This is a genomic window from Duganella sp. AC237 (assembly GCF_979254035.1).
The window spans coordinates 5,493,114-5,550,784 of the sequence record NZ_CEEDEW010000003.1; the positions used below are offsets into that span (position 1 = coordinate 5,493,114).

At 63.4% G+C, this 57,671-nt stretch carries 50 protein-coding genes (2 of these 50 cut by a window edge); 29 read left to right on the plus strand and 21 right to left on the minus strand.

Translation table 11 applies throughout. From position 1 onward, the window contains the following. Positions 1–374, plus strand: partial view of a flagella synthesis protein FlgN gene (locus AC0IYS_RS24360; protein ID WP_471707586.1) — the 3' portion only. 97 nt of this gene lie to the left of the window's left edge; 374 of the gene's 471 nt are visible here — the last part of the coding sequence; the start codon falls outside the window, past its left edge; its stop codon occupies positions 372–374. 121 nt (positions 375–495) lie between these two features. On the opposite strand, the gene motD is transcribed toward AC0IYS_RS24360, so the two are convergent. The 10 genes from motD to AC0IYS_RS24410 form a co-directional block, all read right to left on the minus strand. Beyond that, a complete protein-coding gene (motD, locus tag AC0IYS_RS24365) occupies positions 496–1,311 on the minus strand; it encodes a flagellar motor protein MotD (RefSeq protein ID WP_471707587.1) in 816 nt (271 codons plus the stop codon). Between the two features lies 1 nt (position 1,312). Then, positions 1,313–2,059, minus strand: coding sequence for a flagellar motor protein (locus AC0IYS_RS24370; RefSeq protein WP_471707588.1), 747 nt, complete (start codon positions 2,057–2,059; stop codon positions 1,313–1,315). Continuing rightward, positions 2,041–2,772 (minus strand): RNA polymerase sigma factor FliA, encoded by a 732-nt coding sequence (locus AC0IYS_RS24375; protein WP_315218699.1) that lies wholly within the window; start codon positions 2,770–2,772, stop codon positions 2,041–2,043. The genes AC0IYS_RS24370 and AC0IYS_RS24375 overlap by 19 nt, the downstream gene beginning before the upstream one ends. 91 nt (positions 2,773–2,863) lie before the next feature. Next, entirely contained in the window at positions 2,864–3,670 is an 807-nt protein-coding gene (locus AC0IYS_RS24380) for a MinD/ParA family ATP-binding protein (protein WP_471707589.1), read from the minus strand. Beyond that, complete coding sequence (flhF, locus tag AC0IYS_RS24385) at positions 3,663–5,090, minus strand: flagellar biosynthesis protein FlhF (protein ID WP_471707590.1); 1,428 nt, start codon at positions 5,088–5,090, stop codon at positions 3,663–3,665. Before flhF ends, AC0IYS_RS24380 begins: the two co-directional genes overlap by 8 nt. Positions 5,091–5,289: 199 nt before the next feature. After that, complete coding sequence (locus AC0IYS_RS24390; protein ID WP_471707591.1) at positions 5,290–6,318, minus strand: Rpn family recombination-promoting nuclease/putative transposase; 1,029 nt, start codon at positions 6,316–6,318, stop codon at positions 5,290–5,292. Between the two features lie 68 nt (positions 6,319–6,386). Beyond that, entirely contained in the window at positions 6,387–8,495 is a 2,109-nt protein-coding gene (gene flhA, locus AC0IYS_RS24395; RefSeq protein WP_471708931.1) for a flagellar biosynthesis protein FlhA, read from the minus strand. 5 nt (positions 8,496–8,500) lie between these two features. Next, positions 8,501–9,691: a flagellar biosynthesis protein FlhB gene (gene flhB, locus AC0IYS_RS24400; protein WP_471707592.1), complete on the minus strand. Its 1,191-nt coding sequence runs from the start codon at positions 9,689–9,691 to the stop codon at positions 8,501–8,503. Between the two features lie 126 nt (positions 9,692–9,817). Next, positions 9,818–10,804, minus strand: coding sequence for a fumarylacetoacetate hydrolase family protein (locus AC0IYS_RS24405; protein ID WP_471708932.1), 987 nt, complete (start codon positions 10,802–10,804; stop codon positions 9,818–9,820). Continuing rightward, positions 10,801–11,538 (minus strand): pseudouridine synthase, encoded by a 738-nt coding sequence (locus tag AC0IYS_RS24410; RefSeq protein ID WP_471707593.1) that lies wholly within the window; start codon positions 11,536–11,538, stop codon positions 10,801–10,803. The genes AC0IYS_RS24405 and AC0IYS_RS24410 overlap by 4 nt, the downstream gene beginning before the upstream one ends. A 198-nt stretch (positions 11,539–11,736) precedes the next feature. Between AC0IYS_RS24410 and AC0IYS_RS24415 the strand changes: the two genes are divergently transcribed. Then, positions 11,737–12,075, plus strand: coding sequence for a hypothetical protein (locus AC0IYS_RS24415; protein WP_471707594.1), 339 nt, complete (start codon positions 11,737–11,739; stop codon positions 12,073–12,075). Between the two features lie 236 nt (positions 12,076–12,311). Here AC0IYS_RS24415 and AC0IYS_RS24420 read toward each other — a convergent pair whose 3' ends face one another. From AC0IYS_RS24420 to AC0IYS_RS24435, 4 genes are read right to left on the minus strand one after another with little or no spacing between them, the layout of a single operon-like run. Next, positions 12,312–13,319 (minus strand): S49 family peptidase, encoded by a 1,008-nt coding sequence (locus AC0IYS_RS24420; RefSeq protein ID WP_471707595.1) that lies wholly within the window; start codon positions 13,317–13,319, stop codon positions 12,312–12,314. A 3-nt stretch (positions 13,320–13,322) separates the two neighbouring features. Continuing rightward, positions 13,323–13,718, minus strand: coding sequence for a Rieske (2Fe-2S) protein (locus AC0IYS_RS24425; RefSeq protein ID WP_471707596.1), 396 nt, complete (start codon positions 13,716–13,718; stop codon positions 13,323–13,325). Next, positions 13,718–14,377 (minus strand): HAD-IIIA family hydrolase, encoded by a 660-nt coding sequence (locus AC0IYS_RS24430; RefSeq protein WP_471707597.1) that lies wholly within the window; start codon positions 14,375–14,377, stop codon positions 13,718–13,720. Before AC0IYS_RS24430 ends, AC0IYS_RS24425 begins: the two co-directional genes overlap by 1 nt. A 45-nt stretch (positions 14,378–14,422) precedes the next feature. After that, on the minus strand, positions 14,423–15,406 hold the full coding sequence (locus tag AC0IYS_RS24435; protein ID WP_315218711.1) for an RluA family pseudouridine synthase: 984 nt from the start codon (positions 15,404–15,406) through the stop codon (positions 14,423–14,425). A 714-nt stretch (positions 15,407–16,120) separates the two neighbouring features. Between AC0IYS_RS24435 and AC0IYS_RS24440 the strand changes: the two genes are divergently transcribed. From AC0IYS_RS24440 to moeA, 3 genes are all read left to right on the plus strand, one after another. Beyond that, positions 16,121–19,306: an Rne/Rng family ribonuclease gene (locus AC0IYS_RS24440; protein WP_471707598.1), complete on the plus strand. Its 3,186-nt coding sequence runs from the start codon at positions 16,121–16,123 to the stop codon at positions 19,304–19,306. Between the two features lie 267 nt (positions 19,307–19,573). Beyond that, positions 19,574–20,695, plus strand: coding sequence for a GTP 3',8-cyclase MoaA (moaA, locus tag AC0IYS_RS24445; protein ID WP_471707599.1), 1,122 nt, complete (start codon positions 19,574–19,576; stop codon positions 20,693–20,695). Between the two features lie 5 nt (positions 20,696–20,700). Beyond that, positions 20,701–22,617, plus strand: a complete 1,917-nt coding sequence (gene moeA, locus AC0IYS_RS24450; RefSeq protein WP_471707600.1) for a molybdopterin molybdotransferase MoeA — start codon at positions 20,701–20,703, stop codon at positions 22,615–22,617. A 7-nt stretch (positions 22,618–22,624) separates the two neighbouring features. On the opposite strand, the gene AC0IYS_RS24455 is transcribed toward moeA, so the two are convergent. Genes AC0IYS_RS24455 through cqsA form a run of 4 tightly spaced genes read right to left on the minus strand, consistent with a single transcriptional unit; the run spans position 22,625 to position 27,671 of the window. Continuing rightward, complete coding sequence (locus AC0IYS_RS24455; RefSeq protein ID WP_471707601.1) at positions 22,625–24,592, minus strand: acyl CoA:acetate/3-ketoacid CoA transferase; 1,968 nt, start codon at positions 24,590–24,592, stop codon at positions 22,625–22,627. Positions 24,593–24,619: 27 nt separating this feature from the next. Then, entirely contained in the window at positions 24,620–25,936 is a 1,317-nt protein-coding gene (locus tag AC0IYS_RS24460; protein WP_471707602.1) for a DNA recombination protein RmuC, read from the minus strand. Positions 25,937–25,940: 4 nt separating this feature from the next. After that, on the minus strand, positions 25,941–26,339 hold the full coding sequence (locus tag AC0IYS_RS24465) for a group II truncated hemoglobin (protein WP_471707603.1): 399 nt from the start codon (positions 26,337–26,339) through the stop codon (positions 25,941–25,943). 54 nt (positions 26,340–26,393) lie between these two features. Further along, complete coding sequence (cqsA, locus tag AC0IYS_RS24470; protein ID WP_471707604.1) at positions 26,394–27,671, minus strand: alpha-hydroxyketone-type quorum-sensing autoinducer synthase; 1,278 nt, start codon at positions 27,669–27,671, stop codon at positions 26,394–26,396. Positions 27,672–27,816: 145 nt separating this feature from the next. Here cqsA and AC0IYS_RS24475 point away from each other — a divergent pair, with 145 nt between their 5' ends. Next, positions 27,817–29,118, plus strand: a complete 1,302-nt coding sequence (locus AC0IYS_RS24475) for a sensor histidine kinase (RefSeq protein ID WP_471707605.1) — start codon at positions 27,817–27,819, stop codon at positions 29,116–29,118. 5 nt (positions 29,119–29,123) lie between these two features. Continuing rightward, entirely contained in the window at positions 29,124–30,134 is a 1,011-nt protein-coding gene (locus AC0IYS_RS24480; protein WP_471707606.1) for a response regulator, read from the plus strand. A gap of 33 nt (positions 30,135–30,167) precedes the next feature. Here the strand turns inward: AC0IYS_RS24480 and AC0IYS_RS24485 are convergent, their stop codons facing one another. After that, a complete protein-coding gene (locus AC0IYS_RS24485; protein WP_471707607.1) occupies positions 30,168–32,705 on the minus strand; it encodes an ABC transporter permease in 2,538 nt (845 codons plus the stop codon). A 135-nt stretch (positions 32,706–32,840) separates the two neighbouring features. Beyond that, complete coding sequence (locus tag AC0IYS_RS24490) at positions 32,841–33,854, minus strand: adenosine deaminase (protein ID WP_471707608.1); 1,014 nt, start codon at positions 33,852–33,854, stop codon at positions 32,841–32,843. A 543-nt stretch (positions 33,855–34,397) separates the two neighbouring features. Here AC0IYS_RS24490 and AC0IYS_RS24495 point away from each other — a divergent pair. The 15 genes from AC0IYS_RS24495 to AC0IYS_RS24565 all read left to right on the plus strand — a co-directional run bounded on the left by AC0IYS_RS24495 (position 34,398) and on the right by AC0IYS_RS24565 (position 51,591). After that, entirely contained in the window at positions 34,398–36,320 is a 1,923-nt protein-coding gene (locus AC0IYS_RS24495) for a PrkA family serine protein kinase (RefSeq protein ID WP_463454627.1), read from the plus strand. Positions 36,321–36,393: 73 nt separating this feature from the next. Then, positions 36,394–37,662, plus strand: coding sequence for a YeaH/YhbH family protein (locus AC0IYS_RS24500; RefSeq protein WP_471707609.1), 1,269 nt, complete (start codon positions 36,394–36,396; stop codon positions 37,660–37,662). 36 nt (positions 37,663–37,698) lie between these two features. Beyond that, positions 37,699–39,249, plus strand: a complete 1,551-nt coding sequence (locus AC0IYS_RS24505) for a SpoVR family protein (protein ID WP_471707610.1) — start codon at positions 37,699–37,701, stop codon at positions 39,247–39,249. A 516-nt stretch (positions 39,250–39,765) separates the two neighbouring features. Beyond that, positions 39,766–40,428 (plus strand): energy transducer TonB, encoded by a 663-nt coding sequence (locus AC0IYS_RS24510; protein WP_471707611.1) that lies wholly within the window; start codon positions 39,766–39,768, stop codon positions 40,426–40,428. A gap of 86 nt (positions 40,429–40,514) precedes the next feature. Continuing rightward, positions 40,515–41,444, plus strand: coding sequence for a MotA/TolQ/ExbB proton channel family protein (locus tag AC0IYS_RS24515; protein ID WP_218147382.1), 930 nt, complete (start codon positions 40,515–40,517; stop codon positions 41,442–41,444). Between the two features lie 6 nt (positions 41,445–41,450). After that, positions 41,451–41,879, plus strand: coding sequence for an ExbD/TolR family protein (locus AC0IYS_RS24520; RefSeq protein WP_471707612.1), 429 nt, complete (start codon positions 41,451–41,453; stop codon positions 41,877–41,879). 57 nt (positions 41,880–41,936) lie between these two features. Beyond that, positions 41,937–42,368 carry an ExbD/TolR family protein gene (locus tag AC0IYS_RS24525; RefSeq protein WP_471707613.1) on the plus strand — a complete coding sequence of 144 codons (432 nt, stop codon included), beginning with the start codon at positions 41,937–41,939 and terminating at the stop codon, positions 42,366–42,368. Between the two features lie 72 nt (positions 42,369–42,440). After that, on the plus strand, positions 42,441–43,664 hold the full coding sequence (locus AC0IYS_RS24530) for a tetratricopeptide repeat protein (protein WP_471707614.1): 1,224 nt from the start codon (positions 42,441–42,443) through the stop codon (positions 43,662–43,664). Positions 43,665–43,844: 180 nt separating this feature from the next. Continuing rightward, the gene (locus AC0IYS_RS24535; RefSeq protein WP_471707615.1) at positions 43,845–44,861 is read left to right on the plus strand and encodes a bifunctional riboflavin kinase/FAD synthetase; all 1,017 of its coding nucleotides are present in this window, start codon (positions 43,845–43,847) and stop codon (positions 44,859–44,861) included. A gap of 63 nt (positions 44,862–44,924) precedes the next feature. Next, positions 44,925–47,795, plus strand: coding sequence for an isoleucine--tRNA ligase (gene ileS, locus AC0IYS_RS24540; RefSeq protein WP_471707616.1), 2,871 nt, complete (start codon positions 44,925–44,927; stop codon positions 47,793–47,795). A gap of 65 nt (positions 47,796–47,860) precedes the next feature. Beyond that, the gene (gene lspA / locus AC0IYS_RS24545) at positions 47,861–48,364 is read left to right on the plus strand and encodes a signal peptidase II (RefSeq protein ID WP_471707617.1); all 504 of its coding nucleotides are present in this window, start codon (positions 47,861–47,863) and stop codon (positions 48,362–48,364) included. A gap of 16 nt (positions 48,365–48,380) precedes the next feature. Then, the gene (gene coaBC, locus AC0IYS_RS24550; RefSeq protein WP_471707618.1) at positions 48,381–49,604 is read left to right on the plus strand and encodes a bifunctional phosphopantothenoylcysteine decarboxylase/phosphopantothenate--cysteine ligase CoaBC; all 1,224 of its coding nucleotides are present in this window, start codon (positions 48,381–48,383) and stop codon (positions 49,602–49,604) included. A 13-nt stretch (positions 49,605–49,617) separates the two neighbouring features. After that, a complete protein-coding gene (gene dut / locus AC0IYS_RS24555; RefSeq protein WP_471707619.1) occupies positions 49,618–50,067 on the plus strand; it encodes a dUTP diphosphatase in 450 nt (149 codons plus the stop codon). Positions 50,068–50,086: 19 nt separating this feature from the next. After that, positions 50,087–51,184 (plus strand): M48 family metallopeptidase, encoded by a 1,098-nt coding sequence (locus tag AC0IYS_RS24560; RefSeq protein WP_471707620.1) that lies wholly within the window; start codon positions 50,087–50,089, stop codon positions 51,182–51,184. 5 nt (positions 51,185–51,189) lie between these two features. Beyond that, positions 51,190–51,591: a surface-adhesin E family protein gene (locus tag AC0IYS_RS24565; RefSeq protein ID WP_471707621.1), complete on the plus strand. Its 402-nt coding sequence runs from the start codon at positions 51,190–51,192 to the stop codon at positions 51,589–51,591. A gap of 13 nt (positions 51,592–51,604) precedes the next feature. Here the strand turns inward: AC0IYS_RS24565 and AC0IYS_RS24570 are convergent, their stop codons facing one another. Then, the gene (locus AC0IYS_RS24570; protein ID WP_471707622.1) at positions 51,605–51,742 is read right to left on the minus strand and encodes a hypothetical protein; all 138 of its coding nucleotides are present in this window, start codon (positions 51,740–51,742) and stop codon (positions 51,605–51,607) included. Positions 51,743–51,785: 43 nt separating this feature from the next. Between AC0IYS_RS24570 and AC0IYS_RS24575 the strand changes: the two genes are divergently transcribed. From AC0IYS_RS24575 to AC0IYS_RS24605, 7 genes are all read left to right on the plus strand, one after another. After that, the gene (locus AC0IYS_RS24575) at positions 51,786–52,808 is read left to right on the plus strand and encodes an XdhC family protein (RefSeq protein WP_471707623.1); all 1,023 of its coding nucleotides are present in this window, start codon (positions 51,786–51,788) and stop codon (positions 52,806–52,808) included. Positions 52,809–52,972: 164 nt separating this feature from the next. Then, positions 52,973–53,863, plus strand: a complete 891-nt coding sequence (locus AC0IYS_RS24580; RefSeq protein WP_471707624.1) for a DMT family transporter — start codon at positions 52,973–52,975, stop codon at positions 53,861–53,863. Further along, on the plus strand, positions 53,860–54,783 hold the full coding sequence (locus AC0IYS_RS24585; RefSeq protein WP_471707625.1) for a DNA-3-methyladenine glycosylase 2: 924 nt from the start codon (positions 53,860–53,862) through the stop codon (positions 54,781–54,783). The genes AC0IYS_RS24580 and AC0IYS_RS24585 overlap by 4 nt, the downstream gene beginning before the upstream one ends. Positions 54,784–54,840: 57 nt before the next feature. Continuing rightward, a complete protein-coding gene (gene accD, locus AC0IYS_RS24590) occupies positions 54,841–55,713 on the plus strand; it encodes an acetyl-CoA carboxylase, carboxyltransferase subunit beta (RefSeq protein ID WP_471707626.1) in 873 nt (290 codons plus the stop codon). Between the two features lie 28 nt (positions 55,714–55,741). After that, on the plus strand, positions 55,742–56,788 hold the full coding sequence (locus AC0IYS_RS24595) for a MerR family transcriptional regulator (RefSeq protein ID WP_471707627.1): 1,047 nt from the start codon (positions 55,742–55,744) through the stop codon (positions 56,786–56,788). A 69-nt stretch (positions 56,789–56,857) separates the two neighbouring features. Beyond that, positions 56,858–57,298 (plus strand): DUF29 domain-containing protein, encoded by a 441-nt coding sequence (locus AC0IYS_RS24600; RefSeq protein WP_471707628.1) that lies wholly within the window; start codon positions 56,858–56,860, stop codon positions 57,296–57,298. A gap of 13 nt (positions 57,299–57,311) precedes the next feature. Continuing rightward, positions 57,312–57,671, plus strand: partial view of a DUF29 domain-containing protein gene (locus AC0IYS_RS24605; protein ID WP_471707629.1) — the 5' portion only. It continues 81 nt past the right edge of the window; the window shows 360 of its 441 coding nt (coding positions 1–360); its start codon is at positions 57,312–57,314; its stop codon lies off the right edge, out of view.

Sequence of the window (57,671 nt, forward strand, 5' to 3'; positions counted from 1 at the left end):
CGGCGGAAATCGACGGCCTGCCGGCCGTCACGGCGAAAAAAACCGCGCTCATCGCGCAGATGACCTTGTTGTCGGCCCAGCGCCACCGGGCATTGGGCAAGGCCGGCTTTCCGGCCCAGGAATCGGGCATGGAGGCGTGGATCGCCGCCAGCGCCGACGACCACATCGCCCAGTCGTGGAAACTGCTGCTCGAGCATACGCGCGAGGCCAAGGAATTGAACCGCATCAACGGCATGCTGATCAATAAGCAGATGGGCCATACCCAGGGCGCGTTGCAGGCATTGCAGCCGCTGTCGTCCGGCGCGAATAACTTCTACAGCGCCAGCGGGATGTCGAGCACGATTCCGCGTAGCCGGGGCTTTTTGGCCGGCTGAGCATTTCCTTCGTCGTATTTTTCTTGCGGGCGCCTTGATTGGCGCTGCGTGCGTTGCGTCGGCGCGTGCATGGCGGATTACGCTTCGCTAATCCGCCCTACGTGGTCTAGCGTGTTTTTGATTATTGGGCCGGGCTTTGGGTCGCGGCCGGCGCTGTCGGCGCTGGCGCCGGCGTCGTTGGCAGTTCGGTGACCGTGTCGGGGATGCCCGACAGGATGGTGACCGCCACGCGGCGGTTGCGCGCGCGGCCGATCGGGTTGTCGTTGGGCGCCACCGGCACGTTGGAACTGAAGCCGACCGCCGTGAGCCGCGTCGGCGCCACGCCCGAGTCGATGAACAGGCGCACCACGCTGCTGGCGCGCACCGCCGACAGTTCCCAATTCGATGGATACAGCGAAGTGCTGATCGGCAGATTGTCGGTGTGGCCCTCGACCTGCACGTTGTGGCTGTCGTCCTTGAGCAGCGCGGCGACCGCGCGCAACGCTTCGACCGAATCGGGCGTCAACCGCGAATCGGCCGGATCGAACAGCACGCTGGCGTTGATCTCGACGCTGACGCCGCGGCTGTTCTGCGTCACCCGCACCTTGCCCTCCTTGACCAGCGGCGCCAGGGTGGACAACAGGTCCTGCGCCAGCTTGGTCATCTGCTCTTTTTCCTTGCGCAGCATTTCGGTGCGGCGCTTCAGGCCCGGATTGGGGATGGGCAGGTTTTGCACCTGGGTGTTGATCGGTTCGGCCGAACCGGCGCCGCCGAAAGCGTCGCCCAAGGCGTCGGAAAACACCTTGTACTTGCCGATGTTGACCGAGGAGATGGCGTACATCACGACGAAAAACGCGAACAGCAGTGTGATGAAGTCGGAGTAGGAAATCAGCCAGCGCTCGTGGTTCTCCACTTCCTCGTCGAACTTCCTGCGCGCGCGCCGGTACTGGTACTGCATGTCAGTGCTCCCGCAGCAAGGTGGCGATGCGCTCGTCGATGACGCGCGAGTGGTCGCCGGTGGCGATGTCGTAAAACACGGCGGCGGCGATCTCCTGCTGGTGCACGGCCTGCGTGACGATCGCTTTGAGCTTGTTGGCGACCGGGTAGAAGAACAGGTTGGCCAGCCCGACGCCATAAATCGTCGACACAAAGGCGACCGCGATGCCGGCGCCTAGCTTGCTCGGATCGGTCAGGTTTTCCATCACGTGGATCAGGCCCAGGACCGCTCCCAGGATGCCGATCGTCGGCGAGTAGCCGGCGGCCGATTCCCAGATCCGCACCGCCTGGCGCTCCTCGGTTTCGTAGGCGGTGATCTCGGTGTCGAGCAGGTGGCGCAGCTTGTCGGGATTGATGCCGTCGACGATCAGGCGCAGGCCCTTGGTGTTGAACTTGTCCTTGGAGGCGAGCATGTAGCGCTCCAGCGACAGCAGGCCGTCGCGGCGCGCGGCCAGGTTCCAGGCGTTGATGTCGCGCGCCAGCGCGGCGCGCGTGTCCTTGGGCGGCGCGAACACCAGCCGCAGCATCTTCACGCCGCGCACGAAGGTGCGGAATTTGGTCTGCAGCAGCACCGCGCCGAAGGTGCCGATGACGACGATGGCGAAGGCGGCCGGCTGCAGCAGCGACGAGACCTTGCCGCCTTCGAGCGTCTGGCCGACGACGATGCCGGCCAGCGCCAGCAGCACCCCGATTACACTGGCCCAGTCCACGACTTCTCCCTGAGCGAGGCGCGCAGGCGCGCGACGGCCTGCGTATGCAATTGCGATACGCGCGATTCCGATACGCCCATCACGGCGCCGATTTCTTTCAAGTTGAGCTCCTCTTCATAGTACAGCCCCATCAGCATTTTTTCGCGCGGCGGCAGCGCGTCGATGGCGTCGATCACCGCTTGGCGGAAGTCGCCGTCGAGCAGCGATCGCAGCGGGTCGCTCTCCTCGTCCGAGCAATAGCGGTCGAGGAAGCTGTCGTTGCCGTCGTCGTCGTGGAAATCCTCGTAATACACCAGCTGGTGGCCGCCGCCGTCGGACAGCATCTCCTGGTAGTCGGCCAGCGACAGCTTGAGCATCTTGGCCACCTCCGACTCGGTCGGCGGATGGCCCAGGCGCTGCTGCAGGGTGCTCATCGCCGTTTCGATCTTGCGCATGTTCTGGCGCATGGAGCGCGGCAGCCAGTCGCTGTTGCGCAGCTCGTCGAGCATGGCGCCACGGATGCGCAGCACGGCATAGGTCTCGAACTGGGCGCCATGGGTTTCCTCATAGCGGCTGATGGCGTCGAGCAGGCCGATCATCCCGGCTTGCACCAGATCGTCGACTTCGACGCTGGGCGGCAGTTTCGCCTTCATGTGATGGGCAAGGCGCTTGACCAACGGCATATGCTCCGTCAGCAAAGAATTCTTGTCCGCTTTCCCTTTGACCGTGTACATAGCCTGATGTTTATATTCTTATTGATAGTTCATTGATAGTTAGCTATGCGCCAAGATCTTCGCCATGCCGCTTCCTTCCGCCCCCCTCCGCTCACAGTGAACGTGCGACCGAAGGCGAACCGGCCAGCGCGAAGCGCCCCGCCAGTTGGCGGAACGCGACCGAGGCGCCGGCCAGCGGAAATGCATCGACCACCGCGCGACCGAGGCGCGCGGCGCGCTGCAGGTATTCATCGGCCGGCACCGATCCCATGGAGACCAGGTTCACGGCCAGGTAGCGGCTTGCCGCTTGCGCCATATTATCGTATACCACTTTTGCTTCCGATTCGGAAGCCCCGGTGACCAGAATTCCGAACGGGCGGCGGCCCAGTTCCTGGTTCAGGCGCTTGATCATGCTGTAGGCGGCCTTGATCGAGGTGGCGCTGTTCGACACCTGCACCACGATCTCGGAACTGGCCATGACCGGCACCGGGAAAGCCTCGCCGTCGAATTCACCGTCGACGATGACGATACCGGTCTGCTTGACCAGCACATCGAAAGCCTTGGCCAGGCGGCGCGTTTCATCCGGACCGCTGCGCAGGGCGCCGCGTGTCATCGACGCCACAGCGAAACCCTGCGGCACCTGGTGGACCACCTGGTTGATCGCGCACTCCTGGCGCGCCACATTGAGCAAACTGGCGCCGCCGTCGACGCCGAGGCGCGTGGCCACGCCGTGCGCGCTGGCGCAGGCGTCCATGATCAACACATCGTTGCCGGCGCGCGCCAGCGAGGCGCCCAGGTTGACCAGCATGGCGCCCTTGTCGTCCTGCGGCGTGGCCGACAGGAAGGTGACGATGCGGGGCTTGGGCCCCGCCAGCATGCGGCGCAGTCCCTCCGCCTGGTCGAAATCGAAATTAGCCAAGGTGCACCTCGCGCATCGACTGGTCGTTGGTGGCGTTCGACATCAGCATCGGCAGCTCGGCATCCAGGTATTGGGTGTTGACGGCGTCGCGTTTCAATTTGAAGGCGCGGTCGATCAGGTAGGCTGGATCGGCCAGGTGCAGGTCTTCCGGCACGCGCTGGCCGTTCGAGACGTAGAACAGGTTGAGCTTCTGGCGGATGACGACATCGAGCACGTTGCCGATCGCCGCCGCCTCATCGAGTTTGGTCATGATGCAGCCGGCCAGGCCGCTGCCCTGGTAGGCGCGCACCACTTCGTTGAGCGTCTCCTGGGTGGCGGTGGCGTTAAGGCACAGCAGGCGCTTGACGTCCGAGCCGGCGCCTTGCAGCATCGAGACCTGCTCGGTCACCATCTGGTCGCGCTGGCTCACGCCGACGGTGTCGATCAACACCGTGTGCTTGTTGCGCAGTTCCTTGAGGGCGATGCGCAGGTCGGCTTCGTCCTTCACGGAATGCACCATCACGCCAAGGATCTTGCCGTAGATGCGCAGCTGTTCATGGGCGCCGATACGATAGGCGTCGGTGGTGATCAGGGCCAGCTTGTCCGGGCCGTGGCGCATCACGCAGCGCGCGGCCAGTTTGGCGGTGCTGGTGGTCTTGCCCACGCCGGTGGGGCCGACCAGCGCGAACACGCCGCCCTGGTCGATCAGCGCGTCCTCGTTGGCCATGGCCGACAGGTTGCGGGTCAGGACGGTTTTGATCCAGCGCATGCTGTCGGCGGCGTCGCGGTCGGCCGGCAGTTTTTCGATCAGGTAGCGCGCCAGGCTGGCCGAGAAACCGGCGGCCAGCATTTCGCGCAGCACGGCCGCCTTTTGCGGTTCGCGCGCTTGCGTGCTGCCCCAGGCGATTTCGGCCAGCTGGGTTTCCATCATGCCGCGCATGGCGCGGATCTCGCCCATCATCACTTGCATCTCGGCGGCGGCGTTCTGCTTGGCGCTGGCGACGGCCGATGCCACCATCGCGGTGATCTGGTCGACGTCGAGCGACGGCGCGCGGGGCTGGGCCGGCGCCGACGGCGCGGCGGCGTGCGTTGCGGCGGCGGTCTTGCTGGCGTACGACGATGGCGAGGCGACCACGCGGCGCACCGGCTCGGCCGGCATCTCGGCGGCGCGGTTGTCGAAGCGCGGTTCCATGCGCTGTTCGACGCGGCCCGTCGGCAATCCAAGGCCCAGGCCCAGGTCCAGCGATGGCACGGGCTCGGCCATCGGCGAATGCGGCGCCGGCGACGACAGCGACGCGGCGTCGTCGTTGGCCAGCGCGAGGATTTCGACGCCGCCGTCGGACTGGCGGTTCGACAGGATCACGGCATCCGGGCCGAGCGATTCGCGCACTTTGCGCAGCGCCTCGCGCGACGTCGGCGCGCTGAATTTTTTGACGTTCATGGCTGGCTCCCCAGAGACTGGGCGGCGCGTGCTTGCGAGGTAGGTGTGGCCATCATCGACTCCTGTAGCTTGAGTAGCGCGCCTTCCGGACGAGACGCTTTTCTACTCGGACAGTGTCATTATTGACGATGCACTTAGGAAACGATCCGCTGAACAAGGGCGGAAATGGGCCGCATTTCACCTCGGGGGCGGGGATTGCCTATTTATCAGCAAACACCTCGGACAAGCTGCGGGCGCCAAGGACGTTTTTGCTCCACGCCGTGAGCTGGTCGACATCGGCCACTGTGAGAATAGCACTGCTCATCGCATCGAGCTTACCGAAGCGCTCGGTTAGCAAAATCGTCAACATTTCTAGCAACGCCTCGCGACGCCCTTCTTGCCGCCCTTCTTGCCGCCCTTTTTGTCGTCCTTCTTTCCACCCCGCTTGCCGCCCTTCCTCCAGCCCTTTCCGCCACCCCAGCTCCTCCCCTTTTTTCATGCCGCGTTCCATACCCATACGTTCTATCGAAGACAGATAAGTCATGGCATTCCTCCTTTCCCATTGCACGATGCCCTCATGCAGTCGGGCATCCAGTTCCTTCGGCAACGACATGATCCAGTCGATCACGCGATACAGGTTAATGATACGCTGGCGATCCCAGTTTCGCTGATACAGTTGTTTGGTCAAGCGCCACTTGGCGATGCGTCGCCGGTGCGCGTTACCCTTGGTTTTCTGCGTAAGCAAATGCGCTACAGTGACCAGCGCGAACGGGTTGTCCATCATCAGCAATTCCTCCACGCGGTCGGCATAGTCTTGCAGTTTGACGACGGGGAAATCGATGCGCATCTCGCAACCGAGCAGCTCGTAGGAAAAGGCGCAGGGCCGCCAGCATTTGCTGGCATCGGTGAGCAACGCCAGGCTGGCCACGGGCTGTCGATAACGGTCGTAGACGCGATAGTTGTAGACGAATATACGCTCGGCGAAATCCTTGTCATGCCGCCCCTGCACTTCCAGATGCACCAGCACCCATTGCTCGCGCCCGTCGTGCAGACTGACCCGCACCAGCTTGTCGAGTATTCGCTTGCCGAGCTCGGCACCGCGGCTCAGCGCGGCGAATTCCTGATCGAGGAATTCGTGCGGCCGCGACCAGTCGATCGCGGCGTGCGCCTGCGGAAAATAGAAGGCCATGAAGTCGGGAAAGTGGTGCGTGACCACTTCCTTCCAGGGCGTGTCGAAATCATCATCCATGCGGCCAGTCTAGGCCGCCCGCAACGACGCGACCGCGACGGGATCAATCCCGCGCGGGTATCCCCGGATTACTGCTGCCCCACCAGCGCCGTCACGCGGATGGTTTTGGTCTCCGGAATCTCCGCATGCGACAGCACCTTCAACTGCGGCAAGGCGCGGCGCAGGAAGCGCGACAGCAAGGCCCGCAGCGGACCCGGCACCAGCAACACCGGCGTCAGGCCCAGCGCCTCCTGCTGCTGCGCCGCCTGCTGGGCCTGCTGGGCGATGGTGTCGGCCAGGCCCGGCTCGATGCCGGCGCCGTCCGGTCCGCTGGCCGCGAGCGCCTGCATCAGCAAGCGTTCCAGACGGTTATCCAGGGTCATCACCGACAGCTCGGACGCGCCCGGGAACAGCTGCTGCACGATGGCCCGGCCCAGCGAGATGCGCACCAGCGCCGTCAGGTCGTTCGGGTCCTGCGTGTGCACGGCGTGCTCGGCCAGGGTCTCGATCACCGAGCGCATGTCACGGATGTGTACGCCTTCCATCAACAGGTTCTGCAGCACCTTCTGCAGGGTCGACAGCGACACCATCTTCGGCACCAGATCCTCCACCAGCTTCGGCGCTTCCTTGCCCAGGTGGTCGAGCAGCGACTGCACCTCGGCGCGGCCCAGCAGTTCGGAGGCGTGGGTCGTGATCAAATGGTTCAGATGGGTGGCCACCACGGTGCCGGCGTCGACCACCGTGTAGCCCATGCCCTGGGCCTGGTCGCGCTGGCCGGCGTCGATCCAGGTGGCCGGCAGGCCGAAGGCCGGATCGGTGGTCACCAGGCCCTGCAGGGTGCCGCTGGCCATGCCCGGATTGATCGCCAGGAACTGGCCGTTGAAGGCCTCGCCGGCGCCGACCTCCACGCCCTTGAGCGTGATGCGGTAGGCCGACGGCTTGAGTTCCAGGTTGTCGCGGATGTGCACCGGCGGCGCCAGGAAACCGACCTCCTGCGCGAACTTCTTGCGGATGCCCTTGATACGCTTGAGCAGCTCGCCGCCCTGGGTCTTGTCGACCAGCGGAATCAGGCGGTAGCCCACTTCCAGGCCCAGGGTGTCGACCGGCATGATGTCCTGCCAGCTGGCCTCCTCCTGCTCGGGCGCGGCGGCCGGCTCGGCGGCCTCGGCCGCGGCGGCCCCGGCGGCGGCGGCGCCGCCGGCCTTGGCGCGCTTGGTCATCACGTAGGCCGAACCGCCCAGCACGCCGGCCAGCATCAGGAACACCAGATTGGGCATGCCAGGAATCATCCCCATGCCACCGATGATGGCGGCGGTAATGTAGAGCACCTGCGGCTTGGCGAACAACTGCCCCACCATCTGCGTGCCGATGTCCTCGTCGCTGGCCACGCGCGAGACCACGATACCGGCCGCCACCGAAATGATCAGCGACGGAATCTGCGCCACCAGGCCGTCACCGATGGCCAGCAGCGTGTACACTTTGATCGCCTCGCCGAACGGCAGGTCGTGCTGGATCACGCCGACCAGCAAACCGCCGACGACGTTGATGACCGTGACCATGATGCCGGCGATGGCGTCGCCGCGCACGTATTTGCTGGCGCCGTCCATCGCGCCGTAGAATTCGGCTTCCTGCGCCACTTCGCTGCGGCGCTTGCGGGCGTCGGCCTCGCCGATCAGGCCGGCGTTGAGGTCGGCGTCGATCGCCATTTGCTTGCCCGGCATCGCATCCAGCGCGAAACGGGCGCCCACTTCGGCGATACGGCCGGCGCCCTTGGTCACCACGGTGAAGTTAATGATGGTCAAAATGATGAACACCACCAGGCCGACGGTGTAGTTACCGCCGATCAGGAAGTGGCCGAAGGCTTCGATCACCTTGCCGGCGGCGTCGGCGCCGGTGTGGCCCTCGGTCAGCACCACGCGGGTCGAGGCCACGTTCAGCGACAGGCGCAACATGGTCGACACCAGCAGGATGGTCGGAAAGGCCATGAAGTCGAGCGGCTTGACGGTGTACAGGCTGGTCAGCAGCACGATCACCGCCAGCGCGATGTTGAAGCTGAAGAAGATGTCAAGCACGAACGCCGGCAGCGGCAGCACCATCATCCCCAGCAGCATGATGATCAGGATGGGCGCGGCCAGGCTCGACTTGTTCTTGCTGTTGGCGATGCCCTGCAGCCATGGCGGCAGTTTGATGTTGCTCATTGCGTTCATGCGGAAGCTCCGTTATGCGAATCTGGTTTCTTGCCGTGCCTGGGGATAAAGGCCGGGTTCAGCGGATCGAGCTCCGGCGGCACGTCCAGGGTCTTCGGCACGTCCGGACGGTTGCTGCCGCCCTTGCTGAACAGGCGCAGCTGGAAGACATAGGCCAGCACCTCGGCCACGGCCGCGTACAGCTGCTCGGGAATCTCGTCGCCGATCTCGGTGTGCTGGTACAGCGCGCGCGCCAGCGCCGGCGCCTCCAGCAAGGTGACCTTGCTGTCCCTGGCGATCTCGCGGATCTTGGCGGCCACCTCGTCGGTGCCCTTGGCCACCACCTTCGGCGCGCCGCGCATGCCGTCGCTGTACTTGAGCGCAACCGCGTAGTGGGTCGGGTTGGTCACCACCACGTCGGCGGTGGGCACGTCGGCCATCATGCGGCGCTTGGCCATCTCGCGCTGCAGCTGGCGGATCTTGCCCTTGATTTGCGGATTGCCGTCGGATTCCTTCGACTCCTGGATCATTTCCTGGCGCGTCATCTTCAGCTTGTTAGCGTAGTGCCACATCTGGTACGGGCCGTCGATGGCGGCAATCAGGCCGAGCGCGCCGACGATGAACAGGAAACTGCTGCCGAGCATATTGATCAAGTGGACGGTGCCCAGCTTGAGCGGCTCGACCGCCAGGCCGATCACCGCGTCCTTTTGCTTCATCACCACCATGTACGCGACCACGCCCACCACCAGCGCCTTGGCGATGGCCTTGAACAGTTCGACCAAGGCGTTCTTGGAGAACATATTGCCGATGCCGGTGATGGGATTGAGCTTGCTGAACTTGGGCATGAAGGCTTTGCCGCTGAACAGCCAGCCGCCCACCAGCAGCGGCGACGCCAGCGCAACGACCATCACGGCGACGGCCAGCGGCAGGCAGGCGACCATCACCCGCACCACGTCGACCAGGATGCGGTTGATCAGCACATCGGCATTGAAGATTTGCTCCGGGTTCAAGGTCAGTCCGGACACCAGGGCGGAATTGAGTTGTCGTATCAGGCCGTCGCCGGTCAGCCACAGGCCGGCACCGGCGGACATCAGCACGGTAAACGTGGCCACTTCCCGCGATCGGGGAACGTCGCCTTCCTCGCGCGCCTGCTCGAGGCGCTTCGCTGACGCGGGTTCGGTCTTTTCTGCGTCGCTATCTTCTGACATGGTCGGCCTGGCGCGTGTTTCATTTCGATGTTGCCATTATCGAGTGCGGCAGGGCAAGACCATCGGTCGAATACGGCGGTATTTCAGTGCTTGCTCACTGATTCCGCACGGCAATTATCAGTTTGGCTAGCTTGCCTTTTGCACGACCTTCTGGTCGATGGCGCCGAACACCGACTTGCCGTCGCCGTCGAGCATCTCGATGCGGATGGTATCGCCGAAGGCCATGAACGGCGTGAGCGGCGCGCCGCCGGCGATCATTTCCAGCGCGCGCTGCTCGGCGATGCAGGAGTAGCCCCGTTTGGCGTCCTTGTTGGACACCGTGCCCGAGCCGACGATGGACCCGGCCCGCACGTTGCGCGTCGCCGCCAGGTGGGCGATCAGTTTCGGGAAGTTGAACACCATGTCGACGCCGGCATGTGGCTGGCCGACCAGCTTGCCATTCCACGTCGAGCGCAGCGGCAAATGCACCTTGCCGCCCTTCCAGGCGTCATCGAGCTCGTCCGGGGTGACCGCCACCGGCGAGAAGCTGGTGGCCGCCTTGCTTTGCAAAAAGCCAAACCCCTTGGCCAGTTCTTCCGGGATCAGGTTGCGCAACGACACGTCGTTGGCCAGCATCAGCAGCCGGATGCGCTGCTGCGCCTGGTCCGGCGTCGCGCCCATGGGCACATCGTCGGTGATCACGGCCACTTCCGCTTCGAAATCGATGCCCCACTGCTCGTGGAACAGTTCGATGTCATCGGTCGGCCCCAGCAGGTCGTCGCTGCCGCCCTGATACATCAGCGGCTCATCCCAGAAAGAATCGGGCATCGCGGCGCCGCGCGCCTTGCGCACCAGCTCGACATGGTTGACGTAGGCCGAGCCGTCGGCCCACTGGAATGCGCGCGGCAGCGGCGCCATGCAGTTGGCCGGCTCGAAATCGAAGGCGCGGCGCGCGCGGCCCTGGTTCAGATCCTGGTAGATCGCCTCCAGTTGCGGGGCGATGAAGGTCCAGTCGTCGAGCGCGCGCTGCAGGCTGCGCGCCACGCCGTCGGCCAGTTGCGCCGTCTTGAGGTCGCGCGAGACGACGGCCAGCTGGCCGTCGCGGGTGCCGTCCTTCAGGGTGGCCAGCTTCATGGCGTGGCGGATGCCGCCGGCGACGGCGCCAGCAACGCCAGCTGTTCGGCGCTCAGATAACACCACTCGCCCTCGGCGATCCCGAGCGATTCCAGGGTCAGGCCGCCGATGGCCGAACGGTGCAGCGCGCTGCAATGGTTGCCGGCGGCGGCCAGCATGCGCTTGACCTGGTGATATTTACCCTGTTCGAGCACGATCTCCAGCAGATGCTCGCCGCGGCGTACGCAGGTCTGGGCCGCCAGCGGGGCCGGCTCGTCGTGCAATTGCACGCCCGCCAGCAATTGCGAGACCAGCTCATCGGTGACCGGCGCTTGCGTGGTGGCCTGGTAAATCTTCGGCACATGCCGCTTCGGCGACGATTGTGCATGGATAAAGGGGCCATCGTCCGACATCAGCAGCATGCCGGTGGTGTCGTGGTCGAGCCGGCCGACCGGCTGCACGTCGCGCCAGGTGAACTGCTCGGGCAGCAGGGTCAGCACGCCGGGATGGTGGCTGGGCTTGCGCGAACACTCGAAATTGGCCGGTTTGTGCAGGGCGATGTACAGATGCTCGCGATAGACCCACTCCTCATCGAAGATGGTCAACACCAGGCCATCGGTCTCGATGCCGGCTTTATAGTTGTCGTGCACGACGCCGTTGATGCTCACTTCGCCATCCTCGATGAGGGAGCGGCAGTACTTGCGCGTGCCATAACCCTGCGATTGCAGGATACGGTCCAGGGATAATTTACTCATGGCCGGATTTTACAGGATGCGTCAAGGAGCGTGAAGATACCGGGAAGGTAGCGGGAAGGTAGCGTCCGCGCGACAGGGCTGTCCTGGACACCCTGTTTTATTGATCCACATCAAGTACCCTGCGGATTGAATCGGTAGACTCAAAAACTCATTAGGAATCCGCCTAGTGGACTAGGAAATACTCAGCAGGACGACAACATGACCAACCTCAACCCGGCGGCACAGGAGCAGGCCGCCATGCACCGAACCGAACTACTGCTGGCGCGCTGCCGCCATTGCACCCCTCCCCTGGTGGTGGTGGCGGGCGTCCAGAGGCGCTGGCATGCGCAGCGCCAGGCCGATTTTCTCGCCTGGCTCGAGGCCGGCGGTTTCGCGCAAGCCTGGCCGGAAAGCCGGCAGCAAGATCAGCCGCAAGAACAGGCCGGCCACGCGCTGCGCGACGGCGGGCCGGCGGCCGACCCGCATACCGATACCGACCCGGCGACGCTGCGCCCAATAGAAAACAGCGGCATTGCGCCGCTGTTTTCAGTCCCCTGAAGGGACTCTGACGAGGAATCGAAATTCTCTCAAATCCGCATCCATGATGCGGTTTAAGTAGTTCAATCACACTGAATCAAGATCTGCTGACAACGAGATAAACTGTTTATATCGGCCTCCCTTGGAAAGAACTACCCACTAACTATAGTCCACCAAGTCGGATATGCAAGCCGAAATAAGACGAGATTATTAATGTTTATCGCCTCGCCAGAAATCGGTCCCTGGACGCGAAGGCGTCAGCGCAGGCTCGGCGTCACGGTACCGACCGCCGATTTCATCGCGCCGGCACCCATCGCCGCGCCGAATTTCTTCAGCACGCGCTCGGGCAGGCCTTCATGCTGGGTGTAGTCGACGATGTCTTCGGCGCGGATGACATCGCGCGCGACGCTGTCGACCGTGCCCAGGGCGTCGGCCAGGCCCATGTCGATCGACTTGGCGCCGGTCCAGAACAGGCCGGAGAACATTTCAGGGCTTTCCTTGAGCCGCTTGCCGCGGCCGTTGCGCACCACCTGGATGAACTGCTGGTGGATCTCGTCGAGCATCGCCTGCGCGTACTGTTTATGCTTTTCCGTCAGCGGCGTGAACGGGTCCATGAACCCCTTGTTCTCGCCTGCCGTCAGCAGCCGGCGCTCGACGCCGACCTTGTCCATGAAGCCGGTGAAGCCGAAACCGTCCATCAGCACGCCGATGGAGCCGACGATGCTGGCCTTGTTGACGTAAATGCGGTCGGCGCCGGCGGCGATGTAATAGCAGCCGGAGGCGCAAATTTCATCGACCACCACGTACAGCGGCTTGCCGGGATAGCCTTTTCGCAGGCGGGTCATCTCGTCGACGATCATCCCGGCCTGGACCGGACTGCCGCCGGGGCTGTTGATGTGCATGACGACGGCGACCGAACCGGAGTCGGAGAACGCTTTGTTCAGCGCCGGGATCACCACCGAGGCGGCGCCGCTGCCTTCCGATTCGATGGCGCCTTCGATTTCGATCAGCGCGGTGTGGCGGCCCAGCGTTTCCTCGGAGCCGGTCCAGCTGAAATCGAAGTAGGTGCCCAGCGCGACGACGATCACCAGCAAGGTGGCGAACTTGAAGAAGATACCCCAGCGGCGCGCCGACTTTTGCTCTTTCAACGTGGCGAACACCAGTTTTTCCAGCACCTCGCGCTCCCAGTTGGACGCGGGTACGCTCGGGGTGACCGGCTGCGCCGGCGTCGGTGGGAGGTGGTGGCTGTCGATGTTGTCGCTCATGGATTACTTTGGTTGAAGGTTTTCAGGCGTTTTGGGGACAAGCGGGCGCACGTAGTCGTCGGGTTGCCAGAAGATCCGCTGGTCGTGTTCGACCACGCCGATCGGCCGCAGGCGTCCGCCCCGGCAGGGACCGCCGGCGCACAAGCCGCTCTCCGGCACATAAATCGCGCCGTGGGTGGCACACATCAGATACAGGCCGCTGGACTCGAAAAACTCGCCTTCCGCCCAATCGAGCTCGATCGGCACGTGGGCACAGCGGTTCAGGTAGGCATAAGGTTTGCCGCCGTAGCGGACCACGAAGCCGGTACCGTCGGCGCCGCCGGCGGTGACGCCGAAGCGCACGCCCTTGCGGCCCTCCAGCACGTCGTCCGACGCGCAAACCAGTATTTCTTCACTCATCAAGCGTGCTCGCTCAACCATTGATGCAGTTCGGCCACGGTCGCCGCGGAATACAGCGGATTGCATGCCGCCAGCTGGTCGACCGGATGGGCGCCGTACTGCACCGCGATCCCGGACGCCCCGGCATTGTTTGCCATCAGCAAATCGTGCGTAGTATCGCCGATCATCACGGTACGGCGCATATCCTGGCCCAACTCCCGCGTCAGTTCTTGCAACATGGCCGGATGCGGCTTGGAGAATGTTTCGTCGGCACAGCGGGTGGCGTCGAACATCGACAACAGCTTAACGTCGTTCATCGCCCGGTTCAAGCCGACCCGGCTTTTACCGGTGGCCACGGCCAGGAAATAGCCGTTCTGCGACAGTTCCACCAGCATATCCTGCACGCCGGGGAACAGCACCAGCTCATGGTCGCGCGACAGGAAGTGGTAGCGGTAACGCTCCACCATGCGCGGATAGTACGACGGGTCGATCTCCGGCAGCACCGCCTGCATCGCCTCGTGCAGGCCGAGGCCGATGACGTGGGCGGCCACGTCGTCGCGCGGGATCGGCAGGGACAGGTCGCGCGCCGCCGCCTGTATACACTTCACGATCGTTGAGGTGGAATCCATCAAGGTTCCATCCCAATCGAAGACGATCAGATCAAATTGCTTTCTTGCCATGTGTTCCGGCCGCTGACAGCGGCCGGCTCCTTAGAATATTTGCGATTAGTTAAGAGGTTTTCCCAAGCTTACCAAGAATCGTTCACATTCGGCGGCCAATGGCGCGTTCAACGTCATGATTTTTCCGGAATCAGGGTGGGTGAACGTAATTTGATGGGCGTGAAGGAACATGCGCTTGAGCGCGCCGCGCGTCGCGTCGGCCTTGAGCAGCACCCGGTTCAGGGCGAAATCGCCGTATTTGTCGTCGCCAAGGATGGCGAAGCCGGACGATGACAGGTGAACGCGGATCTGGTGCGTGCGTCCCGTCTTCAGCTCGGCCTCCAGCAGGGCGAAATCCTTGAATTTCTTCAGCAGCGAGAAGACGGTGTGCGAGGGCAAACCGTCGGCCTGCACCGCCACGCGGCGCTCGCCGTCGGCCGTGGTGTATTTGTGCAGCGGCAGCTTGACGTGCTGGCGCGCGTTTTTCCAATCGCCGGCGACCATGGTCAGGTAGCGCTTGTCGGTATGGCCGTCGCGCATCTGCTCGTGCAGGTTGGTCAGCGCCGAACGTTTCTTCGCCAACAACAGCAGACCGGACGTGTCGCGGTCAAGCCGGTGCACCAGTTCAAGGAACTTGGCATCAGGACGCGAAGCGCGCAACTGTTCGATGACGCCGAACGACACGCCCGAGCCGCCATGGACGGCCACGCCGGCCGGCTTGTCGATCACTAATAAGTGGCTGTCTTCGAAAATCACCTTGAATTCGGCCGCCGGCACATGCGTGGTGTCGGCTTTTTCCGCGATGCGCACCGGCGGAATCCGCACCACGTCGCCCTGCACCAGACGGTACAACTGGTCGATACGACCCTTGTTGACGCGCACTTCGCCCGAGCGCAGGATGCGATAAACGTGGCTTTTCGGAACGCCTTTGCAAATACGCAACAAGTAGTTATCGATGCGTTGACCGGCTTCTTCTTCAGTGATGGTGACGAATTGTGCTTGCAGCGGCAGCGGTGTTGAAGGGGGAACAACATCATTTTGCATCTTCATTTGCTCTGTCTTCCCAGAAATCTCTCTAAGTCCTTCATTTTGAATATATAATTGTTTCGCTGCGGTTCTAACTGCGGCAAGTGTAAGAATAAAAGCACATTTTACACAGGGGCGTCTCCACTGGCCTCGCCAAATTGCAAATTCAGAGGAAAATATGTATACGCACCACCCATGCGGGAATCAAGGTTGCACCGTTGTTGTAATCGGATGCCGGCATGGATGCAGAATTAATATGATTGGATTGTAAGGATAAAGTCCGGCCAGCCTGGCTTCGAGTCAGGCTGGCCGGTTGATGAAGTTGATAACGCTTGCCGTTTTCGCCAGACCCCATGCTTTGCTGCAAGCGACGGAAGGCTAAAACCAGCCTGGTTACATTGCAACTTCGCGAAGTTGTAAATCGAAGTTGTAATACTTGTAGTACGTAAGCCTGGTCAGGATTTGGCTTTCAACGACGCTGCTCACCGCCTGCATTTCTCTGCCTCCCCTACGGGCCGCATGGAAGAGTTGCAGGTGATGCGGGCACTCGGCATGTCGATCGACCTCTCAGCGCCCAGTTGCGGCCGCAACGCTGGCTCACCGCCCGCGTCGCTGCGCCGCACAGGATGGGCATACCCACCGCAATCGTCTTAATTCTCGCGTATATCCCTGTACCTCGCCGTTTCGCTTCAGGGCGAACGGCATAGAGATGGCCTACGGGTCGCGGAGTTAATAAAAATGAAACGCATGTTGTTTAATGCTACGCAGCAAGAAGAGCTGCGCGTAGCGATTGTCGACGGTCAGAAACTGATCGATATCGACATCGAAACCGCCGGACGCGAACAGCGCAAGTCCAACATCTACAAAGGCGTGATCACCCGCATCGAGCCATCGCTGGAAGCGTGCTTCGTCAGTTACGGCGAAGATCGCCACGGTTTCCTCCCTTTCAAAGAAGTAGCCCGCACTTATTTCCGTGAAGGCGTCGACGTCCGTACCGCCTCCGTCAAGGAAGCGCTGCGCGAAGGCCAGGAAATCATGGTCCAGGTCGAAAAGGAAGAGCGCGGCAACAAGGGCGCCGCCCTGACCTCCTTCGTCTCGCTGGCAGGCCGCTATCTGGTCCTGATGCCGAACAATCCGCGCGGTGGTGGTGTTTCCCGCCGTGTCGAAGGTGAAGAGCGCCAGGAATTGCGCGAAACCATGGACAAGCTCGACCTGCCGCCAGGCATGTCGGTCATCGCCCGCACCGCCGGCATCGGCCGCAACGTCGACGAGCTGCAGTGGGACTTGAACTACCTGATGCAACTGTGGCGCGCGATCGAAGGCGCCGGCAAGTCGGCCTCCGGCGCGTTCCTGATCTACCAGGAATCGTCGCTGGTGATCCGCGCCATCCGCGACTACTTCCAGCCAGATATCGGCGAGATCCTGATCGATACCGACGATATCTACGAACAAGCGCACCAGTTCATGAGCCACGTGATGCCCGACATGGTGCACCGTGTGAAACGCTACAGCGACGACGTGCCGCTGTTCTCGCGTTTCCAGATCGAACACCAGATTGAAACGGCATACTCGCGCACCGTGCCGCTGCCATCGGGCGGCGCCATCGTCATCGACCACACCGAAGCGCTGGTTTCGGTCGACGTCAACTCGGCCCGCGCCACGCGCGGCTCGGACATCGAAACCACCGCCTTCAACACGAACTGCGAAGCGGCCGAAGAAGTGGCCCGCCAGTTGCGCCTGCGCGGCCTGGGCGGCCTGATCGTCATCGACTTCATCGACATGGAAGTGGCCAAGAACCAGCGCGAAGTCGAACAACGCCTGAAGGACGCGCTGCACCACGACCGCGCCCGCGTTCAGATGGGCAAGATTTCCCGCTTCGGCCTGATGGAACTGTCGCGTCAGCGCCTGCGTCCGTCGCTGTCGGAAGGCTCGCACGTGACGTGCCCGCGCTGCTCCGGCACCGGCCACATCCGCGACACCGAATCGTCGGCCCTGCAAGTCCTGCGCATCATCCAGGAAGAGGCGATGAAGGAAAACTCGGCCACCATCCACGTGCAGGTGCCCGTGGACGTCGCCGCCTTCCTGCTCAACGAAAAACGCGGCGAAGTGCTGAAGATCGAAAACCGCCACCGCATCGCCGTGATCCTGATCCCGAACAAGCATCTGGACACGCCGCACTACAAGCTCGAGCGCATCAAGCACGACGATCCGCGTCTGGAAGACAGCCAGGCCAGCTATACCCTGGCCGAGACCGCCGAAACAGACATGGCCTACAGCAAGCGCCAGAAGGAAGAAGCCAAGCCGCGCCAGGAAGCCATGGTCAAGACCATCACCCCTGACCAGCCGGCCCCGCTGGTCGAGCGCAAGCCGGCCGAAACCGTCATCACGCCGGCTCCGGCCCCCGTGCCGGCGCCGGCCGAGCAAGGCTTCTTCGCCAAGCTGTTCAGCTTCCTGAGCCCGAAACCGGCCCCGGTCGCCCAGCCGCAGCAGCCGACCATCGTTGTCAAGGCGCCGTCGCCGGACCGTGGCGACCGCAACGCCCGTGGCCCGCGCGGCCGCAGCCGTAACGGCAAAGGCGCCCGTGGCGAGCGCGAAGAGCGCGAACCAGGCGCGGCCCGTCCGGCAGCGGACGACGCCAAGCCGGTCGACGCCACCGGCCGCCCAGCCCGCCCACCACGTCCGCCGCGCGAACCGCGCGAGCCGCGTGAAAACGCCGGCGCCGGCATCGCTGCCGACGGCCAGGCGCCGCGCGAGCGCGCCGAACGTCCAGAGCGTCCAGAGCGCGCCGAGCGTCCTGAGCGTGCCGAGCGCACCCCGCGTCCACCACGCGAACCGCGCGCCGACAAGGCCCCGGTCGAAGCCAAAGTGGAAGAGCTGGCATTGAATGCGGGTCTGGCATCGACCGGTCCGCTGACCGGTGCCGACGCCGCCACCAGCATCCTGAAGACAGCGCCGAACGCCGGTCCCGAGGGCGATGAGAACGACGTGACGGCCGACGGCGAAGAGCCGCGCCGCCGCCGCCGCCGTGGCGGTCGTAACCGCAATCGCCGCGACCGCGAAGGTGGCGAAGGCGTCGAAGGTGTCGACGGCCAGGAAACCGAAGCGGCCGGCGAGCACGGCGAGCACAAAGCGCCGGGCTTGAGCGTCGCTCCGGAAGCCGAGATGACTGTCGTGGAAAGCGCCATCGACGTCCCGCTGGCGCCGGTGGAGGCATCCTTCACCACCGAGCATGTGGTTGCTCAAGTCGAAGCGGTCGAGCCGGCACCGGTGGTTGAGGTGGCTGCTGCTCCAGCGCCAACCCCTGCCCCTGCCCCGGCTCCAGTGATCGAATCGGCACCAGTTGCCGAGCCGATCGCCGCCTCGCTCGACGGCACTGTAGTGATGCAAGCCCAAGCGCCTGCCGAAGCGGCAACGCTGGTTCAAACCGAGGACGCCTTCGCAGCCCCGGCCGCCGAGCCAACGCCAGCCCCGGCAGTTGCCGAAGCTGACGCGCCAGTGGCTGCCGAGGTCGCGCCAGTGGCAGCCGAGGTCGCTCCAGTTGAAGCGCAGGTTGAAGCGCCAGCGGCAGCCAAGGTCGACGCCGCCGCGTCCGCGCCGGTCGAAGCGCCTGTCGTTGCGGAAGCAGTCGCTGCAGCTCCAGCACCTGCGCCAGCTCCGGCACCGGCACCTGTGGCAGCACCGGCGCCAACGCCAGCCCCAGCGCCCGCCCCTGTGGCAGCCCCGGCCGCTCCAGCAGCGCCAATCGACCTGCAAGCAGTGCTCGGCTCTGCCGGCCTGACGCTGGCAGCCACCGATCCGGCCAAGCTGCGCGCGGCGCAGGAAGCCGCCGCCAAGGTAGCGGCCCCGGTACGCGTTCCACGCGAACGCAAGCCACTGCCACCGCAAGCCGACGAACCGCTGGTTCAAGTCGACACCCGCCGCTGATCCGTTAGCCCGATCAGGTAGCGAACAAAAAAGGGAAGCCGCGCGCTTCCCTTTTTCATCCGGGGTCAGGTCCACCATTTCTACACGAACCCGGCTGTAGAGGCGGAATAAGCGCCAGCCAGCCGCCTATACAGCCCAGCCCGTGTAGCATTGGTGGACCTGACCCCGGAGTTGTTTGACATGGCCGCTCAACCCGGGCGGCGCCGTCGTGCTATCGTAGCTCCTTCGGCGGTCAGCGAATTTCCTTAACAGCAATATTGTGGAGTCATGGCAGAAAAAATCATCATGATGGCCGAGCAGCGCCGCAGCGCGCCCGCCATCCCCGCGATCCTGGAAGCGCCGACCGGCCTGCTGAGCGATCAGTTGGCCCGGCCGCTGCACGACTTGCGCATCTCCGTGACCGACCGTTGTAACTTCCGCTGCGTCTATTGCATGCCGAAGGCGGTGTTCGACAACGATTACCAGTACCTGCCGCACACCTCCCTGCTGTCGTTCGAGGAGATCACGCGGCTGGCCAAAACCTTCATCGCCCACGGCGTCGAGAAAATCCGCCTGACCGGTGGCGAGCCGCTGCTGCGCAAGAACCTCGAGCGCCTGATCGGCATGCTCGCCGAACTCAAAACCATCCACGGCAAGCCACTCGACCTGACCTTGACCACCAACGCCTCGCTGTTGGCGCGCAAGGCGCAGTCGCTCAAGGACGCCGGCCTGCAGCGCGTGACCGTGTCGCTCGACGCGCTCGACAACGCCACCTTCCAGCGCATGAACGATGTCGACTTCTCGGTCGACGATGTGCTCAAGGGCATAGACATGGCGCACCAGGTGGGCCTGGGCCCGATCAAGATCAACATGGTGGTCAAGGGCGGTATGAACGACGACCAGATCCTGCCGATGGCGCGCCACTTCAGGAATACGCCGTTCATCCTGCGCTTCATCGAATACATGGACGTCGGCGCCTCCAACGGCTGGAAAATGGACGAGGTGATCCCGTCGGCCGAAGTGGTGCGCCGCATCCAGGCCGAAATGGCGCTCGAACCGGTCGCCGCCAACTATGCGGGCGAAACGGCCGCGCGCTGGCGCTATGTGGGCAACGACGGCCACGGCGTCGGCGAGATCGGCCTGATCTCCAGCGTCACGCAAGCGTTCTGCGCGGACTGTTCGCGCGCGCGCCTGTCGACCGAGGGCAAGCTCTATACCTGCCTGTTCGCCACCAGCGGCCACGATCTGCGCGCGCTGCTGCGCGAGGGCCGCAGCGACGAGGAAATCAGCACCGTGCTGGCGCACCTGTGGCGCGCCCGCGGCGACCGCTATTCCGAACTACGCACCAACAACACCGACGGCCTGCCGCGCAGCGCCAACAAGGTCGAAATGTCTTACATCGGAGGGTAGTGTCTGTGAAGAGCAAGATCACCGGGCTGATACTCGCGGGAGGACGCGGCACCCGCATGGGCCGCGTCGACAAGGGCTTGCAACCGTTCCGTGGCACGACCATGATCGCCCACGTGTTGCAACGCCTGGCGCCGCAGGTCGACACCGTCGCCATCAACGCCAACCGCAATCTGCCGCAATACCAGGCCGCCGCCGGCGCCGATACGGTCGTCATGCCCGATCGGATGAGCGGCTTCGAAGGCCCGCTGGCCGGCCTGCAGGCGGGTCTGCATTACTGCGCCACCGAACTGCTCTTGACGGCGCCGTGCGACTCGCCCTTCCTGCCGGACGACCTGGCCGCGCGCCTGTACGCCGCGCTGGAAACGGAGGACGCCGACCTGGCCGTCGCGGTAACCATGGAAACGGACGAACAGGATGGCGGCGCCCCGTATCGCCAGCCGCATCCCGTATTCAGCCTGCTCAAGGCCAGCCTGCTGCCGCAGCTGGAGGCCTACCTCGACACCGGCGCGCGCCGCGTGGAAGGCTGGCACAAGTCGCTGCGCGTGGCCGAGGTGATGTTCGACGACGCCTCCGCCTTCCGTAACATCAATACACTGGAAGAGTTGAAGCGGCATGAGCCCGAACCAGCGCCCACCGCCCCCGCCGCATCCCCGGCGGGCGTGGCGGGCGACCCCGACGCCCTGCCCGTCGACGAGGCGCGGCGCCTGATCGCGCAGCGCATAACGGCGGTCGCCGCGAGCGAAAAAGTCGCCTTGTGCTCCGCGCTGGACCGCGTGCTCGCCGAAGACATCATCTCGCCGATCAACGTGCCCGCCTACGACAATTCGGCGATGGACGGCTACGCGCTGCGCGGCGCCGACCTGCCGCTCGACGCCGGCGCCGGCCCTGTCACCTTGAAGGTCATCGGCGCCGCCTACGCCGGCCGCCCGTTCGACCAAACGGCGGCGCCCGGCGAATGCGTCCGCATCATGACCGGCGCGGCGATGCCGTCCGGTTGCGACAGCGTGCTGCCGCAGGAACTGGCGGCGGCGATCGGCGAATCGAGCGTCACCACCGCGCACGGCACGATCCGCGCCGGCGCCAATCGCCGCTTTGCCGGCGAGGATTTGAACGCCGGCGGCGTCGCGCTGGCGCAGGGAAAAATCCTGCGTCCGGCAGACCTGGGTCTGGTGGCGTCGCTCGGCATCGCCGAAGTGACGGTGCGGCGCCGCCTGCGCGTGGCGTTCTTCTCCACCGGCGACGAACTGCGCTCGCTGGGCGACGCGCTCGATACCGGCTGCGTCTACGACAGCAACCGCTACACCTTGTTCGGCATGCTCACGCGCCTGGGCTGCGAGGTGGTCGACCTTGGCATCGTGCGCGACGATCCGGCGGCGCTGCAAACGGCGCTGCGGTCGGCGTGCCGGGATGCGGACGCCATCATCACCTCGGGGGGCGTGTCCGAGGGCGCGGCCGACTACACGCGCGACATCATGGCGCTGCTCGGCGACGTCGCCTTCTGGAAGCTGGCGATGCGGCCTGGCCGCCCGCTGGCCTTCGGCGAGGTGCGGACCGGCGATGGTGCCGCCTGGCTGTTCGGATTGCCGGGCAATCCGGTGGCGGTGATGGTGTCGTTTTATATGTTCGCGCGGCCGGCGCTGCTGCGCATGATGGGCGTGGACGAGGCGCGGGTGATGCCGCAAACGATGCGGGCGCGGGCCACGGAGGCGATCCGCAAGCGTCCCGGCCGCACCGAATACCAGCGCGGTATCGTCACCACCGGCGCCGATGGCGGCGCGCAGGTGCGGCTCACGGGAGCGCAAGGTTCGGGCATCCTCAGTTCGATGACGGAGGCGAATTGCATCGTCGTGTTGCGGCACGAGCAGGCCAATGTCGCAGTCGGTGACACGGTCGATGTCATCCTGTTCGATGGCTTGATTTAGCGACGGACTACTCGTCCTGCCTTAACCGCAACAACGCCTCGGCCGAATTGGCGAACAACGCCGCGTCCTTCTCGATGCGGCGGAACGCCCGCCCCAAACTGGCGCGCATGAAGGTGCTGTGCGCGTAGCGCGTCACCTTGCTGTAATAGCGCTCCGCCAGCTGGTTGACCGCCTCCACATACTGGTCCATCAAGTCCGGCGCGATTGAGAAATTGTCGTAGTTGATCACCGCCGGCACCTTGCGCCCCAACGGCGCCAGGCGCTCCGACACCAACTCGCCAATGCGCTCGATGGTCGCCGCGTCGCCCACCTCGAAACCTTCGAAGTTCACAAAGAACAGCTGCTGCTGCGCGTCGTACACCAGCCGCTGCTCCAGCGGCCGCGCGAGGAAATCGACCCGCCAATTCATCGGCAGCGGCCCGAAAATACGCGCGTCCATCAACTTGAGCTCCGCGCCGATCGAAGGCTTGAAATCCATCTGCGCCAGAATGTCTCGCTCCAGATCGACGCCGGGCGCGATCTCGATCAACTCCAGTCCCGACATGCCGCCGTCGATCACCAGCTTGAACACGCAACGCTCGGTGACGAACAAGGCTTCCTGCCCGCGCCGCGCGGCATACTCGCCGCTGTAGGTGCGATGCTCGACTTCCTCGACGAATTTGCGCGTGCGCCCCTTGTCGGCGGTGAAGGTGCCGACAAACACCACCTTGCGCGCGTTCTGGCTGATGTTGATGAAGCCTCCGGCGCCGGCCAGCTTGCTGCCGAATTTGCTGACGTTCAGGTTACCGTGCCGGTCCGCCTGCGCCAGGCCGAGGATGGCCACATCGAGTCCGCCGCCATCGTAGAAATCGAACTGGTAGGGCTGGTCGATGATGGCGTCCGCGTTGGTGGCAGCGCCGAAGTTCAAGCCGCCGGCGGGCAGGCCGCCGATCACGCCCGGTTCGGCCGTCAGGGTGACCAGGTCGAGCAGCTTCTCCTCCGCCGCGACATTGGCCACGCCCTCCGGCATGCCGATGCCGAGATTGACGACGTTGTTCGGCCGCAGTTCCATCAGGGCGCGGCGCGCGATGATCTTGCGCTCAGACAGCGGCATCGGCGCCATCGCCGACAAGGCCACGCGCAGCTCGCCGGCGAAGGCCGGGTTGTAAGGCTCGGCGAAGGTCTGCATGTGATACTCGGGCTTTTCGGCCACCACCACGCAGTCGACCAGTATCCCGGGTATCTTGACCTGGCGCGGGTTGAGCGTGCCACGCTCGGCGATCCGCTCGACCTGCACGATGACGATGCCGCCCGAGTTGTGCGCGGCCATCGCGATGGCCAGCGCCTCCAGGGTCAGCGCCTCGCGCTCCATGGTGACGTTGCCGTTGGCGTCGGCCGTCGTGCCGCGGATGATCCCCACGTGCACCGGCTGCGCCTTGTAGAACAGGTATTCGCTGCCGCCCATGGTTGCCACTTCCACCAGCTCCTCGGTGGTGCGGTCGTTGATCTTGCCGCCGCCATGGCGCGGATCGACAAACGTCCCGAGGCCGACGTGCGTGAGCAATCCGGGCTTGCCGGCGGCGGTGTCGCGAAACAGCTGGCTGATGACGCCTTGCGGCAGGTTGTACGCTTCGATCTTGCCGCCGATGGCCAGCTGCTGCAGCTTGGGCACCAGGCTCCAGTGGCCGCCGACGACCCGTTTGAGCATGCCCTCGTGCGCCAGGTGATTGAGCCCGCGATCCTTGCCGTCGCCCTGCCCGGCCGCGTAGACCAGGGTCAGGTCGCGCGGATGGCCGCCGCCGTCGGACGCCGGCGCCAGGAAGCGCCGCTCCAGCGCCACCGCGATATTCTCGGCGAAACCGACACCGACAAAACCGCCGGTGGCGATCGTGTCGCCGTCGCGTATCAGGCTGACCGCGTCGGCCGCGCTGACGATCTTGTTGCGCTGGACGGCCGGCATGCCGACGGTGGAAAAATCAAGGCTACGTCCTGGCATGATCGGCTCCGTTGTTAATCCCGCTTTTTAATCGGTCTCAAGATCTGTTTTATCCAGTTCAGGCCCCAGCAGCAACTGCGCCGCCTCGCTCGGCAGCGCCTCCACCGTCTTGAGCTTGCGCGCCATCTGGCGGCTGCGGGTCTCCGCCGATTCGATGTTCTTGGCGGCGCGCTCCAAGGTCAGCTTGGTCGCGGCCAGCACGTCGCCGAACTTGGCGAACTCCGTCTTGACGGCGCCGAGCACCTGCCACACTTCCGACGAGCGCTTCTCCAGCGCCAGCGTGCGGAAACCCATCTGCAGGCTGTTGAGCAGCGCCGACAAGGTCGACGGCCCGGCGATGCTGATGCGGTGCAGCCGCTGCAATTCATCGGCCAGGCCGGGACGGCGCATCACTTCCGCGTACAGCCCCTCGGTCGGCAGGAACAGGATGGCGAAATCGGTGGTGTGCGGCGGCGACACGTATTTTTCCGAGATCGTCCTGGCCTCGCCGCGCACCGCCCGTTCCAGCTCGCGCCCGGCCAGCGCCACGCCTTCCGCGTCGGCGCGGTCGGCTGCTTCCAGCAAGCGCTCGTACTGCTCCTTGGGGAACTTGGCATCGATCGGCATCCACACCGGCGCCCCGCCCTCCACCTGGCCCGGCAGCTTGAGCGCGAATTCGACGCGCGCGCCGCTGCCGGCGATGGTCTCGACGTTCTTCGCATACTGCTCCGGCGTCAGTACCTGCTCGAGCAGCATCTCCAGCTGCACCTCGCCCCAGGTGCCACGGGTTTTGACGTTGGTGAGCACCCGCTTCAAATCGCCGACGCCCAGCGCCAGCTGCTGCATCTCGCCCAGGCCCTGGTGCACGCGTTCGAGCCGCTCGGACACCTGCTGGAACGAGGCGGTCAGGCGCGTCTCCAGGGTCGCGTGCAGCTTCTCGTCGACGGTCTTGCGCATCTCCTCGAGCCGCGCGCCGTTGTCAGCCTGCAGATCCCTGATCTTGGCCTCCAGCGTCGCGCGCACCTCCTGCATGCGCGCGGCGTTCGACTCGGTCAGGCGGGCCAGCGCCTGGTTCATGCTGTCGGCGAACTGCTTCAGGCCCCGGCTCTGCTCCTCGCGTCCGACCAGTCCTTGCGCCTGCAATTGACGGCGCATGTCCTCGAACTGCTGAACGGTGGCGGCGTGCGTGGTTTGCGCCGTCGTTTGCAGCTGCATGCGCACCTCGCGCTCGACGCGTTCGATGCGCTCGGCCAGGCCGGCGTCGGCCCCGGCGCCGCCGGCGCGCCCGCGCAACAGCATCACCACCTGCATCACCAAAACCATGGCCAGCGCCGCCAGCAGGACAAAAAATTCGGTCTGGGTCATCGTATCAATCCGGCTTGTTGCGCATCCAGTCGGCGGTCTGGTAGAACGACTCCATCAGCCGCACCCGCAGCGCCTCGTCGATGCCGACGTCCTCCATCGCCCACGCCATCGCGCGCAGCCACTGGTCGCGCTCCCTGGTGCCGATGGCGAACGGCATATGCCGCATCCGCAGGCGCGGATGGCCGTGCGCTTCGATGTACAGATCCGGCCCGCCCATCCAGCCGCTCAGAAACATGAACAGGCGCTCGCGCGCGTTGTCCAGGGTCGGCGGATGGGCCGCGCGCAGCAGCGCGAACTCGGTCTCGAGTTCCATCAGGTCATAAAAACGGTCGACCATCTCGCGCACGCGCGATTCGCCGCCGATCACTTCATAAAGGGTTTGTGGTTCGGTCATAACCGTCATGATAGCGCACAGCGCGCCGTGCGCGCGACGCGCCGACACAATCGTCACACCGCCCTACACCAGCGCCAGCCGGTTCAGGCGCCGCGTCGACGACCAGCTCTCCAGATCGACCTGCGGGCGGATGTCCTCGCACGCCTGGACGATGCGCGCCAGCTGCGAACGGTCCAGCCCGGAATTGAGCGTCAGCCGCACCAGCGAGCGGTTCTTGGCCGTGGCCGGCGCGCAGAACATGGCGCCGTAGATGCCGTGCGTCTCGAGCAGCTTGCGCAGCGCCAGCGTCTTCGGCTCCGGCCCCGGTTCCAGCGCGATGATCTGCTCGCTGCCCTCGCTGACGTTGTAGCCGAGCGCGCTCAAATCCTCACGCAATTCCAGCGAGCTCGCGTGCAGGGCGGCGCGGCGGTCGTCGGCGGCGGCGACAAAGTCGATGGCGGCGTCGAACCACGCCAATTCATGGCCCAGCAGACAGGAGCTGAAAATGGCCGGTCGCGACTCCGACAGGAAGTACCCTTTGAACTTGCTCGAACAGGTGATGAAGCCGGCGCGCCCGGCGAAGGCCTTCGCCAGCGACGCCGTGCGGAAATGGACGCGCTCGCTTAATCCTTGCGCCGCCACCAGCCCGGCGCCGCGCGGCCCGTGCGTGCCCAGCGAATGCGATTCGTCGACGATCAGCAGGCAGCCGTACTCCTCCGCGATGGCCACCAGCTCCCGCAGCGGCGCCAGGCTGCCGTTGGTGCTGTAGAGCGCGTCGACGGCGATCAGCCCGCGTCCATGGCGCGCCAGCTGCTTGCGCAGATGCTGCATGTCATTGTGCAGGAACGACACCGGCGTCGCCCCGGCCGACTGCACGCCCTCCCACAGCGACGCGTGGGCCTGCATGTCCAGGTACACCGGGATGCCGGGCGCGGCCAGCGTTTGCACCAGGCCGACATTGGCGGCCCAGCCCGATTGGGCCAGGATGCCGTCCTGCGCCCCCATCAGCGCGGCGAACTTGCGCTCGAGCCGATGCTGGGCGCTGCCCTCCTGCAAATACACGGCCGACATCAGCATGTCGCCCCCGCTGTCGCGCAGCGCCGCGATCTGCGCCCCCACCAGCGCCGGCTCGCCGCCCAGGCACAAGTAATCGTTGCCGGCCAAGAACACGGCGCCGCGCGGCGTCGGCTGCCACGCGTGCGGATGCTCGCCGCCCAGCAACTGCGCGATGCGGATGACGTAATGCTCGTCCATGCGGGCATTGACGTAATCCGGCATCGCCTGCTCGGCGGAGATGGACAGGCCATGGGACAGCGCGGTGGCGTTGCCACGGATGCAGGTATCAGCAATCGCTTTGGACATTTTATTATCTCCTCAAAAATTGAAAGGTTGCTATTTGTGAATCTCATGTCGCACCTTGCAGGAAATAAAGAGAGAGAGATTGATACAAATCAACTTGTGATTTGATATGGCCGAGCCCGGTTCAATTTCAGGCGATGATGCAAGCTTGAACCACGTCACATTGACCATGAAGCATCCCCTGCAAGCACGCTGGAAACGTTGGCAACACGGAGTGGTCCAGTCGCTGCTGCTTTATCATGGCCGTGAGGACCACGCGACCGTGCGCGTGCTGCTGCTCGCCTGCATCGGCACGGTGGGCATGCCGCTGTACTACGTGATCTGGCAGCATTTTTTCCCGCAACAATATGAAAGCCTGCCGCTGCGCATGGTCGGCATCCTGTTGTGCGCGCTGGGCCTGTTCGCGCGCCAGTTCACCCGCCGCATGCTCGACCTGTACCTGCTGGTCGCGCTGAGCTACATCTTTCCGTTCTTCTTCACGTTCATGTTCGTGATGAACCAGGCCTCGGGCGTCTGGGGCGAATCGCTATTGATCGGCCTGGTCGTGCTGTTCCATTTCGATACCGGCCTGGCGCTGCGGGCCTATCTGATCGGCACCGCGCTGGCGTGCGCCGCCGTCGTCGCGCTCGGTGAAACCGCCATCCTGCTCAGCAAGCCGGTGTTGCAGCAGTTGCCGGTGCACTGGTTCACCATTGCCGTGCTGTCGGCGGCCAAGATCAGCCGCAATGTGCTGGCGCAGGAAAAACTCGCCGGCCTGGGCGCGGGGCTGGCCACCGTCGCCCACGAGCTGCGCACGCCGCTGACCAGCGTGGACGCCAACGTGCGCGGCCTGCTCAGGTTGTTCTCGGACATCAACGGCCGGGTGGCCGAGGACCGGCTCGGCACGATCGACGCGCTGGCGCGCATCCAGTTCGAGGTGCGGCACATGAACCACATGATCGACCTGTTCCTGCTCAGCGCCACGGCGGTGCGGCAAAACCTGCGGCCGGTCGAAACGGTGTCGATGGAAACGGTGGTCGAGGCGGTGCTCAAGCGCTATCCGTTCTCCAGCACGGGCCAGCAAAAAATGGTCAGCCTGGAGGTGCGCCACAACTTCCGGTTCTCCGGCCAGGCCGAGCTGTCGGTGGTGATCCTGCTCAATCTGCTGCGCAACGCCCTCAAGGCGGTGCAGCGCGCCGGCAAGGGCCGCGTGCGCATCGTCGTCGACGGCGCCCACGAGCCGCCGCGCCTGCTGTTCATCGACACCGGCTGCGGCATCCCGGCGCCGCAGATGGCGCTGATTTTCCGCCGCTTCTACTCCTACCCGCCGCACAACGGCGCGGGGATAGGCCTCGCGCTGTGCCAGGAAATCATGGAAGCGTGGAACGCCACCATACGCTGCGTGTCGCGCGAGAGCGCGTACGCCATCTTCGTGCTGGAGTTCCCCCAGCAGCTGCCCACTCCAAGGTGAATTCAATGCATCTGCCCGTCTATTCCCATCCCACGCTGACCGTGCTTGTCGACGACAGCGACTCTTTCCTCAAAAGCCTGTCGTTCCAGCTCGATCCCATGCTGGCGAGCAAAACCTTCCACGACACCTCGGTCGCGCTGCAATGGCTGCGCCAAAGCGAAGCGCACGACGGCGTGCTGCTGCAGGTGAACTTCGACATGCAAAACCTCACCGGCGACCAGTGCAACGTCGCGCTCGACCTCGAGCGCATCTACCGCATCGGCGAGCAGCGCCGGCGCTTCGCCACGCCGTCGGTGCTGGTGATCGACTATTCGATGCCGCAAATGAACGGGCTGGAGTTTTGCGAGGCGGTCAGCCACCTGCCGTGCAAGAAGATTTTGTTTACCGGTACGGCCGATGAAAAGATCGCCGTCAGCGCCTTCAACCGCGGCCTGATCGACCGCTACATCAAAAAGAGCGACGACCACGCGCTCGACATCCTGGAAGTGGAGATCGCCGCGCTGCAGCGCAGCTATTTCGACGACAAGTCGGAAACCCTGCGCGAGCTGGTGCTGCTGCATAACTACCATTTCCTCGGCGACCCGGTGCTGGCGGGCCTGGTGCAGCATCTGATGGCGTCGATGGGATTTGTCGAGCACTACATTTTTCCGAATCCGACCGGCATCCTGTTCCTCGACAAGCACGGCAAGGCCAAGCTGATGATGATCGAGACCGAGCAAGGCATGTACGCGCAGTACGAGATCGCCCGCGACAGCGACGCGCCGCCGTCGTTGCTCGACGCATTATTGGCGCGGCGGGTGTTGCCGTTCTTTTCGGATGCGGAGGGGGATGGGATGTACTCGCGCGAAGTTGGCGACAGCTGGCACCGCTACTGCGCGGCGCCGCAGCTGTGCCAGGGGCGGGAGACGTATTATTGGGCGCTGTTCGACCTGCCGGCGCATTATTTCGACAAGCTGCCATATGCGTATGCGCAATTTTTGAAGGAGCACGCGGCGCAGGAAAGCGTGGCCGCCTGATTCATTGGCCGCCGACGGCGCATCGATGGCGGATTACGCCTCGCGCAAAGTCTGCAACGGCGGCTGGCGCAACACATTGCGCAAGCCCAGCCAGCCGCCGGCGATGGCGCACACCGCGCCGGCCACCAGCCCGACCAGCCACACCGACGGACTGAACACCCAGGCGAACTTGAACTGATACGTCGCCAACGCCCACCCCATCGCCGCCGCGCCCGTCGCCGCCAGCACACCCGACAGCGCGCCCACCAGCGAGAACTCGATCAGCTGCGCCTGCGACAGCTGCTTGCGCGTCGCCCCCAGCGCCCGCAACAAGCCGGACTCCCGCGTGCGCTCATCCTGCGATCCCATCAGCGCCGCGTACAGCACCAGCAAGCCCGAGGCCAGGGTGAAGATGAACAGGAATTCGATCGCCGTCACCACCTGGTCCAGCACCGACTGCACCTGGCGCAACAAGCCGCCGACATCGACGATCGTCAAATTCGGGAAATCGCGCGTCAACGCGTTCATCACCCCGCCCTGCGGCGGCGGCAGGTGGAACGCCGTGATCCAGCTCTGCGACACTTCCCGCATCGCCGCCGGATTGATAATCACGAAGAAATTGACCCGCATCGAGCCCCACTCCAGCTTGCGCAGGCTGGTGATGGTCACGTCCACCGGCGCCCCCGCTATGTCGAAGCGCAACTTGTCGCCCAACTTCCAGCGCAAGGTCTTGGCGATGCCCTCCTCCACCGACGCCTCGGCCGAGCCCGGCGTATCGCTAAACCACTTGCCGGCACTGATCTTGTTTTCCGCCTGCATCTGCGCCATCGTCGACAGATTGAACTCGCGGTCGGCCAGGCCGCGCGCGCGGTCTTCGGTATAGGTCTCGGCCGTGATCGGCTGGCCGTTCACCGCCGTCAGGCGGCCGCGTATCATCGGATACTGCGGCGCGTAGCTGACGCCGGCCGCCTCCAGGCGCTTGGCGACCTGCTCGCGCTGTTCCGGCTGGATATTGATAATGAAACGGTTCGGCGCGTCCGGCGGCGTGGCGTTGCGCCAGGCCGACATCAAATCCTCGCGCACCACGGTCAGCACCAGCAACGCCATCATGCCCAGCGCCAAGGACACCACCTGCACGATGGTCGCGCCGGGACGGCGTTGCAGCGAGGTGATGGCGAAGCGCCAGCTCTGATGGTCGATCGCGCCGCGCAGCGGCTTGAGCGCCTTCAACCCCAGCCAGGCCACCAGGCCGAACACGACGAAGGCGCCCAGGAAGCCGGCCGCCGTGTACGCCGCCAATTGCGCGTCGCCCGCCTGCCACAGCAGCAGCAAGCCGAAGCCGCCCATGCCCAGGCCGTAGGTGGCCAGCGCCGCCACCTGCGGCGCGTCCTGCTCGCGGCGGATCACGCGGTTGTGCGGCACTTTGCGCAATTGCAGGATCGGCGGCAGCGCGAACGCGGCCAGCAAAATCATGCCGATGGCCAGGCCTTGCAGCGCCGGATAGATCGTCGGCCCCGGCAAATCGGCCGACACCAGCTTGCCCAGCACTTCGAGCAGCACATAGTGCGCGCCGAAGCCGACCGCCACGCCGATGGCGCTGCCGACCAGGCCGACCATCAGGAATTCATACAAATACATCGACGTCACCTGGTTCTGCGTCAGGCCCAGGCACCGCAGCATGGCGCAGGCGTCCAGATGGCGCTGCATGAAGCGGCGCGCGGCCATCGCCACCGCCACGGCGGCCAGCATCGCCGACAGCAGGCCCACCAGCGACAGGAAGCGGTCGGCGCGGTCCAGCGTGTTGCGCATTTCCGGACGGCCGTTTTCCAGCGATTCGACCCGCACGCCCTTGATGTTGTCGGCCTTGATCTTGTCGTCGAGCGATTTCTGGAAGGACGCGGCGACGGCCGGGCCGTTGGCCAGCGTGGACGGCGCCGCCAGCAACAAGCGGTAGGTCACGCGCGAGCCGGGCTGGATCAGGTCGGTCGCCTGCAGGTCCTGCAACGCCAGCATCACGCGCGGCGCGAAGGCCAGGAAGTTGGCGCCGCGATCCGGCTCGGAGGCGATCAACTGGGCGATCCTGAAGGTCTTGTCGCCCAGTTTGAGGTTGTCGCCAACCTTGGTGTTCAGGCTGCCCAGCAGGCCGGCGTCGATCCACACGGTGCCCGGTGCCGGAATGCCGGCGGCCGGGGTACCGTAGCTTTGATCGGCCTGGGCCGGATCGGTGGTCAGTTTCAGCTTGCCGCGCAGTGGATAGCCGGGGCCGACCGCCTTGAGCGAGGCCAGCATCGAGGTCGACTGTTCGCCCTCGCCCGCCTGCGCCATGCTGGGGAAGACCACGGTGTCGGTCACCACCAGGCCGCGCCGCAGCGCCTCGGCGCGCCACGCCGGAAACACCGGGTTGTCGGCGCTGATGACGACGTCGGCGCCGAGCAACTGGTGCGCATCACGGTCGAGGCCGCTACGCAGGCGGTCGACGAAGAAACCGGTGGCCGACAACGCCGCCACCGCCACCGTCAGCGCGATCAGCAGGAAGCGCAACTGGCCGGCGCGCCAGTCGCGCGCCGTCATTTTCAGAGCAAGCTTGAACATTCACATCTCCATTTTTAACCGGGCCGGCAAGAATACGCAGGGTCACGTAGGGCGGATTAGCGCAGCGTCATCCGCCAAGCGCTGTCGGCGGCTCATGGCGCATTACGCGCTGCGCGCTAATCCGCCCTACGGTACTTACACAGCGACTGTGGCGAAGTAGGCGTCCACTTCGTCCAGAAACTTCTGTTTCTCGGCCGGCGGCAGGAAGGCGGCGGCAAAGCCGTTGCGCGCCAGCCGCTGCGCGTGCGACAGGCCCAGCGGCAAGGCTTCGAAGGTGGCGATGAAGTTGTCGTTCATATAGCCGCCGAAATAGGCCGGATCGTCGGAGTTGACGGTCGCCACGATGCCGGCGTCGAGCAGTTCGAGCAGGTTGTGCTGACCCATGTGCTGGAACACGCACAGCTTAACGTTCGACAACGGACACACCGTCAGCGCGATCTGCTCGCGCGCCAGGCGCTGCGTCAGCGCGGCATCGTCGAGGCAACGCACGCCATGGTCGATGCGCTCGACCTTGAGCACGTCGAGCGCCGTTTCGATGTACGCCGGCGGACCTTCCTCGCCGGCATGGGCAACCAGCCGGAAACCGAGCTCCTTGCAGCGCGCGAACACGCGGGCGAATTTCTCCGGCGGATTGCCGAGCTCGGATGAGTCGAGGCCGATGCCCATGTATTTGTCGCGGTACGGCAGCGCCTCTTCCAGGGTGGCGAAGGCGTCCTCCTCCGACAGGTGGCGCAGGAAGCTCAGGATCAGGGTGGCGCTGACCGGGCTGTCCTGGCAGGCGCGGTGGATGCCGTCGATGACGGTCTTGATCGGCACGCCGCGCGCGGTGTGCGTCTGCGGATCGAAGAAGATCTCGGTGTGGCGCACATTGTCGGCTTCGGCGCGCTGAAGATAGGCGGCCGTCATGTCGTAGAAGTCCTGCTCCTGCAGCAGCACGCTGGCGCCCGCGTAGTAAATATCGAGGAACGATTGCAAATCGGTGAAGGCATAGGCGGCGCGCAAGTCCTCGACCGACGCGTATGGCAGGCTGACATTGTTGCGCCGCGCCAGCGCGAAGATCAGCTCCGGCTCCAGCGAGCCTTCGATGTGGATGTGCAGTTCGGCCTTCGGCATGCCCTCGAGGACGGCGCGCAATTGTGGGTTCAACATGTTCTTTTTCCTGATACGGGTGACGTTAGCTGAACATCTTATCTTATCCCGGCTTCGGGCTCATCGCGGCCGTTCGCGCGGTGCGACAGCGGGCGCCGACTTGCGGCAAAATTTATCTATTATGAGGCGCGATCAGCACGGCGCGCACAGGCATGATACTGTGGCATTAGTGTGGTAAAAACGAGCTAAAAAAATGCCATAAGACTCACGGGAAATCTCGGAATTCTCGCAATAATATTCTTTAAAATCAGCAAGTTACGAAAGAGTATTAACGATATTACGACATATCTTTTGACTTCCTGCAGCAATAGAGCAATAATAAATTTCATAGACGTAAGAAGCATTACGACCAACACATAAAAGCCGTCCACCGGCATGCAGCCAGCGGCAATAAAGCCAGCTCAAGGACACGGGCAATCCGTGCCATCAAAGGAAGCTGGACACAAGAAAAATAAGATCGAAAGGAAACACACAATTTAGGGCCAGGGCAGCCGCAACTGCCGGTGACCCGTGACTAGTAGGCTTACATTAAAGGACACCCAAATGACCATTTTTGACAACTACGCAGCACGGTACGAACGGACCAAGGAAGAAGAGATGTCCATGAAGGAATATCTCGAACTCTGCAAAAAAGATCGACTCACTTACGCGAGCGCCCCCGAGCGCATGTTGGCCGCCATCGGCGAACCAACCCTGGTCGACACCCGCAACGATACCCGGCTGTCCCGCATTTTTGCCAACAAGGTCATCAAGATCTATCCGGCGTTCCGCGAGTTCTACGGCACCGAGGAAGTGATCGAGCAGGTGGTGTCCTACTTCCGCCACGCGGCGCAAGGGCTGGAGGAACGCAAGCAGATCCTGTATCTGCTGGGTCCGGTTGGCGGCGGCAAATCGTCGATTGCCGAAAAGCTCAAGTCGCTGATGGAACACGTGCCTTTTTATTGCCTCAAAGGTTCGCCCGTCAACGAATCGCCGCTGGGCCTGTTCAACGAACAAGAGGACGGCGCCATCCTCGAAGAAGACTTCGGCATCCCGCGCCGCTATCTGCGCAACATCCCCAGTCCGTGGGCCGTCAAGCGCCTGCACGAATTCAACGGCGACATCAACCAGTTCCGCGTGGTCAAGCGCTACCCTTCGGTGCTGAAACAGGTCGCCATTTCCAAAACCGAGCCGGGCGATGAGAACAACCAGGACATCTCCTCGCTGGTCGGCAAGGTCGACATCCGCAAGCTCGAGGATTATTCGCAGGACGATCCGGACGCCTACAGCTACTCGGGCGGCCTGTGCCTGGCCAACCAGGGCTTGATGGAATTCGTCGAGATGTTCAAGGCGCCCATCAAAGTCCTGCATCCATTATTGACGGCCACGCAGGAAGGCAACTACAAGGGCACCGAGGGCTTTGGCGCCATCCCGTTCGACGGCATCATCCTGGCCCACTCGAACGAGTCGGAATGGAAAACCTTCCGCAACAACCGCAACAACGAAGCTTTCCTTGATCGTATCTACATCGTCAAAGTGCCGTACTGCCTGCGCGTGACCGACGAGATCAAGATCTACGACAAGCTCGTGGCCAACTCGTCGCTGTATCAGGCCCCGTGCGCGCCCGGCACCCTGAAGATGATGGCGCAGTTCGCGATCCTGTCGCGCCTGAAGGACCCGGAGAACTCGAGTATTTTCAGCAAGATGCTGGTCTACGATGGCGAAAACCTCAAGGATACCGATCCGAAGGCCAAGTCCATGCACGAGTACGTCGATTACGCCGGCGTCGACGAGGGCATGAACGGTCTGTCGACGCGCTTCGCGTTCAAGATCCTGTCGAAGGTCTTCAACTTCGACAACACCGAAGTGGCGGCCAATCCGGTCCACCTCTTATATGTGCTGGAGCAGCAGGTCGAGCGCGAGCAGTTCCCGCCCGAGACCGAGCAGAAATACTTCTCGTACATTAAAGAGCACCTGGCGCAGAAGTATGTCGAGTTCATCGGCAAGGAAATCCAGACCGCGTATCTCGAAAGCTATTCCGAGTACGGCCAGAACATCTTCGACCGCTACGTCACGTTCGCCGACTTCTGGATCCAGGACCAGGAATACCGCGATCCGGACACCGGCGAAAGTTTCGACCGCGAGTCGCTCAACAACGAGCTGGAGAAGATCGAAAAGCCGGCCGGGATTTCCAACCCGAAGGATTTCCGCAACGAGATCGTCAACTTCGGCCTGCGGGCGCGCGCCAATAATGGCGGCAAGAATCCCGCTTGGACCAGTTATGAGAAATTCCGCACGGTGATCGAGAAGAAGATGTTCTCCAATACGGAGGAACTGCTGCCGGTGATTTCCTTTAACGCCAAGGCCAGCGCCGAGGACGCCAACAAGCACGCCGACTTTGTCGCGCGCATGGTGGAAAAAGGCTATACGGCCAAACAGGTCCGCTTGCTGTGCGAATGGTATTTGCGCGTGAGGAAGTCCTCTTAAGCAGTATTGCCGCAGCCGCGCCGCCACGGCGGCGGCCGGCGCGGCGCCGACCCATCGCAGCAGGAGGCTTCTTTTGACTTACCTCATCGATCGACGTTTGCAGGGCAAGAACAAATCCGCGGTCAACCGCGAGCGCTTCTTGCGGCGCTACAAGTCGCAGATCAAGGACGCGGTGGGACGGGCCATCAAGGGCCGCTCCATCACCGATATTGAAAACGGCGAAAAAGTCTCGATCCCCGTCAAGGACGTGGGCGAGCCATCCTTCGGACACGCCCATGGCGGCGTGTGGGAAACCATCAACCCGGGCAACCAGGAATACCTCAAGGGCGACCTCATCAACCGGCCCAAGGGCGGCGGCGGGTCCGGCCGCGGCAAGGCGGGCAATAGCGACCAGATGACCGAGGATGACTTCATCTTCGAGCTGTCGCGCGAAGAGTTCATGAACTATTTCTTCGAGGACCTGGAACTGCCGCACATGGTCAAGACGCAGCTGACCGCGACGACCGAATTCAAGAACCAGCGCGCCGGCTATAACATGTCGGGCACGCCGTCCAACATCCATGTGCTGCGCTCGTTGCGCGGCGCGCTGGGCCGGCGCATCGCCGTCGGCGGCAACTCGCGCAAGCGGCTCGAGGAAGCCGAGGCCGAGCTCGAACAACTGCTGCTCGACGGCGAGCCGCTCGACGCCCCGCACGTGGTCGAACTCAAGAAACTGATTCACCACCTGCACACCCGGCTGCTGGCCATTCCCTTCATCGATCCGTTCGACCTGCGCTACAGCAACCGCATCAAGGTGCCCAAGCCGATGACGCAGGCGGTGATGTTCTGCATCATGGACGTCTCCGGTTCGATGGACGAGACCCGCAAGGACACGGCCAAGCGCTTCTTCATCCTGTTGTACCTGTTCCTCAAGCGCGTCTACGACAAGATCGAGGTGGTCTTCATTCGCCACCACACGGCCGCGGCCGAGGTGGACGAGGAGGAATTCTTTCACTCGCGCGAGTCAGGCGGCACGGTGGTGTCGTCGGCGCTGCACCTGCTCGACAAGATCATCGAGGAACGCTATGGCGCCGGCAGCTGGAACAGCTACGTGGCGCAGGCCTCGGACGGCGACAACTGGGACAACGACTCGGTGCTGTGCCGCCAAATGCTGATCAACACCATCATGCCCAAGGTGCAGTACTACACCTATGTCGAAATCACCGACGGCCCGCCGCAAAACCTGTGGGAGCAGTATTCACAGGTGCCGGACCACCACGCCAACTTCGCCATGCAGAAAATAGTCACGCCGGCCGATATTTATCCGGTGTTCCGCGAACTGTTCAAGAAACAGCCGAAATAGGCGGCCGCGCCCGGCCGCCCACCTAGCGAGCGCCCCATGAACGACATGACGCACCCTCCCTCCCCCAAGCCGCGCCATCCGCGCGCCCTGCCCGAGCAGTCCGAATGGACGTTCGAACTGATCGAGCAAGCCCACCAGGAAATCCGCCGGGTCGCCGAGAACTTCGGCCTCGACACCTATCCGAACCAGCTTGAAATCATCACCGCCGAGCAGATGATGGACGCCTACACGTCGGTCGGCATGCCGGTGTCGTACAACCACTGGTCGTTCGGCAAGCATTTCCTGTCGACCGAGAAGGGCTACAAGCGCGGCCAGATGGGCCTGGCGTACGAGATCGTCATCAACTCCGATCCGTGCATCGCCTATTTAATGGAGGAGAACAGCCTGACCATGCAGGCGCTGGTGATCGCGCACGCGGCCTACGGCCACAACTCCTTCTTCAAGGGCAATTACCTGTTCCGCACCTGGACCGATGCCGAAGCCATCGTCGACTACATGGTGTTCGCGAAGAACTACATCGCCGAGTGCGAGCAGCGCCACGGCATCGACGCGGTCGAACTGCTGCTCGACTCCTGCCACGCGATCCAGAACTACGGCGTCGACCGCTACAAGCGCCCGGCCAAGCTGTCGATGATGGAGGAACGGGCGCGGCAGAAGGAACGCGAGGCCTACGTGCAATCGCAGATCAACGACCTGTGGCGCACCCTGCCGCGCCGCGAGGAGGAAGAGGCCGAAAAGGCCGCGCCGCGCTTCCCGCCCGAGCCGGAGGAAAACCTGCTGTACTTCATCGAGAAATACGCGCCATTGCTGGAGCCGTGGCAGCGCGAAATGGTGCGCATCGTGCGCAAGATCAGCCAGTACTTCTATCCGCAGCGCCAGACCCAGGTGATGAACGAGGGCTGGGCCACCTTCTGGCACTACACCATCCTCAACCAGTTGTACGACGAGGGCGTGATCGGCGACGGCTTCATGATGGAGTTCCTCAAGAGCCATACCAACGTGGTCTACCAGCCGCCCGTGAACAGTCCTTATTACAGCGGCATCAACCCGTACGCGCTGGGCTTCGCGATGATGACGGACATCCGCCGCATTTGCGAGAACCCGACCGCCGAGGACCGCGAATGGTTCCCCGACATCGCCGGCAGCGACTGGCGCAAGACCCTCGACTTCGCGATGCGCAACTTCAAGGACGAAAGCTTCATCGCCCAGTACTTGTCGCCCAAACTGATACGCGAGTTCCACTTCTTTGCCGTGCTCGACGACGATAACAACGAGAAGCTGGCGATCTCCGCCATCCATGACGACCTCGGCTATCGTTACGTGCGCCAGCAACTTGCAGAACAATATAATCTTGGCAATCGTGAGCCCAACATCCAGGTCTGGTCCGTAAACACCCGCGACGACCGGGCCCTCACCTTGCGCCACACGCAGTTCCAGCGCCGTCCATTGAACCAGCAGGCCGGCGAGGTGCTCAAGCATGTGGCCCGCCTGTGGGGCTTCGACGTCCACCTGGAAACGGTGGCGCCGAACGGCGAAGTGGTCAGCACGATGGAGGTCAAACGGGAGAAGCGTGCCCGGGGAAGTTGACCAACATATATAGTGCTCTCGCGGGAAGCGGTGCGGTGTCAGGCACGGCTCTTGCAAGGTCTAAATCGGGGTCAGGGGCGGTGCTCTGGCCCCGGTTTTTTTTGGTGAATGCATGACGCGGGCGGGAAGTCAACAGGTTTTCACGCTTTTTGATAAATTACCTCCCGCAATAATTTCATGAACGAAACATTCACGGCCAAATTATCAACTGTTGGTAGTAAAATTACGCTGATAATATTCCGTGAATGGGCTTAAGGGAAAACTAAGTAACGTGGTAGCCCGCCATGCCCCATTTCTGCGCCGTGCACGCTTGCCCGGCGAACCAATTTGGTGCAAAGTGAGCGCTATCACATAGGAAAACCCTATGAAATTTAACCGGTTTTAGGGATGAAAATTCTATGTAAAATCAAGAATTCGTATGTATAATTCGCCGACGTCCCGGATGCGGCTGTTGTTTTATGTCGCCATTTTGGGGTTTAGTAGCAACAAAAAGAGTTGGTATTGGAGAAAGCAGGCATGAATTTCACGCACAACGAGAAAAGCACCGGGAAGAACTTTACAGGCATTACCATTGTCGTTTTGTTGCACGTCCTGGTTGCTTATGGAATCATAACGGGCCTGGGAACCCGCCTGGTGGCAAAGATGGTCGCCCCAGTGGAGACAAAGATCATCGAGGAAGTAGCACCTCCTCCACCCAAGGAACTCCCACCACCGCCACCTCCGCCAGAGATGAAGGCTCCCCCGCCACCATTCATCCCGCCAGTCGAGGTGAACGTGCAGCAGCCGCCGCCGCAGCAGAACGTGATCGCCAACGCGACCAACGTGAAGCCGCCAACGACCGAGATCCAGAAAGCGCCGCCAGCACCAACAGCGCCGCCAACCCCTGGTCCGGCCAAGGCTGTCAACGTTGCCGCGGTCGCCGACTTCAGCACTTGCGCCAAGCCGGAATGGCCGAAGTCGTCGCTGCGTAACGAAGAAACGGGAACGGTGACGTTGTCGTTCCTGATTGCTGCCGATGGCCGCGTTGCCGACTCCAAAGTCGTCAAGTCGAGTGGCTTTAGGGATCTGGACAAGGCTGCGGTCAACGGCATCAGCAAATGCCGTTTCAAACCGGGTCTGACCGACGGGAAACCGACGGAAGCGTGGATGCAGATGCAATACGTCTGGACGCTGGAGTAAAAACCGAGACAGCTGTGACGTCTCACTTAGTAAGTTTCGTTGTCATACATTCAGCGATCTGATTATTTTATCAATTTGGAGGAAGCATGTTTAAGAATACCCGTTTGTCCGCTGTACTGGCCGCTGTGCTGTTTTCCGTGACCGCAGCCACCGCCCTGGTAAGCGCCCCAGCTTTCGCTGACGCGCCAGCCTCGGCAGCTTCGGCTCCAGCAGCCGCTCCAGCGGATGCGGCAGCAGCACCAGCACCGGCAGCCGATGCCGCTGCTGCGCCAGCAGCAGACGCAGCTCCAGCAAAAGCCGCCGGCGGCCATGAAGAAGTGGAAAATCCATACGGCTTCAAGGCGGTGTGGGACGCAGGTTTCGTTTCGCGCGGCACCCTGATCATCCTGTCGATCATGTCGATGGGTTCGTGGTACATCATCATCACCAAGCTGATCGACCAGGCCAAGATCTTCAAACAGTCGAAAGAAACGTCGGCTAAATTCTGGAAAGCATCGTCGATCGCTGCTGGTTCGGCTGCCCTGAAAGAAGGCTCGCCATTCCGCTTCATCGCCGAGACCGGCACCAAGGCCACCGTGCACCACGACGGCGCCCTGCTGGAACAAATCGACCTGTCGACCTGGGTGACGATGTCGATCCAGCGCGCTGTCGACAAAGTGCAATCGCGTCTGCAAGACGGCCTGTCGTTCCTGGCAACCGTTGGTTCGACCTCGCCGTTCATCGGTCTGTTCGGTACCGTTTGGGGTATTTACAATGCGCTGATCGCCATCGGCATGTCGGGTAACGCATCGATCGACAAGGTTGCAGGTCCGGTCGGTGAAGCGCTGATCATGACCGCCTTCGGTCTGTTCGTCGCCGTTCCAGCCGTTCTGGGTTACAACTGGCTGGTGCGTCGTAACAAAGCTGCGATGGAAGATGTCCGTTCGTTCTCGGCCGACGTGCACTCGGTACTGATCTCGGGCGCCATGTCCACCAGCGAAGCCGGCCGTCTGGCTGGCGCTAAAAAGATTGGATAATTAATCATGTCGATGTCCGTAGGCTCCGATAGCGGAGACGAAGATCAAGTCATGTCGGAAATCAACACGACGCCCCTCGTGGACATCATGTTGGTTCTGCTGATTATCTTCCTGATCACGAGCCCGGTTGTTCTGAAGCTGATCAAGATCAAGCTGCCAGAAGAAACCAACCAGGTCATTCAGACTAAGCCGGAAGATGTCAACATCGTTGTGAGCAAGGATGGCGACATCTACTGGAACCAGAAGAAGATGCGCGACGCCAATGAGCTGTTCGACAATCTGAAGGTGGAAGCGGTGAAATTGCCGCAGCCGGAAGTACACGTTCGTGGCGACCAAGAAACACGCTACGAATCGATCGGCCGCGTTATTTTCACGACCCAGCGCGCTGGTATCCAGAAGGTCGGCTTCATCACCGAACCGCCTGATAAGGGTTAATCCCCGTTAGCGCACCGCAGGCCGGAACACGGCCTGCCCTTCTTAAAAGGAAACATCATGAGTATGAATGTCGGCTCTCCAGCGTCCGCCGGCGCGGATCCGGAACCAATGATGGAAATGAATATGACGCCCCTCATCGACGTGATGTTGGTGCTCATTATCATGATGATCATTACGATTCCGAAGGCCAACCACTCGGTCAACTTGAACATGCCGGTCGGCACCCCGCCGCCACCGACCAAGGACCCAGTGGTCATCACGATCGACGTTGACTTCGACGGTACGATTCTGTGGGATAACAACGTCGTTCCCGACCGCGCCTCCCTCGAAGCGAAACTGACCGAGGTCGCGGCCCAGGCCGATCAGCCGGAGGTGCATCTGCGTCCGAACAAGCTGGTCGAGTACAAGGCCGTCGCCGGTGTCATGGCTGCAGCCCAACGTCTCGGCGTCACTAAAATTGGCCTGGTCGGTAACGAACAGTTCCAATAAATTTGTTCTATGTTCAACGATAGGCAGGACCATTCCTGCCTATTTCGCATTTTGAAGAAAGAAAACTTACCCATGACCAAGTTTCGTCTCGCTCATCTCGGCCTGGTAATGGCCGCTATTGGTTTTACAGCAGCAGCTCCTATTGCAGGTTTTTCGTCGGTCGCCTACGCTGCCGAAGCGGTGCGCGCTGAAATCGGCAAACCATTGCAGGAAGCACAGAAACTGGCTGCGGCAGGAAAGAACAAAGAAGCAGTAGCAAAACTGAAGGAAACCGACTCCGTCGGCAACAAGAGCGCCAACGAAACCTATCTGATCGAACGCACCCGCGCCTCGGCCGCCGCCTCCGCCGGCGACTACGACACCGCCGCGCGCGCCTTTGAGAGCGTGATCAACTCGGGCAAGCTGTCGGCCGCCGAACAACCGAAATTCACCCAGGCCCTGGCCGGTATCTACTACCGCATCAAGGACTATCCGAAAGCGATCACCTGGATCCAGCGCGCGCTCAAGGACAATCCGAACGACGGCGCCATGCACGAACTGCTGATCCAGACCTACTACATCAGCGGCAAGTACGCCGAGGCCGCCAAGGAACTGCAAGCGAGCAAGAACCTGAACGAAGCCCAGCTGGGCATGCTGGCCAACATCCAGCTCAAGCAAAACGACAAGGCCGGCTACGTGCAGACCCTGGAACGCATGGCCGCCAGCTATCCGAAGCCACAGACCTGGGCCGACCTGCTGCAACGCGTGCAAGCCAAGCCTGGCTTCTCGCCGACCCTGTCGCTGGACGTGCTGCGCCTGCGCCTGGCCAACGGCCTGCTGACCAAGCCGTCGGAATACATGGAGATGAGCCAATTGGCGCTGCAAGCGGGTAACCCTGCCGAAGCGATCAAGATCATCAACGAAGGCTACAAAAAAGGCGCGCTGGGCACCGGTTCCGACGCAGCCCGCCACCAGCGCCTGAAAGACCTGGCCGCCAAGACCCAGGCCGACTTCGACGCCAAGCAAGCCGCCGAAGAAGCCGAAGCCGTCAAGAACAAGGACGCCGACGCGCTGGCCAACATGGGCTACGCGCTGGTTTCCGCCGGCAAGGCCGACAAGGGCCTGGCGCTGATGGACCAAGCCGTCAAGCTGGGCACCGGCCGCAATCCGGAAGCGATCAAGCTGCACTACGGTATCGCGCAATCGGTCGCCGGCAAGAAATCGGCCGCCGTGGCGACGCTGAAATCGGTCAAAGGCACGGACGGCACCGCCGACCTGGCCCGCTACTGGACCCTGGGCCTGAACAAAGCCGCGTAATCCGGCTGCGTTGGGTTCCTGAAAGCGCTGTCTGCTCCGGCAGGCGGCGCTTTTTTCCATTTCAATCGCCCAAAATCGGGCAAAAAGCCTCCTTCCCGCCCCGCCCATGCCCTTTGCGGATGTGCATCCCCGAAACAAACCGTATAATCCTCCATTTAGCGACAGTTTCCCCAGATTCCCATGAAGGTATTTCGAGGTCTCCCCAACGCAGCGGCGCGCGCGCCGTGCGCGCTTACGATCGGCAACTTTGACGGTGTCCACCTCGGCCACCAGGCATTGCTGGCCCGCGTGCGCGCCGCCGCCACCGGCCTCGGCCTGGAAGCGGCGGTGATGACCTTCGAACCGCATCCGCGCGAATTTTTCGCCAACAAGGCCGGCGATCCGTCCAAGGCGCCGCCGCGCATCGCCAACCTGCGCGACAAGCTGCAATCGCTGTCCGACAACGGCATCGACCGCGTCATCGTCGAGCACTTCTCGGCGCCGTTCGCCGCCCTCACGCCGCAGGAATTCACCGAAAAGGTGCTGGTCGAGGGCTTGCACGTCAAATGGCTGATGGTCGGCGACGACTTTTGTTACGGCGCGCGCCGCGCCGGCAACGTGCAAATGCTGCTGGAGGCGGGTAAGCAATACGGTTTCCACGTCGAGACCTTGCCGACGGTGATGAACGGCACGACGCGCATCTCGTCGTCGGCCGTGCGCGCCGCGCTCGCCGAAGGCAACTTCACGCACGCCGAGGCGCTGCTGGGCCATCCGTACGCCATCTCCGGCCATGTGATCCACGGCCAGAAATTGGGCCGCACCCTGGGCTTCCCCACCCTCAACCTGCGCGTGCCGCACCGGCCGGCGCTGTCGGGCATCTTCATCGTCCAGGTGCACGGCCTGGCCGAGCACCCGCTGGCCGCCGTCGCCAGCCTGGGCGTGCGCCCGACCGTCGACGACAGCGGCCGCGTATTGCTGGAAGTGCACGTGTTCGACTTCAACCAGGGCTGCTACGGCAAGCAGGTGCGCGTCGAATTCCTGCAAAAGATCCGCGACGAGGAAAAATACGTCGACCTGCCGACCCTGACCGCCGCCATCCACCGCGACGCCGACATCGCCCGCGCGTACTTCGCGCAGCGCGACGGTGCCAGGACCGGCGCCACGACCGCCGCCACGGGCGACCTCATTAGCGCGACCAACGCCACCGACCGAATTTGAGCGCGCGACCAGCCACGCGCGCCGGCTACACAGAATTCCCGCATACATCACTGAAGAAAAAACATGTCCGATAAAAGCAAAGCCCCGAAAAAGCCTGAAAGCAAATACCCGGTCAACATGACCGAAACCCCGTTCCCGATGCGCGGCGACATGGCCAAGCGCGAACCGGGCTGGGTGCAGCAATGGCAGGATAAGAAGATCTACGAGCGCGTGCGCAAGGCCGCCGCCGGCCGTCCGAAATTCATCCTGCATGATGGTCCGCCGTACGCCAACGGCGACATCCACCTTGGCCACGCCGTCAACAAGATCCTCAAGGACATGGTGGTCAAATCGCGCTCGCTGGCCGGTTTCGACGCGCCCTACGTGCCGGGCTGGGATTGCCACGGCATGCCGATCGAAATCCAGATCGAAAAACTGTACGGCAAAAACCTGCCGACCGCCGATGTGCTGACCAAGGCCCGCGCGTACGCGCTGGAACAGGTCGACCGCCAGCGCAAGGACTTCATCCGCCTGGGCGTGCTCGGCGAATGGAACAATCCCTACCTGACGATGAACTTCTCGAACGAGGCCGACGAACTGCGCGCCCTCGGCACGATGCTCGACAAAGGCTACGTCTACCGCGGCCTGAAGCCGGTCAACTGGTGCTTCGATTGCCAGTCCGCCCTGGCCGAGGCCGAGGTGGAATACCAGGACAAGCGCGACCCGGCCATCGATGTCGGCTTCAAGTTCGCCGAGTTCGACAAGCTCGCCAGCGCCTTCGACCTGGTCCAGCTGCCCACCCACGAAGGCTATATCGTCATCTGGACCACCACGCCGTGGACCATCCCGTCCAACCAGGCGCTCAACGTCAACCCGGAGGTCACCTACGCGCTGGTGCAAACCGCGCGCGACGGCCAGCCGATGCTGCTGATCCTGGCGCAGGACCTGGTCGAATCGTCGCTGGCGCGCTTCAAACTCGATGGCGTGACCATCGCCACCTGCAAGGGCGAGGACCTGGCCGGCATCAGCTTCCTGCATCCGCTGCACGGCGCCGACACCTTCTACAACCGCCTCTCGCCGATGTATTTGGCCGACTATGTGACCACCGAGAGCGGCACCGGCGTGGTCCACTCCGCGCCCGCGTATGGCCTGGACGACTTCATCTCCTGCAAGGCGCACGGCATGAAGGACGACCAGATCCTGACGCCGGTCATGGGCGACGGTAAATTCGTCTCGACCCTGCCACTGTTCGGCGGCATGACCATCTGGGAAGCGTCCAAGCCGATCTGCAACGCGCTGCGCGAAGCCGGCGCGCTGTTCGAGGTCAAGATGTTCGACCACAGCTACATGCACTGCTGGCGCCACAAGTCGCCCATCATCTACCGCGCCACCTCGCAGTGGTTCGCCGGCATGGACATCAAGCCGAACGACGGCGGCGCCTCGCTGCGCGAAACCGCGCTCAAAGGCATCGCCGAGACCAAGTTCTTCCCGGACTGGGGCCAGGCGCGCCTGCACGGCATGATCGCCAACCGTCCCGACTGGACCCTGTCGCGCCAACGCCAGTGGGGCGTGCCGATGGCCTTCGTGGTGCACAAGGAAACCGGCGCGCTGCATCCGCGCACGCCCGAGCTGCTCGAACAAGTGGCCCAGCTGATCGAAAAAGGCGGCATCGACGCCTGGCTGGCGCTCGACCTGAAAGACCTGATCGGCGACGAAGCGGCCGCCTACGCCAAGAACAAGGACACGCTCGACGTCTGGTTCGATTCCGGCACCACCCACCAGACCGTGCTGCGCGGCTCGCACAAGGAGCAGTCGGCCTTCCCCGCCGACCTGTATCTGGAAGGTTCGGACCAGCACCGCGGCTGGTTCCACTCGTCGCTGCTGACATCGTCGATGCTGAACGGCGCGCCGCCGTACAAAGCCCTCTTGACGCACGGCTTCACCGTCGACGGCGAGGGCAAGAAGATGTCCAAGTCGCTGGGGAACACGCTGGCGCCGCAAAAGATCTCCGACACGCTCGGCGCCGACATCCTGCGCCTGTGGATCGCCTCGACCGACTACACCGGCGAGCTGTCGATCTCCGACGAGATCCTCAAGCGCGTGACCGAAGCCTATCGCCGCATCCGCAACACGCTGCGCTTCCTGCTGGCGAACATCTCGGACTTCGACCACGCGCGCGACGCCGTGCCGGTGGCCGAGCTGCTGGAAATCGACCGCTACGCGATCGCCAACATGGCCGCGCTGCAGAAGGAGATGGAAGCCCACTACGAACAGTACGAGTTCCAGCCGGTCTACTCCAAGCTGCAGAACTACTGCTCCGAGGACCTGGGCGGCTTCTACCTCGACATCCTCAAGGACCGTCTATACACGTCGGCCGTCGGCTCGCACGCGCGCCGCTCGGCGCAAACGGCGCTGTGGCACATCACGCAAAGCCTGCTGCGCGTGATGGCGCCGGCACTGTCGTTCACCGCCGAAGAGGCATGGGTCATTTTCGCCGGCGAGGAAGCGTTCAAGGCCAGCGACGAAACCATCTTCACGCAAACCTGGTGGCAGCTGCCGGCACCGGCCGACGCCGACGCGCTGCTGGCCAAGTACAACACCCTGCGCGCGGTGCGCACCGACGTGACCAAGCAGCTCGAAGACCTGCGCACCTCGGGCGCGATCGGCTCGTCGCTGCAGGCGGAGCTGACCATCAAGGCCGCCGGCGACAAGTACGAGCTGCTGGCCAGCCTGGAGGACGACCTCAAATTCGTCTTCATCACGTCGCTGGCGCAAGCCGTCGAAGTGGCCACCGAAGCCGATGAAGCGGTCGAAGTGGCCGCCTCCACGGCCGAAAAGTGCGAACGCTGCTGGCACTACCGCGCCGACGTCGGCGCGCACGCGGACCATCCGACGCTCTGCGGCCGTTGCCACAGCAATCTGTTTGGTGCGGGCGAAAAACGCAAGTTCGCTTAATATTGGGGCCGCCGATTTTTACAAGAAATCGGCGGCGCCGTCGCCACGAACCTCTCTGATATTTTATGGCCACTAAAAAAATCTTCCCGACCAAGTCGTCTTCCAGTTTGATCCCTTGGCTCGGCATCGCCTTTATCATCGTGCTGATCGACCAGCTGTCGAAGATCACCATCACCCGCACCTTCCAGCTGGGCGAGGAAAAATTCATCACCTCGTTCTTCAATCTGGTGCTGGCCTATAACAAGGGGGCGGCGTTCAGCTTCCTGCACAGCGCCGGCGGCTGGCAGCGCTATTTCTTCACCGGGATCGGCATCGCCGCCGCCGCCTACATCATCTACCTGTTGAAAAAACACGGTGGCCAACGCATGTTCTCGTGGGCGCTGTCGCTGGTGCTCGGCGGCGCGGTCGGCAACGTCATCGACCGCCTGCTGTACGGCCACGTGGTCGACTTCCTCGACTTCCACCTGGCCGGCTGGGGCCACTTCCCGGCGTTTAACATCGCCGACGCGGCCATCTGCATCGGCGCGGCGCTGTTCATCCTCGACGAGCTGCGGCGCGTGAACAAATAAGCGGGAGAGCGGCATTATGGAATTGACCGGTAAAAAAATCGTCCTCGGCCTGTCCGGCGGCGTGGCTTGCTACAAGGCGGCGGAACTGTGCCGCGCGCTGTCCAAGGCCGGGGCCTCGGTGCAGGTGGTGATGACCGACGCCGCCACCCACTTCATCACCGCCGTCACCATGCAAGCCCTGTCGGGCAACAAGGTGTTCAGCAGCCAGTGGGACCCGCGCGTCGACAATAACATGGCCCACATCGACGTCACCCGCGACGCCGACGCGATCCTGATCGCGCCCTGCTCGGCCGACTTTATGGTTAAATTGGCGCACGGCGTCTGCGACGACCTGCTGTCGACCATGTGCCTGGCGCGCCCGCGTCGCGTGCCGCTGCTGGTGGCGCCGGCGATGAACGTCGAAATGTGGCAGAACCCCGCCACCCAGCGCAACACAAGGCAGCTGGAGGACGACGGCATCGTCATCTTCGGCCCCGCCGCCGGCGACCAGGCGTGCGGCGAAGTGGGCATGGGCCGCATGCTGGAACCGGCGCAGCTGCTGGAGGAATTGATCGCGTCGTTCCAGCCGAAAGTCCTGGCCGGAAAGCGCATCCTGATCACCGCCGGCCCGACCTTCGAGCCGATCGATCCGGTGCGCGGCATCACCAATCTGTCGTCCGGAAAAATGGGCTACGCGGTGGCGCGCGCGGCGCGCGAAGCCGGCGCCGAGGTGGTGCTGGTGTCCGGCCCGACGGCGCTGCCGGCGCCGTTCGGCGTGCAGCGCATCAACGTGCAAAGCGCGGTGCAGATGCACGACGCGGTGCTGGCCAATGTCGACCACCAGCATATCTTCATCGCCGTGGCGGCCGTCGCCGACTGGCGCGTGTCCAATTCCAGCGAACAGAAACTGAAGAAGAATCCGGACGGCTCGGTGCCGGACCTGAAGTTCGAGCAGAATCCGGACATCCTGGCCACCGTTGCCGCGCGCACCTCGCTGGCCGGGCATCCGTACTGCGTCGGCTTCGCCGCCGAATCGGAAAACCTGATCCAGTTCGGCGCCGACAAACGCGAGAAAAAAGGCATTCCCCTGCTGGTCGGGAACATCGGCCACCACACCTTCGGCCAGGACGACAACACCATTATCCTGTTCGACGAAAACGGCCACACCATCCTGCCGCGCGCCGACAAACTGACCCTGGCGCGCCAGCTGATTTCCGAAATCTCCAAACGCATCTCGCAGCACTCGCTGTTCGCAAAATAATAGAGCCAAGAGCATGAATAGAATTGACCTCAAAATCCTCGACCCGCGCATGAAAGACCAGTTGCCGGCCCACGCCACCCCGGGTTCGGCCGGCCTCGATCTGCGCGCCTGCATCGACGCGCCGATCACCATCGAACCAGGTGAAACGGTGCTGATTCCAACCGGCCTGGCAATCCACATCGCCGATCCTGGCTACGCCGCGATGATCCTGCCGCGCAGCGGCATGGGCCACAAGAACGGCATCGTACTGGGGAATCTGGTAGGCTTGATCGATTCCGATTACCAGGGTCAGTTGATGATCTCGACATGGAACCGGGGTAAAAACGCCTTCACCCTGAACCCGATGGAGCGCTTAGCGCAGCTGATCATCGTTCCAGTTATGCATGTTAATTTCAACGTCGTCGAAGAATTCGACACCAGCGAACGCGGTGCCGGCGGTTTTGGAAGCACCGGAAAACACTAAAAAAACACGGAGACTAGGGATGGTCCAGCAACACAATTCGAAGAAATTCGCCACTATATCCCTGCTTGCAGCGGCCATGCTGCTGTCGGCCTGTTCGACCTTCAACTCCAGGACCGCCGAACCGGAACCGGGTCCGGTGGTCGCCCGCACCGTCGACGAAGGCGCGCCGGTGGTCACCGCCAAGATGGCGGCCGCGCGCCAGGCGCTGGGACAGATGGTCGCGCTGCAGGACCGCCTGTACCGCATCGCCGGCCCGCTGTTGATCAACAATGCGGACCTGTGCCGCAACCAGGCCCGCAACCTGCTCGGCTTCACCGCCAAGAACAAATACTCGTATTCCGGCGAATTCGTCGACGCCGCGCAGTCGGTGCTGAACTACGGCGACCGGCTGGAAGTAGCCAGCGTGCTGGCCGGCAGCGGCGCCGCGCGCGTGGGCCTGCGCAAGGGCGACGTGCTGCTGGCGGCCGAAGGCAAAAGCCTGCCCACCGGCCAGCACGCCGAGACCGAGGCAGCCGGCGTACTGGGTCCGCTGGTGGCCAACAACCAGTCGCTCAACCTGATCGTCGAACGCAATGGCAGCAACCAGGCGCTCAAGGTGCCGGTCACGCGCGCCTGCGCCTTCAAGATCGACATCGGCAACTCGGACAATATCAACGCCTACTCGGACGGCCAGCGCGTGATGATCACACGCGGCATGGTCAACTTCGCGCAGACCGACGAAGCCATCGCCTATGTGCTGGCCAAGGACATCGCCCACAATGTGCTGGGCCACGCCGCCAAGACGCGCTCCGCCTACACGGTCGGCAGCATCATCGACAATCTGGTCGCAGTGCGGCCGGACCTGTCGATGCTGATCGGCAGTGCCGGCATCAAGCCGATGCCGCAGGAGCTGGACGCGGCGGCCGATTCGCTGTCGCTGTACATGGTGGCGCGGGCCGGCTACAGCACGGCGCAGGCGCGCGCCTTCTGGCAGCGGCTGGCCAGCCAGTATCCTGCCTCGGTGCTGAACGGGTACACCGCCAACCACCCCGGCATCAACTACCGCCTGTCCGCGATCGACAAGACCGTCGCCGACATCAAGGGCAAGCAGGCGGCCAAGAAGCCGCTGGTGCCGTGACCCACATGAAAAAACCGGCACTGGCGGCGGTCCTGCTGGTGTCGATGGCCGTATCGGGCCTGGCCCAGGCGGCACAATGGCGCAAAGTCAGCTCGGGGCCGGGCAACGTCTTCTACATCGATAGCACCAAGGTGGTCAAAAAGGACAAGACGCGCAAGGTGTGGTCGCTGCACTCCTATACCAGGGCGCAGCAGACGCCCGAAGGCAAGCCTTACCGCTCGGTCAAGGCGCAGCACCTGTATTCCTGCGAGGACCGCACGGCGGTGATGCTGTCGCAAGTGTTCTATCCCGAAACGATGGGCAGGGGCGAACCGGTCGAGAACTATATCTACGAAAAATTCAGCCCGGAGGAAGTGACGCCGGGCAGCCCGTTCGAAAAAGCGTTGGCAAAGGTGTGCAAGCGCTGACTTCGCGCATGCCTTAGCGGATGTTAGGGAAATCCGGGAACACGGTGCCCATCAGCCAGGTCAGGGCGCCGCAGAACACCACGGCGATAATCAGCACGATCAGCAGCCGGCCGAATTTGGGTGAGCCGTCGTCTTCCTTGTGGTCGGTCATGGCAGTTCCTGCAAGCTTTGGATAGCCGTAGTATATTCCATCCATGGACAGCATCGATCTCGAAGTACTCAAAACCAGCGCCGCGTGGATCGCCTCCGGGCGCCGCTGCGAACTTATAACCGTCATCAAGACCTGGGGCTCGAGTCCCCGCCCGGTCGGCGCCACCCTGGCCATTTGCGAAGATGGCACGGTGATCGGCTCCGTCTCGGGCGGCTGCATCGAAGATGACCTGATCGCGCGCGTGCGCGACGAAGGCATCAGCCGCAGCTTGCCCGAAATCGTCAGCTACGGCATCACCGCCGACGAGGCGCACCGTTTCGGCCTGCCCTGCGGCGGCACCATCGAACTGTCGATCGAGCCGCTGTCGGAGCGCAGCCGGGTGGCAGAACTGCTGGAGCGGCTGGAACGGCATGAACTGGTGCAGCGCCGCCTCGATCTGCAGACCGGCGACGTCGAGCTGTCGCAGGCGGCGCCTGGCGCGCAGATGCAGGTGAGCAAGCGCGCCATGGTCACGCTGCACGGACCGCGCTGGCGTCTGCTGATCATCGGCGCCGGACAGCTCTCGCGCTTCCTGGCGCAAATCGCCACCGCGATGGACTACCACGTCATCGTATGCGACCCGCGCGAGGAATACCGCGCCGGCTGGCAGGTCGACGGCGTGCAGCTGGTGCACGACATGCCGGACGATATCGTGCTGTCGATGAAGCTGGACCACCGCAGCGCCGTGGTGGCGCTGACGCACGACCCCAAGCTGGACGACCTGGCGCTGATGGAGGCGTTGAAGTCGGACGCGTTCTACGTCGGCGCGATCGGCTCGCGTCTGAACAACAGCAAGCGCCGCGAGCGCCTGCTGGAATTCGACCTGACGCCGGAGCAGCTGGCGCGCCTGCACGGGCCGATCGGCCTGTACATCGGCAGCAAAACGCCGTCGGAGATCGCCATCTCGATCCTGGCCGAGCTGACCGCGATCAAAAACGGCGTGCCGACGACGATGCTGATCCCGCACGCCGCCTCGCCGGCGGCGCCCGGCGACACCGTCTGCGCGGTCGATAACGGCGCGGTGTAAAAGTTCGAAAGCAAGAAGCGGAAAGACGGAAACACGTAGGGCGGATTAGCGTAGCGTAATCCGCCGTGCATGCGTGATCGGCGGCTCATGGCGGATTACGCGCTACGCGCTAATCCGCCCTACGAAAATCGTAATCGCCAACAGAACATTCATCTGAAAATTCCATGAGCACCGCCAACCTTCTCCGCCTGATATTCCTGGCCGCCATCTGGGGCGGCTCCTTCCTGTTCATGCGGATCGCCGCGCCGGTGCTGGGCGCCGCCGTCCTGATCGAATACCGCGTGCTGTTCGCCTCCCTCTTCCTGGCCGTGATCGCGGTCGTGCTGAAAAAGCCGCTCAACCTGCGCAAGCACTGGAAGCACTACCTTATCCTCGGCCTGTTCAACTCCGCGCTGCCGTTCCTGATGTTCGCCTTCGCCGCGCGAACGCTGTCGGCCTCACTACTGGCCGTGCTGAACGCCACCACGCCGCTGTGGGGCACCCTGATCGCCGCCATTCTCACGCGCCGAATGGTCGGCGGCAAAGTCATGCTCGGCCTTCTGCTGGGCGCGTGCGGCGTCGCGCTGCTGGTCGGCTTCGACCATGTCAGCACCAAACCCGGCGCCGGCCTCGCGATTGCCGCCGTGCTGTTCGCCTCCTTCAACTACGGCATCGCCAGTAACTACGCCAAATCGGTCAAGGATGTCGAGCCGCTGTCCAACGCACACGGCTCCATGTGGGCCTCGACGCTGCTGGTGCTGCCGATTGTGCCGTTCTTCCCGGCACCGGGCGAGCCGACCATCGGCATCATGGGCGCCGTGGTCGCGCTGGGTGTACTGTGCAGCGGCATCGCCTACCTGATCTACTTCCGGCTGATTCAGGATGTCGGCCCAGCGTCGGCGCTGACGGTGACCTTCCTCAGCCCCTTGTTCGGCATTTTGTGGGGCACGCTGTTCCTCGGCGAGACGATCGGTTGGTACACCATCGTCGGCGCCGCCATCGTCATCGCCGGCACGGCGCTGGTCACCGGCTTCCGCCCCAACTTCGGGGCGCTGCGCAAAACCAAGACCGTATGAAACGCTTCACACTCGACCTGCCGGCCAACTACCGGCTGCACGATATCCTGGCCTTCCACAGCCGCGACACAGAAAGCGTGGCCGAGGAAGTCGGCGACACGCACCTGCGCAAAGGCGTGATGCTGGACGGCGTGCCGGTGGTGCTCGCGGTGGTGTTTGATAACGCGCTGGCGCCCACCAGCGCCAGCTGCACGGTGCACGCCGACGGCAAGCTGGCCAAAGCCGCGCAACAGCGCGTGCGCGAAGCGGCGCTCAGCATCCTCGGGTTGCGCATCGATCCCGAAGCGTTTTGCGCCTTCGCCGCCAAGGACGCCATGTTCGGCCCCTTGACCTTGGCGCAGCCGGGACTGCGCATCGTGCAATCGGCCACCGTGTTCGAAGCGCTGACCTGGGCCATCATCGGCCAGCAGATCAACCTGTCGTTCGCCATCTCGCTGCGCCGCACCTTCATCCTGCAGGCCGGCCGTCAGCATAGCAGCGGCTTGTGGTGCTACCCGGAGGCGGCCGACGCGGTAAAACTGGGCATCGACGATCTGACCAGCCGCAAATTCTCGCGCGCCAAGGCGGAGACCTTGCTGCGGCTGGCGAACCTGGTGGCCAGCGGCGAACTGCAACTGGACGTCACGCCGGCCAACAGCATCGAACAGATCTCGGCGGCGCTGCTGGCCGTCAAAGGCATCGGCCCGTGGACGGTGAATTACGGCCTGCTGCGCGGCTACGGCTACGCCGACTGCTCGCTGCACGGCGACGTCGCCATCCGCGCGGCGCTGCAACAGCTGCTGGGTGAAGACACGAAGCCCGACATGCCGCGCACCGAACAAATCCTGGCCCGCTACGCGCCCCACCGCACGATGGCCGCCGCCCACTTGTGGGCCAGCCTGCACCCGCGCGGCGACAGCGACGACAAAGATTCCGCTTGAGCCTGACGTAACGTCAGGCTTTACGATTCCGGCATCTCCGACACTATCAAGGATGCCATGAGCTGGATCGAAAAACTGCTGCCGCCCCGCTTCAACCGCAACGGCGCCGAACCGCGCCAGTCGATACCGGCCGGACTGTGGATCAAGTGTCCGGAATGCGAGGCGGTGCTGTACCGCGCCGACCTCGAAGCCAATCTCCACGTCTGCCCGAAATGCAGCCACCACCTGCGCATCCGCGCGCGCGCCCGTCTCGACGCCCTGCTCGATGCAGGCGGCCGGCACGAGATCGGCCAGGAAGTGCTGTCCGTCGATCCGCTCAAGTTCAAAGGCAGCAAAAGCTATCCGGCGCGCCTGCAAGCGGCGATGGAAGCCACCGGCGAGACCGACGCGATCATCGTCATCGGCGGCGCGATTCTGTCGGTGCCTGTGGTGGTGGCGTGCTTTGAATTCGATTTTATGGGCGGCTCGATGGGATCGGTGGTCGGCGAACGTTTCGTGCGCGGCGTGCAGGCCGCCATCGACCAGCATGTGCCATTCATCTGCATCACCGCCAGCGGCGGCGCGCGCATGCAGGAAGGCCTGCTGTCGCTGATGCAGATGGCGAAAACCACCGCCATGCTGGCCAAGCTGGCGGAAAAAGGACTGCCTTTCGTCTCGGTGCTGACCGACCCCACCTCGGGCGGCATATCGGCCTCGTTCTGCTTCCTGGGCGATCTGGTGATCGCCGAGCCGAAGGCGCTGATCGCCTTCACCGGCGCGCGCGTCATCAAAAGCACCTTGGGCGTGACGCTTCCGGAGGGCTACCAGCGGTCGGAATTCCTGCTCGAACGCGGCGCCATCGACATGATCGTCGACCGCCGCGACATGCGCGCCGAACTGGCATCGCTCCTTGCCTTGCTGCTCAAGCTGCCGAAGGACGCGGTGGCTTGAACCGCCCGGTCGGCGTACACTATCGCGCATGAACGAACATCGCAATCACGCCGTACTGAAAATCGGCGAACTGGCCACGCGCTCCGGGCTGACGATACGCGCGCTACACCACTACGACAGCATCGGCCTGCTCAAGCCATCCGCACACACCGACTCCGGCTATCGCCTCTACAACCGGGCCGACGTCGCCCGCCTGCACCAGATCCAGGCGCTGCGCCGCTTCGGCATGTCGCTGGCGGACATCGGTACCTTCCTCGCCAGTCCCGACGCGCCGTTCGCCGACGTCGTCGCGCAGCAGATCGCCACGCTCGACCAGCAAATCGCGCAAGCGAGCGCGCTGCGCGAGCAGCTCTCGCACCTGCACCGGCAGATGGCTGGCGGCGGCGAGCCGGAACTGGCCGACTGGCTGTCCACGCTGGAGCTGATGAACCTCTACGACAAATACTTCACCAAGGACGAATTGCACCGCCTGCCCTTCTGGCAGCAGGACGCGCGCCGCATCAGCGGCTGGGCCGCGCTGGTCGCGCAGATACGGGACGTGATGGGGAAAGGCGTGCCGCCAGCCGACGCCGGGCCGCGCCAGCTGGCCGAGCGCTGGATGCAGATGCTCGAGCGCGACACCGCCGCCAACCCCGACTTCGCGCGCCGCATCACCGTCATGATGGAGATGGAGCCGGCCGCGCAACTGCACACGGGGATCACGCCGCAGCTGAAGCAGTACGTGATCGAAGCGTTCGGGGAACATAAACTGGCGCTGTACGCCGACTACCTCGACGAGGACGAACTGGCAAGCATGCGCGTCGGCGCCAGCCAGCATGGCGCGCAGTGGATGGCGCTGATCGCAGCGGTCCACCGGCAGCTCGAAGCCGGCGCCGATCCCGCCGATGCGGCATCGCAAGCACTGGCCCGCGAATGGATGACCTTGTTCAGCGCCCGCATCGGCGACAACCCGGCGACGCTGGAAAAAATACGCCACGCCCACACGCACGAGCCGCGGTTACTCATCGGCACCTGGGTCACGCCCGCGATGCTCGATTTCATCCGCGCATCGTGCGCCACGTTGCCGCCGGCCTGACTTGCCCGCCCGTTTGAGCGGGCGTAAAGTGAAGCACCGACGACCGCATTACGCTTGCGGAGGTGCCCCATGGACCATCACATCAAAACCGATTACGACACGGACTTTCTCGTCTGGCTGCAAAGCCAGGCCGAGCTACTGCACGCCAAGCAATTCGACCGACTGGACGTGGAACATCTGATCGAGGAACTCGAAAGTATGGCAGGCAAGGAAAGGCGCGAGTTCAAACATCGCATCGTGCAATTAACGATGCACCTACTGAAGTGGAAGGTGCAGCCTGACCACATTTCTGGCAGTTGGCTTCGTTCGATAAGAGAACAGCGCTATAGCATTGCTGACCTGATCGCCGAAATACCCAGCTTGCAGCCGCTACTGAACAATTGCGCGACGCAAAGCTATGCACTGGCGGTCGCGCTCGCCGCAGACGAAACACACCTACCAACGTCGGCCTTTCCCGCGACGATGCCGTTCTCTATGGAGCAGTTGCTCGATCCCGACTATCTACCGTAAGCGAAGGTGCAACATGGACGATCATATCAACACCGACCACGAAGCCGACTTTCTCGTCTGGACCAGCGCCCAGATAGAAATGCTGCGCGCCAAACAGTTCGACCGGCTCGACCTGGAAAACATCATCGAGGAGCTTGAGAGCATGGCGCGCGCTGAAAAACATGAACTCGAACACCGCATCGAGAGACTGATCACACATCTTTTAAAATGCGAGCTTCAACCCGGGCAGATATCAGGTAGCTGGCTTGGCACGATACGCGAACAGCGCTACCGCATCGCAAAATTGCTAAAAGCAATGCCTAGCATGAAGCCACTACTCGACTCGTACATCGCGATGGCTTACGACCACGCCGCGGCACGCGCAGCGGACGAA

Excerpts from the sequence above, each read along its gene's own strand:
- motD (WP_471707587.1), bottom strand. The coding sequence starts at position 1,311 with ATGCAGTACCAGTACCGGCGCGCGCGCAGGAAGTTCGACGAGGAAGTG.
- AC0IYS_RS24560 (WP_471707620.1), top strand. The coding sequence starts at position 50,087 with ATGGTCCAGCAACACAATTCGAAGAAATTCGCCACTATATCCCTGCTT.
- AC0IYS_RS24510 (WP_471707611.1), top strand. The coding sequence starts at position 39,766 with ATGAATTTCACGCACAACGAGAAAAGCACCGGGAAGAACTTTACAGGC.
- AC0IYS_RS24455 (WP_471707601.1), bottom strand. The coding sequence starts at position 24,592 with ATGCCAGGACGTAGCCTTGATTTTTCCACCGTCGGCATGCCGGCCGTC.
- flhA (WP_471708931.1), bottom strand. The coding sequence starts at position 8,495 with ATGAGCAACATCAAACTGCCGCCATGGCTGCAGGGCATCGCCAACAGC.
- cqsA (WP_471707604.1), bottom strand. The coding sequence starts at position 27,671 with ATGTCCAAAGCGATTGCTGATACCTGCATCCGTGGCAACGCCACCGCG.
- AC0IYS_RS24495 (WP_463454627.1), top strand. The coding sequence starts at position 34,398 with ATGACCATTTTTGACAACTACGCAGCACGGTACGAACGGACCAAGGAA.
- AC0IYS_RS24425 (WP_471707596.1), bottom strand. The coding sequence starts at position 13,718 with ATGAGTGAAGAAATACTGGTTTGCGCGTCGGACGACGTGCTGGAGGGC.
- AC0IYS_RS24585 (WP_471707625.1), top strand. The coding sequence starts at position 53,860 with ATGAAACGCTTCACACTCGACCTGCCGGCCAACTACCGGCTGCACGAT.
- AC0IYS_RS24565 (WP_471707621.1), top strand. The coding sequence starts at position 51,190 with ATGAAAAAACCGGCACTGGCGGCGGTCCTGCTGGTGTCGATGGCCGTA.
- AC0IYS_RS24575 (WP_471707623.1), top strand. The coding sequence starts at position 51,786 with ATGGACAGCATCGATCTCGAAGTACTCAAAACCAGCGCCGCGTGGATC.
- AC0IYS_RS24460 (WP_471707602.1), bottom strand. The coding sequence starts at position 25,936 with ATGACCCAGACCGAATTTTTTGTCCTGCTGGCGGCGCTGGCCATGGTT.
- AC0IYS_RS24595 (WP_471707627.1), top strand. The coding sequence starts at position 55,742 with ATGAACGAACATCGCAATCACGCCGTACTGAAAATCGGCGAACTGGCC.
- AC0IYS_RS24480 (WP_471707606.1), top strand. The coding sequence starts at position 29,124 with ATGCATCTGCCCGTCTATTCCCATCCCACGCTGACCGTGCTTGTCGAC.
- coaBC (WP_471707618.1), top strand. The coding sequence starts at position 48,381 with ATGGAATTGACCGGTAAAAAAATCGTCCTCGGCCTGTCCGGCGGCGTG.
- AC0IYS_RS24375 (WP_315218699.1), bottom strand. The coding sequence starts at position 2,772 with ATGTACACGGTCAAAGGGAAAGCGGACAAGAATTCTTTGCTGACGGAG.
- AC0IYS_RS24600 (WP_471707628.1), top strand. The coding sequence starts at position 56,858 with ATGGACCATCACATCAAAACCGATTACGACACGGACTTTCTCGTCTGG.
- AC0IYS_RS24410 (WP_471707593.1), bottom strand. The coding sequence starts at position 11,538 with ATGAGTAAATTATCCCTGGACCGTATCCTGCAATCGCAGGGTTATGGC.
- moaA (WP_471707599.1), top strand. The coding sequence starts at position 19,574 with ATGGCAGAAAAAATCATCATGATGGCCGAGCAGCGCCGCAGCGCGCCC.
- flhB (WP_471707592.1), bottom strand. The coding sequence starts at position 9,691 with ATGTCAGAAGATAGCGACGCAGAAAAGACCGAACCCGCGTCAGCGAAG.
- AC0IYS_RS24535 (WP_471707615.1), top strand. The coding sequence starts at position 43,845 with ATGAAGGTATTTCGAGGTCTCCCCAACGCAGCGGCGCGCGCGCCGTGC.
- AC0IYS_RS24430 (WP_471707597.1), bottom strand. The coding sequence starts at position 14,377 with ATGGCAAGAAAGCAATTTGATCTGATCGTCTTCGATTGGGATGGAACC.
- AC0IYS_RS24465 (WP_471707603.1), bottom strand. The coding sequence starts at position 26,339 with ATGACGGTTATGACCGAACCACAAACCCTTTATGAAGTGATCGGCGGC.
- AC0IYS_RS24440 (WP_471707598.1), top strand. The coding sequence starts at position 16,121 with ATGAAACGCATGTTGTTTAATGCTACGCAGCAAGAAGAGCTGCGCGTA.
- AC0IYS_RS24580 (WP_471707624.1), top strand. The coding sequence starts at position 52,973 with ATGAGCACCGCCAACCTTCTCCGCCTGATATTCCTGGCCGCCATCTGG.
- dut (WP_471707619.1), top strand. The coding sequence starts at position 49,618 with ATGAATAGAATTGACCTCAAAATCCTCGACCCGCGCATGAAAGACCAG.
- AC0IYS_RS24490 (WP_471707608.1), bottom strand. The coding sequence starts at position 33,854 with ATGTTGAACCCACAATTGCGCGCCGTCCTCGAGGGCATGCCGAAGGCC.
- AC0IYS_RS24570 (WP_471707622.1), bottom strand. The coding sequence starts at position 51,742 with ATGACCGACCACAAGGAAGACGACGGCTCACCCAAATTCGGCCGGCTG.
- AC0IYS_RS24390 (WP_471707591.1), bottom strand. The coding sequence starts at position 6,318 with ATGGATGATGATTTCGACACGCCCTGGAAGGAAGTGGTCACGCACCAC.
- AC0IYS_RS24485 (WP_471707607.1), bottom strand. The coding sequence starts at position 32,705 with ATGTTCAAGCTTGCTCTGAAAATGACGGCGCGCGACTGGCGCGCCGGC.
- AC0IYS_RS24520 (WP_471707612.1), top strand. The coding sequence starts at position 41,451 with ATGTCGATGTCCGTAGGCTCCGATAGCGGAGACGAAGATCAAGTCATG.
- AC0IYS_RS24420 (WP_471707595.1), bottom strand. The coding sequence starts at position 13,319 with ATGAGCGACAACATCGACAGCCACCACCTCCCACCGACGCCGGCGCAG.
- lspA (WP_471707617.1), top strand. The coding sequence starts at position 47,861 with ATGGCCACTAAAAAAATCTTCCCGACCAAGTCGTCTTCCAGTTTGATC.
- AC0IYS_RS24435 (WP_315218711.1), bottom strand. The coding sequence starts at position 15,406 with ATGAAGATGCAAAATGATGTTGTTCCCCCTTCAACACCGCTGCCGCTG.
- ileS (WP_471707616.1), top strand. The coding sequence starts at position 44,925 with ATGTCCGATAAAAGCAAAGCCCCGAAAAAGCCTGAAAGCAAATACCCG.
- AC0IYS_RS24530 (WP_471707614.1), top strand. The coding sequence starts at position 42,441 with ATGACCAAGTTTCGTCTCGCTCATCTCGGCCTGGTAATGGCCGCTATT.
- AC0IYS_RS24525 (WP_471707613.1), top strand. The coding sequence starts at position 41,937 with ATGAGTATGAATGTCGGCTCTCCAGCGTCCGCCGGCGCGGATCCGGAA.
- flhF (WP_471707590.1), bottom strand. The coding sequence starts at position 5,090 with ATGAACGTCAAAAAATTCAGCGCGCCGACGTCGCGCGAGGCGCTGCGC.
- AC0IYS_RS24415 (WP_471707594.1), top strand. The coding sequence starts at position 11,737 with ATGACCAACCTCAACCCGGCGGCACAGGAGCAGGCCGCCATGCACCGA.
- AC0IYS_RS24515 (WP_218147382.1), top strand. The coding sequence starts at position 40,515 with ATGTTTAAGAATACCCGTTTGTCCGCTGTACTGGCCGCTGTGCTGTTT.
- accD (WP_471707626.1), top strand. The coding sequence starts at position 54,841 with ATGAGCTGGATCGAAAAACTGCTGCCGCCCCGCTTCAACCGCAACGGC.
- AC0IYS_RS24505 (WP_471707610.1), top strand. The coding sequence starts at position 37,699 with ATGAACGACATGACGCACCCTCCCTCCCCCAAGCCGCGCCATCCGCGC.
- AC0IYS_RS24405 (WP_471708932.1), bottom strand. The coding sequence starts at position 10,804 with ATGAAGCTGGCCACCCTGAAGGACGGCACCCGCGACGGCCAGCTGGCC.